Annotated in this window: 49 protein-coding genes and 4 pseudogenes (1 of these 53 cut by a window edge); 22 read left to right on the plus strand and 31 right to left on the minus strand. The window is 63.8% G+C overall.

Annotated elements, in window-relative coordinates; genetic code table 11:
* Positions 1–224: 224 nt before the first annotated feature.
* Genes EAE28_RS19495 through EAE28_RS19505 form a run of 3 tightly spaced genes read right to left on the minus strand, consistent with a single transcriptional unit; the run spans position 225 to position 3,530 of the window.
* On the minus strand, positions 225–1,016 hold the full coding sequence (locus EAE28_RS19495) for a TniQ family protein (RefSeq protein ID WP_127109463.1): 792 nt from the start codon (positions 1,014–1,016) through the stop codon (positions 225–227).
* Positions 1,013–1,894 carry a TniB family NTP-binding protein gene (locus tag EAE28_RS19500; protein ID WP_127109465.1) on the minus strand — a complete coding sequence of 294 codons (882 nt, stop codon included), beginning with the start codon at positions 1,892–1,894 and terminating at the stop codon, positions 1,013–1,015. The genes EAE28_RS19495 and EAE28_RS19500 overlap by 4 nt, the downstream gene beginning before the upstream one ends.
* A 1-nt stretch (position 1,895) precedes the next feature.
* Positions 1,896–3,530, minus strand: a complete 1,635-nt coding sequence (locus EAE28_RS19505; protein ID WP_164736711.1) for a Mu transposase C-terminal domain-containing protein — start codon at positions 3,528–3,530, stop codon at positions 1,896–1,898.
* Between the two features lie 258 nt (positions 3,531–3,788).
* On the opposite strand from EAE28_RS19505, the gene EAE28_RS19510 reads away from it, so the two are divergent.
* Positions 3,789–4,616: an IclR family transcriptional regulator gene (locus tag EAE28_RS19510; protein ID WP_111772988.1), complete on the plus strand. Its 828-nt coding sequence runs from the start codon at positions 3,789–3,791 to the stop codon at positions 4,614–4,616.
* A gap of 10 nt (positions 4,617–4,626) precedes the next feature.
* The gene (locus tag EAE28_RS19515; RefSeq protein ID WP_018065867.1) at positions 4,627–5,250 is read left to right on the plus strand and encodes an isochorismatase family protein; all 624 of its coding nucleotides are present in this window, start codon (positions 4,627–4,629) and stop codon (positions 5,248–5,250) included.
* 36 nt (positions 5,251–5,286) lie between these two features.
* Here the strand turns inward: EAE28_RS19515 and EAE28_RS19520 are convergent, their stop codons facing one another.
* The 7 genes from EAE28_RS19520 to EAE28_RS19550 all read right to left on the minus strand — a co-directional run bounded on the left by EAE28_RS19520 (position 5,287) and on the right by EAE28_RS19550 (position 12,304).
* A complete protein-coding gene (locus tag EAE28_RS19520) occupies positions 5,287–5,808 on the minus strand; it encodes a MarR family winged helix-turn-helix transcriptional regulator (RefSeq protein WP_127109467.1) in 522 nt (173 codons plus the stop codon).
* Positions 5,809–5,979: 171 nt separating this feature from the next.
* Positions 5,980–7,740, minus strand: a complete 1,761-nt coding sequence (locus tag EAE28_RS19525) for a thiamine pyrophosphate-binding protein (RefSeq protein WP_127109469.1) — start codon at positions 7,738–7,740, stop codon at positions 5,980–5,982.
* 35 nt (positions 7,741–7,775) lie between these two features.
* The gene (locus EAE28_RS19530) at positions 7,776–8,705 is read right to left on the minus strand and encodes a DMT family transporter (protein ID WP_018065870.1); all 930 of its coding nucleotides are present in this window, start codon (positions 8,703–8,705) and stop codon (positions 7,776–7,778) included.
* Positions 8,706–8,727: 22 nt separating this feature from the next.
* Positions 8,728–9,171, minus strand: coding sequence for a hypothetical protein (locus EAE28_RS19535; RefSeq protein ID WP_018065871.1), 444 nt, complete (start codon positions 9,169–9,171; stop codon positions 8,728–8,730).
* Positions 9,172–9,184: 13 nt separating this feature from the next.
* Positions 9,185–10,177 (minus strand): ABC transporter substrate-binding protein, encoded by a 993-nt coding sequence (locus EAE28_RS19540; RefSeq protein ID WP_018065872.1) that lies wholly within the window; start codon positions 10,175–10,177, stop codon positions 9,185–9,187.
* Between the two features lie 11 nt (positions 10,178–10,188).
* Positions 10,189–11,373, minus strand: coding sequence for a Gfo/Idh/MocA family oxidoreductase (locus EAE28_RS19545; protein ID WP_210162262.1), 1,185 nt, complete (start codon positions 11,371–11,373; stop codon positions 10,189–10,191).
* Positions 11,363–12,304: a PDR/VanB family oxidoreductase gene (locus EAE28_RS19550; protein ID WP_018065874.1), complete on the minus strand. Its 942-nt coding sequence runs from the start codon at positions 12,302–12,304 to the stop codon at positions 11,363–11,365. The genes EAE28_RS19545 and EAE28_RS19550 overlap by 11 nt, the downstream gene beginning before the upstream one ends.
* A 112-nt stretch (positions 12,305–12,416) precedes the next feature.
* Here EAE28_RS19550 and EAE28_RS19555 point away from each other — a divergent pair, with 112 nt between their 5' ends.
* Positions 12,417–13,694: a Rieske 2Fe-2S domain-containing protein gene (locus EAE28_RS19555; protein ID WP_018065875.1), complete on the plus strand. Its 1,278-nt coding sequence runs from the start codon at positions 12,417–12,419 to the stop codon at positions 13,692–13,694.
* Positions 13,695–13,794: 100 nt separating this feature from the next.
* On the opposite strand, the gene EAE28_RS19560 is transcribed toward EAE28_RS19555, so the two are convergent.
* Positions 13,795–14,586 carry an IclR family transcriptional regulator gene (locus EAE28_RS19560; protein ID WP_018065876.1) on the minus strand — a complete coding sequence of 264 codons (792 nt, stop codon included), beginning with the start codon at positions 14,584–14,586 and terminating at the stop codon, positions 13,795–13,797.
* 338 nt (positions 14,587–14,924) lie between these two features.
* Here EAE28_RS19560 and EAE28_RS19565 point away from each other — a divergent pair, with 338 nt between their 5' ends.
* Positions 14,925–15,911, plus strand: a complete 987-nt coding sequence (locus EAE28_RS19565) for a 3-hydroxyacyl-CoA dehydrogenase family protein (protein WP_018065877.1) — start codon at positions 14,925–14,927, stop codon at positions 15,909–15,911.
* Between the two features lie 61 nt (positions 15,912–15,972).
* Here the strand turns inward: EAE28_RS19565 and EAE28_RS19570 are convergent, their stop codons facing one another.
* From EAE28_RS19570 to EAE28_RS19600, 7 genes are all read right to left on the minus strand, one after another.
* Positions 15,973–17,433, minus strand: coding sequence for an aldehyde dehydrogenase family protein (locus tag EAE28_RS19570; protein ID WP_018065878.1), 1,461 nt, complete (start codon positions 17,431–17,433; stop codon positions 15,973–15,975).
* Positions 17,434–17,503: 70 nt separating this feature from the next.
* The gene (locus EAE28_RS19575) at positions 17,504–18,814 is read right to left on the minus strand and encodes a TRAP transporter large permease (protein ID WP_018065879.1); all 1,311 of its coding nucleotides are present in this window, start codon (positions 18,812–18,814) and stop codon (positions 17,504–17,506) included.
* Complete coding sequence (locus tag EAE28_RS19580; protein WP_018065880.1) at positions 18,807–19,316, minus strand: TRAP transporter small permease; 510 nt, start codon at positions 19,314–19,316, stop codon at positions 18,807–18,809. Before EAE28_RS19580 ends, EAE28_RS19575 begins: the two co-directional genes overlap by 8 nt.
* A gap of 114 nt (positions 19,317–19,430) precedes the next feature.
* Positions 19,431–20,432 carry a TRAP transporter substrate-binding protein DctP gene (gene dctP / locus EAE28_RS19585; RefSeq protein ID WP_018065881.1) on the minus strand — a complete coding sequence of 334 codons (1,002 nt, stop codon included), beginning with the start codon at positions 20,430–20,432 and terminating at the stop codon, positions 19,431–19,433.
* A gap of 189 nt (positions 20,433–20,621) precedes the next feature.
* On the minus strand, positions 20,622–20,897 hold the full coding sequence (locus tag EAE28_RS19590) for a putative antibiotic biosynthesis monooxygenase (RefSeq protein WP_127109473.1): 276 nt from the start codon (positions 20,895–20,897) through the stop codon (positions 20,622–20,624).
* Positions 20,898–20,975: 78 nt separating this feature from the next.
* Positions 20,976–22,883, minus strand: coding sequence for a TRAP transporter permease (locus tag EAE28_RS19595; protein ID WP_127109475.1), 1,908 nt, complete (start codon positions 22,881–22,883; stop codon positions 20,976–20,978).
* Complete coding sequence (locus EAE28_RS19600; RefSeq protein WP_018065884.1) at positions 22,880–23,863, minus strand: TAXI family TRAP transporter solute-binding subunit; 984 nt, start codon at positions 23,861–23,863, stop codon at positions 22,880–22,882. The genes EAE28_RS19595 and EAE28_RS19600 overlap by 4 nt, the downstream gene beginning before the upstream one ends.
* Positions 23,864–24,296: 433 nt before the next feature.
* Here EAE28_RS19600 and EAE28_RS19605 point away from each other — a divergent pair.
* The 3 genes and pseudogenes from EAE28_RS19605 to EAE28_RS19615 all read left to right on the plus strand — a co-directional run bounded on the left by EAE28_RS19605 (position 24,297) and on the right by EAE28_RS19615 (position 28,157).
* Positions 24,297–25,324, plus strand: a pseudogene (locus tag EAE28_RS19605) (IS110 family RNA-guided transposase).
* A gap of 312 nt (positions 25,325–25,636) precedes the next feature.
* A pseudogene (locus EAE28_RS19610) lies at positions 25,637–26,568 on the plus strand (IS5 family transposase).
* Between the two features lie 149 nt (positions 26,569–26,717).
* Positions 26,718–28,157: a hypothetical protein gene (locus EAE28_RS19615; RefSeq protein ID WP_024099412.1), complete on the plus strand. Its 1,440-nt coding sequence runs from the start codon at positions 26,718–26,720 to the stop codon at positions 28,155–28,157.
* Between the two features lie 346 nt (positions 28,158–28,503).
* Here the strand turns inward: EAE28_RS19615 and EAE28_RS19620 are convergent.
* From EAE28_RS19620 to EAE28_RS19635, 4 genes and pseudogenes are all read right to left on the minus strand, one after another.
* Positions 28,504–29,028 (minus strand): annotated as a pseudogene (locus tag EAE28_RS19620) (IS110 family RNA-guided transposase); the annotation flags it as partial.
* Between the two features lie 59 nt (positions 29,029–29,087).
* Positions 29,088–29,939 (minus strand): TniQ family protein, encoded by an 852-nt coding sequence (locus EAE28_RS19625; protein ID WP_081731462.1) that lies wholly within the window; start codon positions 29,937–29,939, stop codon positions 29,088–29,090.
* On the minus strand, positions 29,876–30,754 hold the full coding sequence (locus EAE28_RS19630) for a TniB family NTP-binding protein (protein ID WP_007803215.1): 879 nt from the start codon (positions 30,752–30,754) through the stop codon (positions 29,876–29,878). The genes EAE28_RS19625 and EAE28_RS19630 overlap by 64 nt, the downstream gene beginning before the upstream one ends.
* A gap of 90 nt (positions 30,755–30,844) precedes the next feature.
* On the minus strand, positions 30,845–31,777 hold the full coding sequence (locus tag EAE28_RS19635) for an IS5-like element ISRhba5 family transposase (RefSeq protein ID WP_007803217.1): 933 nt from the start codon (positions 31,775–31,777) through the stop codon (positions 30,845–30,847).
* 251 nt (positions 31,778–32,028) lie between these two features.
* Here EAE28_RS19635 and EAE28_RS19640 point away from each other — a divergent pair, with 251 nt between their 5' ends.
* Positions 32,029–32,871 carry a hypothetical protein gene (locus EAE28_RS19640; protein ID WP_007803218.1) on the plus strand — a complete coding sequence of 281 codons (843 nt, stop codon included), beginning with the start codon at positions 32,029–32,031 and terminating at the stop codon, positions 32,869–32,871.
* A gap of 58 nt (positions 32,872–32,929) precedes the next feature.
* Here EAE28_RS19640 and EAE28_RS19645 read toward each other — a convergent pair whose 3' ends face one another.
* The 3 genes from EAE28_RS19645 to EAE28_RS19655 form a co-directional block, all read right to left on the minus strand.
* Positions 32,930–33,499, minus strand: coding sequence for a PIN domain-containing protein (locus EAE28_RS19645; protein ID WP_007803220.1), 570 nt, complete (start codon positions 33,497–33,499; stop codon positions 32,930–32,932).
* Positions 33,496–33,960, minus strand: coding sequence for an excisionase family DNA-binding protein (locus tag EAE28_RS19650; RefSeq protein WP_007803221.1), 465 nt, complete (start codon positions 33,958–33,960; stop codon positions 33,496–33,498). The genes EAE28_RS19645 and EAE28_RS19650 overlap by 4 nt, the downstream gene beginning before the upstream one ends.
* Before the next feature lie 149 nt (positions 33,961–34,109).
* Entirely contained in the window at positions 34,110–35,177 is a 1,068-nt protein-coding gene (locus EAE28_RS19655) for a helix-turn-helix domain-containing protein (protein WP_007803223.1), read from the minus strand.
* Between the two features lie 226 nt (positions 35,178–35,403).
* On the opposite strand from EAE28_RS19655, the gene EAE28_RS19660 reads away from it, so the two are divergent.
* The 7 genes and pseudogenes from EAE28_RS19660 to EAE28_RS23870 all read left to right on the plus strand — a co-directional run bounded on the left by EAE28_RS19660 (position 35,404) and on the right by EAE28_RS23870 (position 43,392).
* Positions 35,404–36,288: a recombinase family protein gene (locus EAE28_RS19660; RefSeq protein ID WP_127109616.1), complete on the plus strand. Its 885-nt coding sequence runs from the start codon at positions 35,404–35,406 to the stop codon at positions 36,286–36,288.
* 293 nt (positions 36,289–36,581) lie between these two features.
* Positions 36,582–37,727 carry a plasmid partitioning protein RepA gene (gene repA / locus EAE28_RS19665; protein WP_161489483.1) on the plus strand — a complete coding sequence of 382 codons (1,146 nt, stop codon included), beginning with the start codon at positions 36,582–36,584 and terminating at the stop codon, positions 37,725–37,727.
* A complete protein-coding gene (locus EAE28_RS19670) occupies positions 37,717–38,640 on the plus strand; it encodes a ParB/RepB/Spo0J family partition protein (protein ID WP_127109477.1) in 924 nt (307 codons plus the stop codon). The genes repA and EAE28_RS19670 overlap by 11 nt, the downstream gene beginning before the upstream one ends.
* Before the next feature lie 203 nt (positions 38,641–38,843).
* Positions 38,844–39,977, plus strand: a complete 1,134-nt coding sequence (locus EAE28_RS19675; protein WP_127109479.1) for a helix-turn-helix domain-containing protein — start codon at positions 38,844–38,846, stop codon at positions 39,975–39,977.
* 113 nt (positions 39,978–40,090) lie between these two features.
* Positions 40,091–42,267: pseudogene (locus EAE28_RS19680) on the plus strand (ParB/RepB/Spo0J family partition protein).
* Between the two features lie 99 nt (positions 42,268–42,366).
* Positions 42,367–42,840: a hypothetical protein gene (locus EAE28_RS19685; RefSeq protein ID WP_127109481.1), complete on the plus strand. Its 474-nt coding sequence runs from the start codon at positions 42,367–42,369 to the stop codon at positions 42,838–42,840.
* A 387-nt stretch (positions 42,841–43,227) separates the two neighbouring features.
* On the plus strand, positions 43,228–43,392 hold the full coding sequence (locus tag EAE28_RS23870; RefSeq protein ID WP_164736712.1) for a hypothetical protein: 165 nt from the start codon (positions 43,228–43,230) through the stop codon (positions 43,390–43,392).
* A 127-nt stretch (positions 43,393–43,519) separates the two neighbouring features.
* Here EAE28_RS23870 and EAE28_RS19690 read toward each other — a convergent pair whose 3' ends face one another.
* Genes EAE28_RS19690 through EAE28_RS19700 form a run of 3 tightly spaced genes read right to left on the minus strand, consistent with a single transcriptional unit; the run spans position 43,520 to position 48,416 of the window.
* Positions 43,520–46,618, minus strand: a complete 3,099-nt coding sequence (locus EAE28_RS19690; protein WP_127109483.1) for an efflux RND transporter permease subunit — start codon at positions 46,616–46,618, stop codon at positions 43,520–43,522.
* Positions 46,615–47,913 (minus strand): efflux RND transporter periplasmic adaptor subunit, encoded by a 1,299-nt coding sequence (locus EAE28_RS19695; RefSeq protein ID WP_127109485.1) that lies wholly within the window; start codon positions 47,911–47,913, stop codon positions 46,615–46,617. The genes EAE28_RS19690 and EAE28_RS19695 overlap by 4 nt, the downstream gene beginning before the upstream one ends.
* Before the next feature lie 5 nt (positions 47,914–47,918).
* On the minus strand, positions 47,919–48,416 hold the full coding sequence (locus EAE28_RS19700) for a cytochrome b (protein ID WP_127109487.1): 498 nt from the start codon (positions 48,414–48,416) through the stop codon (positions 47,919–47,921).
* Positions 48,417–48,512: 96 nt separating this feature from the next.
* Between EAE28_RS19700 and EAE28_RS19705 the strand changes: the two genes are divergently transcribed.
* Together EAE28_RS19705 and EAE28_RS19710 are read left to right on the plus strand one after the other, a co-directional pair.
* Positions 48,513–49,136 carry a TetR/AcrR family transcriptional regulator gene (locus EAE28_RS19705; RefSeq protein ID WP_127109489.1) on the plus strand — a complete coding sequence of 208 codons (624 nt, stop codon included), beginning with the start codon at positions 48,513–48,515 and terminating at the stop codon, positions 49,134–49,136.
* Positions 49,120–49,512 carry a hypothetical protein gene (locus EAE28_RS19710; RefSeq protein ID WP_127109491.1) on the plus strand — a complete coding sequence of 131 codons (393 nt, stop codon included), beginning with the start codon at positions 49,120–49,122 and terminating at the stop codon, positions 49,510–49,512. Before EAE28_RS19705 ends, EAE28_RS19710 begins: the two co-directional genes overlap by 17 nt.
* Here the strand turns inward: EAE28_RS19710 and EAE28_RS19715 are convergent.
* Positions 49,491–49,904: an RrF2 family transcriptional regulator gene (locus EAE28_RS19715; protein ID WP_127109493.1), complete on the minus strand. Its 414-nt coding sequence runs from the start codon at positions 49,902–49,904 to the stop codon at positions 49,491–49,493. The two genes, EAE28_RS19710 and EAE28_RS19715, sit on opposite strands and share 22 nt — an antisense overlap.
* Positions 49,905–50,011: 107 nt before the next feature.
* On the opposite strand from EAE28_RS19715, the gene EAE28_RS19720 reads away from it, so the two are divergent.
* From EAE28_RS19720 to EAE28_RS19735, 4 genes are read left to right on the plus strand one after another with little or no spacing between them, the layout of a single operon-like run.
* Positions 50,012–50,497: a hemerythrin domain-containing protein gene (locus EAE28_RS19720; RefSeq protein WP_127109495.1), complete on the plus strand. Its 486-nt coding sequence runs from the start codon at positions 50,012–50,014 to the stop codon at positions 50,495–50,497.
* Complete coding sequence (locus EAE28_RS19725; protein WP_246022491.1) at positions 50,494–51,201, plus strand: 5-formyltetrahydrofolate cyclo-ligase; 708 nt, start codon at positions 50,494–50,496, stop codon at positions 51,199–51,201. Before EAE28_RS19720 ends, EAE28_RS19725 begins: the two co-directional genes overlap by 4 nt.
* Positions 51,198–52,403, plus strand: coding sequence for an NnrS family protein (locus EAE28_RS19730; RefSeq protein WP_127109497.1), 1,206 nt, complete (start codon positions 51,198–51,200; stop codon positions 52,401–52,403). Before EAE28_RS19725 ends, EAE28_RS19730 begins: the two co-directional genes overlap by 4 nt.
* A gap of 11 nt (positions 52,404–52,414) precedes the next feature.
* Complete coding sequence (locus EAE28_RS19735; RefSeq protein ID WP_127109499.1) at positions 52,415–53,080, plus strand: NnrU family protein; 666 nt, start codon at positions 52,415–52,417, stop codon at positions 53,078–53,080.
* A 3-nt stretch (positions 53,081–53,083) separates the two neighbouring features.
* Here EAE28_RS19735 and EAE28_RS19740 read toward each other — a convergent pair whose 3' ends face one another.
* Together EAE28_RS19740 and EAE28_RS19745 are read right to left on the minus strand one after the other, a co-directional pair.
* Positions 53,084–53,395: a carboxymuconolactone decarboxylase family protein gene (locus EAE28_RS19740; RefSeq protein WP_127109501.1), complete on the minus strand. Its 312-nt coding sequence runs from the start codon at positions 53,393–53,395 to the stop codon at positions 53,084–53,086.
* Positions 53,396–53,406: 11 nt separating this feature from the next.
* Entirely contained in the window at positions 53,407–54,105 is a 699-nt protein-coding gene (locus EAE28_RS19745; protein WP_127109502.1) for a helix-turn-helix domain-containing protein, read from the minus strand.
* Between the two features lie 256 nt (positions 54,106–54,361).
* On the opposite strand from EAE28_RS19745, the gene EAE28_RS19750 reads away from it, so the two are divergent.
* Positions 54,362–56,482, plus strand: the 5' portion of a protein-coding gene (locus EAE28_RS19750) for a nitrate/nitrite transporter (protein WP_127109504.1). It continues 603 nt past the right edge of the window; the window shows 2,121 of its 2,724 coding nt (coding positions 1–2,121); it begins with the start codon at positions 54,362–54,364; its stop codon lies off the right edge, out of view.

Here is a 56,482-nt window from a genome sequence, read left to right on the forward strand (position 1 = left end):
TGAAGCTCAGAGCGAAACTCGCTTCTCGGTCAGTGCTGGGGAACCGGCGAAATCAATGGGGCGGAGACGGCGCATACTCTCGAAGTGGCAGCTACCCATTCTCACCGTCGCTGATCGGGGCGGTGCGCGGCTACGTCAGCGACTTCTGAACCGCTAGAGCGCAACGCTGGTGTCGCGTTGCCCTTAAATCTGAGACGAGACGCTTTCGGCATCGAGTTTTGCCCTTAATTGCGAGATTCGGCTGCCATCGCGCCTGTGCTTCTCGCGCGCCGTTGCGCAATGTGATCAACCGCAGCCAGCAAGCGTGGCTCCTTCTCGAAGGCGCGCAAGAGAGCAACCCTTGCATAGTCGTCAATGCTATGGCTGACGAAGGCTGCTTTAGCCAAGGGACGAGATCGAGCGGCTGCGATCGCGGCGAGGCAGAACAGCCTTAATTCCGATCTGGGGCTCTGGACAGCGAACGACGGCTCCCCGCGGAAGGTCTTAAGCGACATGGCAAAGGTGACTGCACGCATTGCTCGCCGAAGTTGCTTGGGACTGTGTAATCGCGCAGCGCACTCGAGCATCCCTGCCCCGCGTCGCGCTCGGCCTATCAGCTTTTCGGATATTTGCTCGTCACCGGTTTTGCCAAGGGTTTGCACAAGTCTCGTCCCGCAAACCTGACAGTCAAATGCCCAGGCCCGCCTCCAATGCCTGAGTGAAAGGCCCTCCCTGGAGCATCGCAGGCAATGCTGGAATGGCATCTGGGCCGTCAGCAAGGCTTCTCCTGGCGTCATTGCCGGAAAGGTCAAAGACCGCACGACATCTGGGTCGACACGCGCGGCGTTGGCAATTTTCTCCGCCGCAGCCGCGTCGACGTTGAAATCCAAGGCGGTGCCATGCGCGGTATCGATTTTGATATGAACCAGCAGTTCCGCGTCATCACAATAGTTGGCCGTAGCCAGCCGAGACAACCAACCTGACAACAACTCGTCTGGCAGCGGTGCGACAGTCTTCGGCAGCGGGCGTGGCTTCACACTCCGGACTTCTCGAGCCGCCGATGGGCGTTCGCATGGCGCGACCAAACCGGCGTCCAGTTTGCGATTGCGTCATCGGTGATGCATTCATCACCTGTGACAATGGCGTCGATGGAAAGATCCTTGATCAGGGCGAAGATGCGCGAGGTCACCCCACCGGTCAGCGCAAGTATCTGCTTGAGTGACTTGATCTTCAGATTGGATTTCTTCTCGAGGGGCATTGCCGCGATGAGTGTTTGGATCATGTCCGAGAACTCGGCATCGTCGCGCCAGTTTGGCAGGTGATGTTCGTCCAGCCGCCTCGCAAGCTGGATATCACCACGGATGGCATCAACGGCCTCGCTGACCCCGAGGCAGACCAGCGACACTTCGAGTTCATTGCTGAGATACCGCAGAACATTGAGAAAGCGGCGCTGTTCGCGGTGGGTCCCGGCCAAGAGGTTGTGAACCTCGTCGATCATGATCATCCGAAGGCCAAGGTCGCGCAGGAGCGCGATGACGCGGACTTCGAGGGAAGCCACATTTTGAGCGCGGGCGCTCAGTGCCGTCGCCGGGGCGCCGACGGCGGCCAAGATGTGCAGGTAGAACCGCCGTTCGTCTGGTGCGGGCGGCGCTTGCAAGAGCAGCAGCGGTGTGTGGGTGATGCCTGAAGCCGGATCGTATTCTGGTGCGTATTCGCGCGACAGGTTTCGAGCGATCATCGTCTTTCCGATCCCCGACGCGCCATGCACAAGCAGGCCAGGCATACGGGTTTGCCGTGGCGCTTCGATCATACCCTGCAAGCGGTCCAACACCTGTTCGGCCCGCGGAAAGCCGATCCAGATATCCGATTGAATGAGGGCGATCCGACCGTCTGCCTCAGTTGTCCGTGCCCTCAATTCACCATCTCTCTACCTTGAACAATGGGCGCGATGTATCACCCGTATCGACCGGACGCAGCCCTTCGGTTGTCGAGACAGCCGAGTTGGCGCCCTCCAATGCCCCTTTTCTTTCACGGGATCGGCGTTCGGCCTTCGTCAGGCCCCGGCTCTCTGCCTCGATCTGGCGTTGCTGGCGGATCAACTCAGCCAGAACCAACTCATTGGACCCTGACTTGCCAAGGGCGCGGGCCTTCCTCATGGCTTCGCGATATTCCCAGAGGGACGCGGGCGGAATTTCCAGGTTTCGGTATCGAGCTTCGACGTATCGGCCATCTTCCAGTTCAACCCAGATCTTTGAGATATCGCGAGGATCATAGCGAACAACCACCTTTCCATCGCCGCGCCCAATACGGCCTGCAAGGGCATCGGACCAGTACCGTATCTGGAACAGATGGATGCCGTCCCGCCTGACCTTGCGCAGTTCACTTGGCAGAAAGCTCACCCGAAAGGCTTCAGTCTCGAAGGGGATATCGCCCATCATTTGCTCTGAGAGCGCCTCCCATTTAGCGACGGGCGTACAGCCAAGACTTGAATGAATGCTGTTGTTGTATCGGCAAATTTCCAGAGCAAACCAATGATCGAATTCGTTCAAGGTCATCGCGGCCTGGCCTTCGGCGTCATAGTCGCCCTTGTCCGCGATTGAGGCTTGCGTTGTTCCCGGCAACAGGTGAACGGCCCCCATCATCGTCCCGATCAACCGCTCGATGTGACCCCCGAAGTGAGGACTTCCCGGCGGCCGATAGACCAGATCGATCCCCCATTCCGCACATGCCGACCGAAAGGCCCGCGACCGGAAATCGCGGCCATTGTCGACATGAATGCTCTGCGGTTTGCCTTGTGCAGGCCAAGGTATATTGCACGCCAATTCCGCCAGAAGTTCCACCTTGGGGGCTACCGCCTGTGTCAGGCAAAGCGCCACTGACAGACGCGAAGGTGCCTCGAGAGAGGTGTAATATCCGGTCACCAACCGCGTTGCGACGTCGATCGCCAGCGTGACCCACGGTCGGCCAATTGGTTGGCGCTCAAAACTGTCGACAAGAATGATGTCCGCGGGCGTATGATCAATTTGCACGAGCTCCAGTGGCTGACCGCCCTTGTTCTCGCCTGTGACCGGTGCAAATTTCTGGCGGGCCACCTTTGCCCCTTCTCGTGCCTTTGCAACTTCGCGGGCATCAATTGCATCCAGACGGCGCTGAACCGTCCGCCGTGTCGGCGGTTGCAAGCCCTGCTGCCAGCACGCACTGCGGATCTCAGTAACGACGCGCGAGAGGCTCGAACGCTCCCGGCGCAAGAAATGACGGCGAAGATGCTCTTCGATCACCGATTCAACTTTTCCGGATATCAGAGTTGTACCGGCCGGACGGCCCCGTTTCCGCGGAGTCAGCGCGCTGGTGCGCCCACCCTTTTCCGCCAGCCGCTTTATCCAACGCCAGACCGTCGCCCTGCTGACACCAAGCTCCCAAACGGCGTCATTGATGCCACTTTCCAGGCTGCCAGTCCGATTGAGATATGCCTGAGCAAGAGGGCGCAGCACGGCAGCCCTGCGCGCCTCCTCAGCACCAGCGGCAACGGAGTCTTCGCGATCATCATCCATCAATATTTGCCACTGCGAACCCTGTCTCAGGTTTAAGGGCAAAAATATCGGAATTAAAGGCAAAATCTCATATTTAAGGGCACAGGACAGCCGTTGATTTCGTTGGATTTCTCATCTCACAATTATGGGCTACGCGACAGAAGGGGCTTTCCGGTATGGCGGATCGTATTGGCCTCCAGTGTTCTATATTGTAGAAAATGCGTACCGGAATTAGAGAATAATCTTTCACATTTCTTTCCGTCGAGTGAGGCGTGCAGCATGACCGACGAAAGCCCCGATCTGCCCTACAATAAGGCAGGTCTTGACAAGTCCTTCTCGAAGGGGCTGATCCTGTTGCGGCACCTGGCAACCTGCGAGGCGCCGGCGGGCATCAGCGACCTGTCGGCGGCTCTCGGCATGACCAAGAGCAACGTGCACCGCCTGTTGCAAACCCTTGCGGCGTATGGATTCGTTCACAAGAACGCCAAGTCCCGCTACAGCCCTTCGCTGCGCTACTGGGAGATGGGCTACGAGGTCTGGCTGCACTCGCGCGCGGGGCAAGTTGCGCTGAACGACGCGGACGGGCTCGCGCTCAAGGCGAACTGCCTCGTGCACATCACTTTGGCAGCCGAGGAAAGCCAGGAACTGATTCTCTATGATCGGATCGGTACGCCGATCGCCCATCCCATGCGCAGGCTTTGGCCCACGGGCACCCGCGTGCCGATCTGGCGAATCATCAACGGCTGGTCCGATTTCGTGGCCTTCCAGATCGCCTATATCGCCGCCAAGCCCGAGGTCGAGCTGACCTCGCGCCGCGATGAGATCAGCCGCCACCTGGAAGACAGCGGCCTGACCTACGAGGGTCTGGCCGAGCACGTCACCGCCGCCCGCGACCTGGGTTACGCCGAGAACCTCGGCAGCGGGCTGGAGAATATCGAGGGCACAGCATGCGCCTTCCGCGACGAGACCGGTGCGCCGGTGGGCGTGCTCAGCACGATCTACGACCGTGACGGCAGCCGCGACGGCCGGCGCGAGGATACCGGGCGGCTCAACCGCCTCTATGCCCATTCCATATCCCGATCCCTGGGCTTCCGGGATCCAAACTGAGAGAAACTTCATGGACGAACAAGCCTTCAAGGCCCGTGGATTCGGGCAGACCATCGGTTTCGGCCGCCGCTCGGCGCTGGTGGTGATCGATGTCATCAAGGGTTTCACCAATCCCGACCTGCCGCTGGGCGCGGACCTGTCGTCGCAGATCGTGGCGATCAACGCACTGATCGCCGATTTCGCGGCCCGCCGCGAGCCGGTGTTCTTCACCACCGTGCGCTACGACGAGCCGGATCTGTCTGACGCCGGGATCTGGCCACTGAAACAGGGCGGGCTGAAGACTCTGGCCGCCAGCGGCGATGGGGCCGAGCTGGACCCGAGGCTGAGCCTCGCGGCCGGAGAACGCACGCTGGTGAAGAAATACGCCTCGTCCTTCTTCGGCACCGACCTGTCGAGCCGGCTGGTGGCCGAGGGTGTCGACACGCTCGTGATCACCGGGTGCACGACCTCGGGCTGCGTGCGCGCGACGGCGGTGGACTCGCTGCAGAACGGCTTCCGTCCGATCGTCGTGCGCGAGGCGGTGGGCGACCGCAGCCAGCCCGCACATGAGCAGAGCCTGCTGGACCTGCAGGCGAAATATGCCGACGTGGTCTCGCTCGACGCGGCGCTGATGCGCGAGATGGCGGGCGCCTGAACGGCGCCCTGCCCCACCAACCCGCCTGCGACCCGGTCAGAAGCTCGACCGGGTCGCGGGCACCTTGATCCCCTGCTCGGCGGCGGCGTTCTCATCGGCCTCGAGATTCGTGATGATCGCCAGGAGACCCTTGCGCAGCACGCGCACCTCGTCCTCCTCCAGCCCCTTCAGCGAGATCAGGTTGACGTCATGCGCCATCGGCTCCAGCCGGTCGCGCAATTCCCAGCCCTTGGGCGTCAGGAATATCCGCAAAGTCCGCTTGTTGCCGTCCATCTTCTGCCGCGTGATCACGCCCTGCTTCTCCAGCTTGGTCAGCGCGGCATGCGCGGTGGGTTCGGTCAGATGCGCGCGCTGGCTCAGCTCGCGCTGCGACAACCCGTCATTGTACCAAAGGATGCGCAGGAAGATCCATTGGCCGAAGGTGATCCCCTCGTCCTGAAGGCGCATCTGCAGCGAACGGTTGAAAGCCCTGGCGGCGAGACGAACGAGACGCGCGAGGCGCTCTTTGGTCAGCTTGGGATCGAAGTCTTCATGCCCCGAGGGCGCGGTTTCATCCATGTGGAACGGTCTCAATCGGCCAGAAACGAAAGCCCCGTCGCCAGCGCGATGCCGGCGGCGGGTCGCTTCCATTTGTGCTGATTTCCCGTGCAGGACGCAAGGGTTAGATGTCTTTTCAACCGTTTCGTGTCACCCGTTGCCCATCCACGACGCCCCGCATAGCCATTCTGTTCAGCCGTCCTGTTCCGCGGTCATGCCTTCGGCCATCTCCTTGACGTAGCCGCGCAGGATGCGGGCGTCGATCACCACCGACTTGCCCGCGCGCACCTGCGCCACGGCATCGGCCAGCGCGGCCTCGAAGGCGGCCACCGTCGCGACCGGGCCGATGCCCACCGCGCCCTGCGCCCGCGCGAGGCCGGCGATGTCGATATCCGGCTCGTCGATCGCCTGGCCGATATGCTTGTTCTCGACCGGGCGGTCGCGGTCGCGGGCGACGCGTTCCTGGTGGATCTCGTCGTTGAAGAACGAGCGGTTGTTGGCCACCACGATCAGCATCGGCACGCTCTGATGCGTCCCGGTCCACAGCGCGGTCGCGCCCATGATGAAATCGCCGTCGCCCAAAACCGCGACCGGCATGCGGCCCGTGTCCTTCAGTGCCAGCGCCGCGCCCACGACCATGCCGGGGCCCGAGCTGATGCCTGCGCCGCCGTCATAGCCCAGATAATCGAGCGGCCCGGTGAAATCGCAATGGCGACCGTCCCAACCCAGGGGCAGACGCACCAGCGTGTGCGGATCCTCGGCCAGCCCCGCGCGCAGCACATGCGAGAGCGCGTCGAGCGACAGCACGGCATCGGGCTCCTGCCCGTGCGGCGCGGGTGCCGTGCGGGGCGCGGGTGCGGCGGGTTCCAGCCCCAGCCGTTCGCACAGCGCCGCGACCAGCGCATCGGCCTCGGTCAGGATGGTGAGATCGCTCGCCACCACGTCCTGATGATCCATCGACCAGCCGTTCGTCAGCATCGGCTCGAGCGTGGCGTTGACCACCTTGGCCCCGGCGCCCAGCTTGCCCTGCGCCAGCGTGCCGGCCGGGTCCACCCAATCGAGGCACAGCACCAGATCCGCGCCCGACAGCGCCTCGACCGATTCAGCCGACAGGAAGAACCCGGGCGCGCCCGCGTGCAGTTTGTGGCGCGTCGGGAAGGCGGCGCCGGTCTTGATGTCGGTGATGACGCGGGCGCCGAAATACTCGGCCAGCGCCACGCGCCGCGCCCAGTCCCCTTCATCGCGCGAGACGCGGCCCATCAGGATCACCGGCGATTGCGCCTCGGCCAGCATGCCGGCCAGGGCCGAGACCTGCGCGGCACTCGCACCCGGGGCCTGAGGGGCTGCGAAACGCGCGGGATCGGGCAGCGCGGGCATGGCTTCGATGGCGGTTTCCTGCACCGTCACGTCGAAGCAGACATAGGTGGGCGCCATCGGGGCCGAGGTGGTAATCTGCATCGCCCGCATCAGCGACGACAGCGAGGCGGCCAGCGACGCCGGTTGATCATCCCATTTCACATAGGGCCGCACCACCGCCGCCTGATCGCGCGAGGTATGCAGCCAGTCGATCCAGGGCCGACGCTTGGCCGCGTCGACCGGGCCGGTCGCGCCGAGGATCAGCATCGGCACGCGGTCGCACCAGGCGTTGTAGATGGCCATCGCGGCGTGCATCAGGCCCACATTCGCGTGCAGCACCACGGTCATCGGCTTGCCGGTGATCTTGGCCCAGCCATGGGCGATGGAAACCGCGTGTTCCTCATGCAGGCACAGCAGCATGTGCGGATCCTGGTTGCCGAGGTAGTTGACCATGCTGTCATGAAGGCCCCGGAAGCTCGAGCCGGGGTTGAGCGCGACGTAGGGCGTGTCGAGCCGGCGCAGCATCTCGGCGATGGCGTCGCTGCCGTAGAGCGTCTTCACCTCGCAGGGTGTGGGGCGGTCGGTTTCCCTGGTCATCTGTCTCTCTCCCGTTTCGGAATTCTTGTGTTATTTCAGGTGCGCACCAGCGCCAGCACGATCACGCCTGCCATCGCCATCAGCGAAGCCAGCGCGAAGATCGGGCCGGGGCGATCCTCGGTGCGCAGGACCCAGGCGGCCAGCCAGGCCGCGAGGAACATCTCGATCGTGCCGATGATCGCCACGGCGGTGACGGTAGTGAAACTGAGCGCCACGAATTGCGCGGTCTGGCCCAGCGATACGAAGGCGGCCGCCACCAGCTGCCAGCCGGTCGGGCGGCGGAACAGTTCGCTCAGGTGGCGGCGATAGGCGGCGCTGAACAGGGCTGCGACGGCGAACCACACGAAGGCGGCTACCGCGCCAATGAAGGCGCCGATCAGCGGATCGGGCAGCCAGCGCATGGCGAACTTGCGCGCCACGTAGGATCCGCCATAGCTCGCCGCCGACATCAGCGCCAGGACACGGCCGGTGTTGCGCTCGCCGGCCGCTCGCCGGGCGTCCTCGTCATCGGCGACGATCTGGCCCCTGTTCGACAACACCACCAGCGCCACGGCGGCGAAGACCAGCACGAAGGCCAGCGCGCTGGCGATGGTCAGGCTCTCGCCCAGGAACAGGATCGCCAGCACGGCGGCGAACACCGGGATCAGCCGGCGGATGAGCCCGGTCTCGATGGCGCCGGCCAGCTCGATGGAGCGGAAGAAGAAGATCCGCCCCAGCACCGTGGCCAGCATGCCGGCGACGACGAAGATCGCCACGCCGATCCAGAAGCCTGTGTCAATCGGCGGCAGCGACGGCCCCATGATCAGCCACAACCCGCCCGAGAACAGCGCCGTCAACACGATCGACAGCAGCACGGCATTGCCCCGCCCGCCCTTTTCGCGCGCGTTCTTGGTCGCGGCGACCGAGCCGAAGGCATAGCAAAAGGCGGCGAGGATGGCGAAGATCTCGCCGATAAAGGGGATCATGGGGACCTGTCGTGTTTCGTGCTCAGGCCGGGGCCTGCAATTCCTGCAGCAACCTGGCTGAGGACATCACCTCGCGCAGCGGCAGGCTGTCCTGGATCGCGTCCAGCTCGACCGAATAGCTCAGCCCTTGCCCGTCCCAGAACCACCAATAGACAATCTCGCCCTGCTTGTCGCGGATCGGCATGCGGAAGGTGGGGAACTTGCGCTCGTCCTCGGGCAGCGCGGCGCTGCCCGCCTTTTCATGCGCCAGCCCCAGCCGGTCCAGCGCCTGTTCCAGCGGGATCATCGCCGTCAGGCGCGGAGCCTGCGCGACATGCGCCTCCAGATCGGAGGGGCGGCTGTCGCTCAGCCCCCGGAACAGGCGCACGACGGGCGGGTAGCTTTCGTGCTCATGGGTCAGCTGGGCATAGGCGAGGCCCTGCTCCAGCCGGATCTCGACGATATCGCCGGGTTGGTAACGGCTCATGGGGCCTCCTTGCTCACAGGCTGTAGGCTTCGAGGGTCGAGGGGTGGAACAGCTCGTCGACCTGCACCCGGCGCGGCGAGAGGCCCTGCGCGAAATGGTAGTCGAGGAATTTGTCGAGGACATGCGCATTGGCGCCGACGCCATAGCTCCAGGGATCGGGGCCCATCAGCGCGCGGGCACGGTTCAGCGTGTCCTCGACGAAGGGCATCGTCACCTTGGTGGCCGAGGTGTCGTTCAAGGCCTCTTCGGCCAGCTTCTTCGACTCCGAGAACGCCTTGAGCAGCGCTGCGGGCAGAAAGGGGTATTCCTCGACCAAGGTCCGGCGCACGCCCAGAACGTGCATCACCGGGAAGATGCGGGTCTGGCGGAAATACTCCTCGGCCGCGCCGATGCTGTCGCGGAACAGGCGGCCGACATGGGGATGGCCCTCGGCAAAGCAGCGCGGCCAGCGCGGGCCGATGAAGCCGTCGATCTCGCCCGCCGCCAGCATGCCGTTCAGCGTGGCACCCTCGGGCGCCTGCTCGATGGTGATGTCGTCGGGCAGCGTCAGCGCGATCTTTTCCGGGCGGCCCGGCGTGTCCATGCCGCCGCGCACCCAGGTCACGTCCGAGGGTTTCACGCCGAAATGCTCTTCCAGGATGCCGCGCACCCAGACGTTGGCCGACAGCTGGTACTCGGCGATGCCGATGCGCTTGCCCTTCAGATCCTCGGGCCGGTCGATGCCGCGGTCGGTGCGGATATAGACCGAGGTATGACGGAACGCGCGGCTCAGGAACACCGGGATCGCGACGTAATGCGGGTTCCCGCGCGCGACCGAGATCGAATAGGACGACAGCGACAGCTCCGAGATGTCGAAGGCCTCGTGCCGGAAGGCGCGGAAGAACATCTCTTCGGGCGACAGCAGCATCGGCACGGGATCGACGCCGTCGATCTTGACCCGGCCGTCGACGATGGCCCGCGTGCGGTCGTAATTCCCCATGGCGAGGGAGAGTTTCAGATCGGACACGTGTTCCTCCTTTACGTGATGCCGCATTGGCGCTGCAGATCCACCGGCTGGCCCGAGGCCGCCGATTCCAGGATCGCGTGACAGATTTCGAGGCTCGCGCGGCCCCAGGCGCCGGTCTGGGCGGGCGCGCGATCCTCGCGCACGGCGCCGACCAGCGCGTCGATGACAGGTCCGCGCGGGGCGGGGCCGAAGGGCACCTCGACGAAGCGGCGCTCGATGTCGCCGAAGACATCCAGCCCGGCAGGCGTCAGCCGCAGGTCGGCGCGGTCGCACAGCGCGATCACCGGGCCGAAATGCTCGTTGTTTTCCGCCTCGATAAGCCCGGCCCCGCTGCCGTAGGTGCGGGTCTGCTTGAGCGCGGCTTCGGCCTCGGCGTCGAGCCCCTGCAAGGCGCGACGCGCCTTGCCATAGGCGGCGGGGTCCTTGCGCTGGCCCAGCTCGCCCACATTATCCATCCAGACGTCGCTGTCGAAATGCGCGTAGCCGGAATAGGTCAGGCTGGCGAAGGATCCATTGGCAAAGGCGATGAGCGCGCTGAACGCGCCTTCCGTCGGGCGCGCGGGATCCCAGGCGCCGGTCATCGCGGTGACTCGGGTGGCAAGGCCACCGGCCAGCCGGCGCACCACGTCGATCTGGTGGATCGCCTGGCTGAACAGGATGCCGCCGCCCTCTTCGGTGCGCAGTTCCTCGGGGCGCCGGGGGCGGTAGAGGAAATCGGTGTAGTTGAACGCCTGGATCATCCGCAGGGATCCCACCTCACCGCTCTCGATCAGGCGCGCCGCGGCCTCGACTGGCGGGTCGAAGCTGTGGCTGGGGCCTACGATCAGATGCTTGCTCGAGGCCTCGGCGGCCGCGACCATGCGGTCGGCATCCGCCATCGAGATGGCGATCGGCTTGTCGACCAGCACATGCTTGCCGGCGGCCAGCGCGGTGCAGACGTGGTCGGCGTGCATCTGGTGCGGCGTGGCGATATAGACCGCCTCCACCTCAGGATCGGCGCAAAGCGGCACGATGTCGTCATAGGTCCGACCGCCGAACTCGGCCTCGAACGCCGCGCGGCTTTCGGCGCGGGGGGCGGCGGCGGCGACCAGTTTCACGCGCGGATCGGCGGTGAAGGTCGGGATCATCAGCATGAAGCCGCGACCCAGCCCGACGACGCCTAGCCTGACGGGCATTTGCGCGGGCTCAGAGGTCAAGGACCAGCCTCCCGCCCGAACAGGCGCGCGAGACGCAGATCATGATCTTGTCGGCCTTTTCCTCGTCCATCAGCACCATGTCGCGGTGATCGGCCTCGCCCTCCAGGAGTCGCGTCTTGCAGGTGCCGCAGGTGCCGCTCTCGCACGAGCTGACGGTCGGGAACCCGGCATCGCGCATAGCCTCGAGGATCGAACGGTCGGCGGGCACGGTCAGCGTGATGCCGGTCTTCTTCAGCTCGACCTCGAAGGCCTCGTCATCGGCGCGCACAACGTCGACGGGCTTGAAATCCTCGAAGTTGACGCGGCCTTCCGGCCAATGGCCCGAGATCGCCTCGATCTCGTCCATCAGGGGCTTTGGCCCGCAGCAATAGACATTCAGCTTCTGCGGCTCGGCAAAATGGTCCCAGAAATCGTAGATCTTCTCGGGGTCGCCCTCGTCGTGATGGGCCAGGACACGGTCGCCGTAAGCGGTGGTCAGGTCTTCCAGGTAGGCCGCCTCTTCCGCGCTGCGGCTGAGGTAGATGATGTTGAAATCCTTGCCTTCGCGCTCAAGATGCGCGGCCATGGCCGAGATCGGCGTGACCCCGATGCCGCCCGCGATAAGCAGGTAGCGCGGCGCGTCGGCCATGGGGAAGTCGTTTTCCGGCGCCTCGACGTTCAGCTCGAACCCCTCGACCGCCTCGTCATGCATCGAGGCCGAGCCGCCCCGGCTGGCCGGCTCGCGCTTCACGGCGATCTTGTAATGGTCCGGCGCGGTGCCGTCGTTGACCAGCGAATAGCGCCGCATTGCCCCCGAGGGCGTCTCGACCGTGACATGCGCGCCGGGCGTGAATCCGGGCAGCGCGCCCTCTTCCATCGGAACCAGCGTGAATTCGGTGATCTGCGGGGTCAGCGCGCGTCTTGCACCGACGCGCATCCTGATGAGCTCCATTCGCCCCTCCCAAAAAACGTGTATCTGCCCTTGTTCATTTAGATAGCTAAGTATATGTTGTCAAGCATTCGAGATTGGCCTTCACGGGCCCGGGCCGCAGGAGGAGTACGAGATGCTGACCCCCGAAGAGAACGAAGTCCTGACCCGCGTGACGGGTGACGCGCCGATGGCGAAACTGATGCGTCAGCACTGGACGCCGGTCTGCCTGATGGAAGAAGTGGCGGAGAACGACGGCAAGCCGCTGCGCGTCGAAGTGCTTGGCGAATCCTACGTCGCGTTCCGTGATACCAAGGGCCGTCTCGGCATGCTCGACGAGCTCTGCCCGCACCGCAAAGCCTCGCTGGTCTACGGTCGCAACGAGGATTGCGGCCTGCGCTGCCTGTACCACGGATGGAAGATGGATGTGGACGGCAACGTCGTCGCCATGTCGTCCGAGCCCGAGGGCAGCCCGCTGATGGACAAGGTCAAGGCCCGTTCCTACCCGGTGCGCGAATGGGGCGGTTTCGTCTGGGCGTGGCTCGGCGACAAGACCGACATGCCGGAGTTCCAGCCCCCCGCCTTCGCCCCAACCGAAGACACCCCGGTCGCCATCCTGAAGATCCGTGTCCCCGCCAACTGGGCGCAGATCCACGAAGGACAGATCGACAGCGCGCATTCCTCGTCGCTGCATTCATCAACGATGAAACCGGCCCGCGTGGAAAGTGCCGCAGCCGATGACAAATCGTGGTACCGCCCGTCGACCGACAAATCGCCGCGCATGCAGACCGAGACCACCAGCTACGGCTTCCACTACGCAGCGATCCGCAAGCCGATCAAGAACGCAGCAACGCATCATTACCTGCGCATCACCGAGTTCGTGGCGCCATACTACTCGCTGATCCCGCCCAACAACGCCTACAAGGTCGCCAGCGTCATCGTGCCGATCAACGACGACGAGACTGCGTTCCACTTCCTCGCCTTCGGCGGCCCGAAAGTGCCCTCGACCGAGGAATGGCGCGCCTTCAACCACGCTGTTCCGGGCAAGGACCTGGATGAGAAGTGGCGCACGCTTCGGACGCTGGACAACGACTTCAAGCAGGACCGCGAGCTGATGAAGGAAGGCCACTTCACCGGCGTTCCGGGCATCCCGAACGAGGACATCATCATGTGGGTGTCGATGGGCAGCCGCGTGCAGCGCCATACCGACGTGCTGGGCGCCTCGGACCTCGCCATCGTCGAGTTCCGCCGACTGATGACCGACGCCGCGCAGAAGGTGGCCGAGGGCGGCCCGGCGATCGGCACCGCGAGCTTCGCGCTGCAGTCGCGCATCGCCTCGCACGAGGGGGTCTATCCCAAGGATGTCGACTGGCGCACGCTGGTCGCCCATGACCCGGCCGAAGCGGCCGAGTGACGCGCTGGCGCTTTCCTCCCAAGGCGCACGCAGGGAAGGCCCGCACGAGCAATCGTGCGGGCCTTTTTTCATGGTCTTGTTCAGAGTTGCGCGCGCCTCTTCAGACGGTTTCGAGGCGCGCCGCCAGCTCCGCCGACGTCCGGCGCAGCAGCTCGGAGAGTTCATCCGCGCGGCGTGATATGCGCTCCGTCGGCCCATGAATCCCGATGCCCAGCGGGCGTGCGTGCCCCGGCGGCACCGGGATCAGCGTCGACATCATAGACGCATCCCAATGCACCGTGCGGTGCGTCGGAATGTCCAGCAGGTCGCGCGCGTGCAGGATCGACACGTCGGTATCACGATTGGCGTCGAGCACCGCCTCGAAGGCCGCCTGGGGGTAGTCGCGCGGCGAGATCAGCCCCTCGGCCACGGTGCGGCGGTAGATCTGCAGCGCCACCGGCCGCGGCGCGCGCGCCAGCATCAGCCAGCCGGTGCCGTTCTGCACCATCAGCCGCCGGTCGCCCGCGCGGATATGGGTGTTGCGCCCCTCCTGCCGGTGCAGCGAGGTGACGTAATCGACATGCAGGTCGGCGGGCGCGGCCAGCACCACCGGCTCGCCCGCAGCCTCGCGCAGACGGCACAGGGCATCGAACAGCACGGTCTGCTCATAATCGTCGACCTGCATCCAGCCCGTCAACGTCTGCAGCCGGGGCCCGGGGAGATAGGCATGGGTCGCGGGATCGAGCGTCATGTAACCCATGTCCAGCATTGTACGCAAAAGCGCGGTCAGGCTGGAAACCGGATAGCCGAGCGCGGCGCCCAGTTCGTGCAGCCGGGCAGGCTGTCGGTGACTGGCGAAGAACTCGAGGATCTCGAACACCCGCGCGGCGGATTTCACCTTGTCTGCGGTCATCTCTCCTGCCCTTCCGATTCACACGACTCGGCGACCCGTACCGACCAGCTCCGTCCTGTCCCAATCTAGGCGAATCGGCGCGCTGCGGAAAGGGTTCGCGACGCGGCCCCGGCGGATGTCCCGCAGCCGGCGCACGGGACTACGGGCAGAATTCACATCCTCGAAATATCCGCCGTGCGGGGCGGTTGGCGTTGACCGGAGGCCCGATTTCGCAAGGCTGTCGGCAAGGGAGACGGCGGGATGCGCGCGCGATGGCGCAGCGGCACGGCCCTCCCCGTTCATCCCTTTCGGCAGGCGGCCGGCACGCCCCGACCGCCCCTGACACCAGACGAGGTTCCATGCCCGACACCGCCCCCTCCATCCCCCGCCCGCCGTCGTCCGGCACGATCTGCGTCGTCGGCGCGGGCTTCATGGGCTGCGTGATCGCCACGCTCTATGCCCACCACGGCCATGATGTCGCGCTGTGCGACATGAATACCGAGTTGCTGGCCAGCTTTGCCGAGCGCGCGCGCCCGATCGCCGCGACCTTCGCAGACGACCCGGCCGCCGTCGACGCGATGCTGGCGCGTGTGCGCACCGAGCCCTCGCTGGCCGAGGCCGTGAAGGGCGCATTCATGGTGCACGAGGCGGTGCAGGAGAAGCTCGAGACCAAGCAGGCGCTGTTCGCCGAATTGGACGCGTTCTGCCCGCCCGAGGTGGTGCTGGCCACCAACACCTCGTCGCTGTTGCTGTCGGACATCGGCGCCAAGGTGAACGGCAAGCAACGGATCCTGGGCCTGCACTATATCACGCCCGGGCACATCATCCGCTCGATCGAGGTGATCCACGCCGATTTCACCCCGGCGTCGCTGGTGGAATGGGGCCGGGCCTTCGTCGAATCCATCGATCACGTGGGCGTCGCCTGCGGGGAGCGGCCGGGCTTCCTGATCAACAAGATCCAGTTCGCCATGCTGACCGAGATCTATCGCCTGATGGACGAAGGCATCGCCAGCCGCGACGATATCGACGCGGCCGTGCGGCTGAGCATCGGGCCGCGCCTCGCGCTGTGGGGGCCGCTGCTGACCGAGGATCTGATCGTGTCGAAGGCGACGGCGCTGGCCGTCACGGATTCGCTGTACCACCAGACCGGGGACGAGAACTACAAGGGCCGCAAGGCGCTGCGCGACCTGGTCGAGGCCGGGCACATGGGCGCGATCACCGGACGCGGCTGGTACGAGTACGACGCGCCCTATGCCGAGATCGTCTTGGAGCGCGACCGCCAGCTGACAGACCTCCTGGAGTGGCTGCGGGAGCGCGACCCGGTGGGCCGGCTGGCGCCCCGCTGAGACACGAAAAAGGGGGCGGATGATCCGCCCCCTTTCCTTTTGCCACAGTCCGGATAAAGGCTTACTGGCCGCCCAGGTTGATGTGGATGTTCTTCTCCTGCGTGAACGAGATCAGCTCGCCGATCCCCTCCTCGCGCCCGAGGCCCGACTGCTTGTAGCCGCCGAAGGGCGCACCCAGGAAGTGCCGCCCGACCTCGTTGATCCAGACGAAGCCGGCCTCCGCGCGGGCCGCCGCGCGATGCGCCGTGGCCAGGTCCTTCGACCAGATCGAGCAGGTCAGGCCCACGTCTAGGCCATTCACCTCGTCCATCATTGCCCCCTCGTCCGACCAGCGGCGCAGCACCAGCACCGGGCCGAAAATCTCCTCCCTGGCGACGCGCATGTCCGGTGTGACATCGGCGAAGATCGTCGGTTCGACGAAGCAGCCGTCCGCCATCGCGCCCTCGGTCACCGCGTTGCCGCCGGTGACGACGCGCGCGCCCTCTGCCTTGCCCGAGGCGATGTAGCCCATCACCCGATCGAAATGCTCGCGCCCGACCAGCGCGCCCATTGTCGTCGCGGGGTCGGTCGGCATGCCCGGCTTGAAGCGCGACACAGCCGCCGCCAGCCGCTCGACGACCGCGTCGTGCAGGTCGTCATGCAGGAAGGCGCGGCTGGTCGAGCCGCAGCTCTGCCCGCACCAGCTGAAGTTCATGCCCGCGACGATGGCGTTGGCCACCTTGTCGGGGTCGCTGTCCGGATAGGCGATCAGGGCGTTCTTGCCGCCCAGCTCCAGCAGCACCGGCTTCAGCGTGTCGCTGGCCGCGCGCATCACCGCGCGCCCGGCCCCCACCGAGCCGATCAACGTGACCTTGTCGACACCCTTTTGCGAGGCCAGCGCCGCGCCCGCCTCCGTCCCGCCGGGGAGCACGGTAAAGACACCCTTGGGCAGCAGGCCGTCGATCAGCTCGGCCAGCCTCAGCGCCGAGAGCGGCGCCTGCACCGGAGGCTTGATGATGACCGCGTTGCCCGCAGCCAGCGGTGCGCCCATCTTGCCGCCGCAGAACATCAGCGGGTGGTTGAACGCCAGGATCCGCGCCACCACGCCCAACGGCTCGCGCAGGGTCATGTTGATGCGCTCGGGGCCCATCGGGATGGTGTCGCCCTTCATCTCGGTGACGAGGCCGGCAAAGAATTCCATCTGCGCCGCGGCGACACCCGCGTCGCCGCGCATTTCGGTATAGGGGTTGCCGCAATTGGCGGAATCCAGCAGCGCCAGCTCGTCGCCATGCTTGCGGATGATGGCGGCGATCTCCTTCAGCACGCGCGCGCGCTCCAGGGGCGCCACGTCGCGCCATTCGCGGAAGCCCGCGCGGGCGCTGGCCACGGCCGCGTCCACGTCCGCTTCGCCCGCCGTGGCGACCTGCGCCAGCACCTTGCCGGTGGCCGGATCGAAGGTGGGATCGGTGCGGCCGGATTGTGCCGCGTGCCATGCATTGCCGTAGTAGAGCCCGAGGTTCGCGGGCAGGGTCGGTTCGAGCATGGAGCCCTCCTAGTCTTACAGATGGCGTCTCAGGAAAGGCGGGCGACCGGGGCCGCCGCGCCGAGGGTTGTCACAGCATCGACGGCAGCAGCGTCGACAGCCCGGGAACCAGTGCCAGCACGATCATGCCCAGCAGGTACAGCAGCACAAAGGGCCAGGCCGAGGAGAAGACCTTGCCGAGGCTGGCGTCTTCCCACGCGCTTTTCAGCGCGAAGAGCGTGTAGCCGAAGGGCGGGGTCATGCCCCCCACGGTGATGTTCACCAGGAACAGTAGCCAGAACCAGATCGGATCGAATTGCAGTTCCTCGATGATCGGCAGGTAGATCGGGATGACGATCAGCATCAGCGCGATCTGGTCGATGAACATGCACAGCACGAAAGGCAGCAGCATCAGCAGGATGAGCATCACCCAGCGCGACTGTTCCAGCCCCACGACCCATTCGGTCATCGCCGAGGCACCGCCGGTGAAGGCCAGCAGCTGGCTGAACAGTTTCGAGCTGGCCATGATGAACAGGATCATCGCCGCCACCTTGGCCGAGGAAACCAGCGACTCGCCGATCATCTTGAACGACAGGTTGCGATAGATCGCGGCGATGATCAGCGAACCGATGACACCCATCGCGCCGGCCTCGGTCGGCGTGGCGATGCCGACCAGGATGAGCCCCATCACCATCAAGATGATGATCGAGAACGGCACCACCCGCAGCAGCGCCCAGCCCTTGTCGGCCAGCGTGGCGCGGGTGCCGTCGTCGGGCTCGTCGGGCGCCAGCGACGGGTTCAGCCAGACGCGGATGAAGCAATAGCCCAGGAAGATCGCGGCGAACATCAGGCCGGGAATGATCCCGGCGATCAGCAGCCCGGCGATGGAGACGCCGGCCAGCGTGCCGATGATGATGACCAGCACACTGGGCGGGATCAGCGGCGCCAGGCTGGCGCCCGCCAGGATCGTGCCGGCCGACAGCCGCGCGTCGTAGCCGCGCGCGACCATGCCCGGCAGCAGCGAGCGGCCCAGCATGGCCGCCACGCCCATCGCAGCACCCGACAGGGTGCTGAACACCGTGGCCAGCAGGATCGACAGCACGTACTGGCGCCCTTTCACCCGACCGACCAGAGTGTCGATGGACCGGAGCAGCACCTCGACCGAGTTCGAGCGGAACAGGATCTCGCCCATCAGGATGAACAGCGGGATGGTGACCAGCGATTGCGTGGTCGTCGTCTCGTAGAGCGAGTTGACGAACATGCCGTAGCCCATCGGTCCCATGATGACCGCGACGGCCAGCAGGTTGACCAGCAGGAAGGCCGCGAAGACGGGCAGGCCTACGGCCATGAAGCCCAGGAGCAGCCCCACGCCGGTCGCGACGGCGGCGATACCTTCAACCATGGGTCACCTCGGGTTGGGAGTCGGTCTCGGAAAGCGCCTGGCCGAAGGCGAGGCGCAGAAAATACAGGCCGGAATTGGCCACGCCATAGGTGATGAAGGCCACCAGGATCCATTTCGGAATGCGCACGGTGGTCAGGGTCGCCGTCCCGCGCGAGGCCAGGTGCTGCACCTCGCCGATGCAAAGCCAGGCAGCCCAGAGACAGGTCGCCGCCGCCACCAGGAAGCCCGCGCGCAGGATCACCTGGCGCAGCCGGCCGACCAGGTCGGGCAGGATAGTCACGGCCACGTGCCCGCCTTCGCGGGTCAGCCAGGGCGCGGTGCTGAACACCGTGATCAGCAGCAGGAAGGAAACGAAATCGCTCGCCCAGAGGGTCGGCGCGCCGAAGGCATAGCGCGAGACGACCTCGAAGGCGTAGATGAGCACGATGGCTGCCAGCGCACCGACGCCGATGAAGAACATCAGCCGGGTCAGCACGTCCTGAAGCGTCAGGATCGGTCGCATGGAGGGAAGCTCCTGGAACGGAAAGGCCGAAGAGAATGGGCCGAGAAGGAGGACCGGGGGACGGAAAGACGCGCGGCACCAAGCGGCCGCGCGTCGGAAGGGGCCGGGCCCCGATCAGCCGTCGAGATCGGCTTCGGTCGCCAGACGGCGAATTTCCTCGATCGCCTCGCCCGATTGCGTGGCCGCGAGGTCCATCACGCCCGAGAACCAGGCCGAGCTGAGCGTGCCCGCCAGTTCCTCGGACAGCTCGGTCACGCTCATGCCCTCTGCTTCCAGGGCGGCGCTCTCTTCGGCGACTAGCGTGTCGAACAGGCCATTGGCTTCGATCTCGAACTCGCGCGCGGCGGTCTCGATCTCGGCCCGGGTTTCCTCGGACAGGTCGTTCCAGGTGTCAAGGTTCATCAACACCAGATGGCCGACCTGGCCGAAGGTCGGGCGCATCATGTAGTCGGCGACCTCGAACCAGCGGTAGGACAGAGCGCCGATGGTCGGCCAGGCCGCACCGTCGATCACACCGCGTTCCAGCGCCGGGTAGATCTCGCCGCCCGGCAGCACCACGGGCGAGCCACCCAGTACGTTGATCGCCGGGTGGTAGATCGGCGTGCCGCGCACGCGACGTCCTTCGAGGCCGTTCTCGCCGACCGGCTCGTTCAGCATGATGTGGTAGCCATTCAGGTCGTAAAGCACGGCGATCAGCTTCAACCCCTGCTCCTGGTAATCGGCATCCACCGCGTCCCAAATTCCGGCTTCGCGCAAGGCCTCGGTATCGCCCGACAGGCCGTCCAGCGCCATTCCCACCGAAGTCTGGTTGAAGTGATAGGCACCATTGGTGAACAGCAGGTCGAACAGGCCGCGCGACACCGGGTCGAACTGCTCGAACGGGGGCACGGTCTCGGGGCCCATGACGTTGACGCCGAAGCCCTCGGTCACGGCTTCGTCGAGCGTCTCGATGAACGACGTCAGCACGTCGACCGCAACATAGCTGGAATCCCAGCCCGACAGCAGGCGGAAGTCGCGTGCCTCGGCGGCACCAGTCAGGCCCAGCGTCGCGGCCGACAGCGCCGAAGCGCCCGCAAGGGCACGCAGTTTGTTGGTGAATGTGGTGGATGAAGTCATGTCGCTCGCTCCTCCCGTAGCGTTCCGACTGCGCCGCCCCTGGGCGGACAGTCTGGTCTGGATTGGCTGCTCAACCTAAAGGGTAAGCTATCTAAGCTTATTTGGCGGAGAGCACCTTGTCTTGATTGCCGGCGGGATCATTGCGACATTTCACATATATGAAATCGTACCGCCCTGCCCGTTCCGGCCTCAGCGCGCAGCCAGCCAGCGCCCCAGCTTCCTGTTCAGTAATGGCAGGATCAGCCCGACATTCAATCCGGTCAGCAGCAGCGCCACGATGAACAGCGAGACCGCCATTGGCATGCCCTGGGTGAAGGGCCGCGTGGCCAGCACCAGGACGATAAGCGCGGGATAGACGGCCAGCATGCTGACCGCCCAGCGCTTCCAGAACTTCGGTTGTTGCGGCGGCACGGCGGAGGGGCTCTGCGTCGTGAGTCGGTCGGCGGTCTGGGTCGGATGGGTCACGTCGGTCTCTCTTGCAAAAGGACGCGCGGCCCGGAGGGGTCCGGGCCGCGCGATCTGTTAGGCTGCGCCAGAGTGGCATCAGCCGGCGGCGTTCTGTTGCACGCTGGCCCGGCGCCCCGCCACCAGGTGACGCGCCAGCAGAACCGCCCCGATCGCGATGCCCGCCACCGCGAACAGCTGGAAGGGCGAGACAGCCGCAATCGCACTGCCCAGCATAAGCAGCCGCTCCGCCGGCGACACCGGCTTGCTGGCGAAGGCCTCGACCACGGTGGCCACGGCCAGCGTGGCAATCACGCCTCCTACCACGGCCAGCGTATTCGACAGGGGGTCGGCCAGCAGCATCAGCGCCGGGTTCCAAACGAAGGCGAAGGGCAGCATGAAGCCGATCGAGGCCAGTTTCACCGAGGTGAAGGCGATCTTGAACGGGTCTTCATGTGCAATCGCCGCCGCCGACAGGGCCGCCACCGCAATCGGCGGGGTCAGCGCCGAGAGAACGGCAAAGTACAGCAGGAACATGTGGCTCTGCAGCACCGGATAGCCCAGTTGCGCCAGCGCCGGACCGACCAGCACGGCAGCCAGGATGTAGGCGCTCGGGGTCGGCATGCCGAGACCCAGGATGATCGTCACGACAGCGGCGATAACCAGCGTCAGGATCGGCTGCGAGTTGCTAATCACCAGGATCAGGTTCGCGGCCTTCATACCCAGCCCCGTCATCGACAGGCCCCCGATCACCAGACCCGCGGCGGCACAGGCGCCAGCCACCGGCAGGATGCGCAGCGTGGTCTCGCCCAAGCCCTCGATCACCTGCCACGGCGACAGGCGCGTCGCCTTCAGCAGCGTCGAGGCGATGATGACACCCATCACGCCGATCCCGGCGGTGAAGGTCGGAGAATAGCCCGAGAGCAGCGCCACCACGATGCCGATGATCGGCAGCAGGAAGACCCAGCCCGTGCGGAACGTCTGCGCTACGGTCGGCATCTCGTCCTCGGACGGGCGCAGGTCTTCGCGCACGGCGCGCAGGTGGACCTGACTAAAGACGCCGAGGTAGTAGAGCAGTGCGGGCACCACGGCGGCGACGACCACCGCCTTGTAATCCACGCCGGTATATTCGGCGAGAATGAAAGCGGCCGACCCCATCACCGGAGGCATCGCGCTGCCCCCCGTCGAGGCCGCGACCTCGACCGCGCCGGCGAAGCGCGCGCTGTAGCCCAGTCGCTTCATCACCGGGATGGTGATCGAGCCCGTCGCCACCACGTCCGAGGTCGGGCTGCCCGACATCGTGCCGTAGAGCCCTGAGGAAATCACCGCGATCTTCGCCGGACCGCCGCGGGTGCGCCCGGTCAGAAGCGCCGCGAGGTTGAAGAAGAACTCGCCCCCGCCCGCTTTCGACAGAAAAGTGCCGAACATCACGAACAGGAAGACGTAGCTGGCGACCACCTGGATCGGCACCCCGAACACGCCATCCGTGGTGAAGACCAGGATATCGAGCAGGTAGGTGAAATCGTCGACGCCATGCCCGAAGGGCGGCGGCAGCAGGTAGCCGAACCAGTTGTACGCCAGGAAGGCCACGACCACGATGGTAAGTCCCATGCCCGTGGTCCGGCGCGTCGCTTCGAGGGTCAGGAGGAGTAGCGAGATGCCGAAGAAGAGCTGCGCGGGCGTGAACGGATCCAGCAGGCTGATGCGGTCCGCAATGGCGGTGGCGTTCACGAAGAAGAAGATGCCCGCTGCCAGGCTGAGCAGCGACAGGGCGATATCATAGAACGGGATGCGGTCGGGAGCGTTCGGCGTGGCACCGATCGCCGCGAACATGATCGCGTAGATCCCCGAAACGAAGAGGATGCCCAGAACTAGCGGATCCGAGATGGTGAAGAGGTTGGCGTAGATCACCCAGGCCGAGAAGATCGCGGCCACCACGACGATGGCCCGTTGCTGGCCGGCCGCAAGATCCCTCCTGCGGCCGGTGGAGACGAGTGTCCCGATCATTGCGACAGCCCTGCCTCACTGTAGGCACGGGCGGCGCCGGGGTGGAACTCGAGCACGCTGGGCGTGGCGAGCAACTCGGGCGTCAGGGATTGCATGGCGCTGTGAACCGCGCGCACCTCGTCGATGTTGGTGATGAGGGCGTTGGTCAAGGCATAGGCGTCGTCGTCGCTCATCGCGTCGGTCGCGGCCAGCAGCGCCCCCAGCGTCACGGTGTTCACGTCCGCCTGCTGGTTCGAATAGCTGCCAGCGGGAATGACCATCTGGCCGGTGCCGAAGCGCTCGTTGGTGGCGTCGATGACCTCCTGCGGGACCGACAGCAGCACAACGTCAGCATTCGTGTCAACCGCGCGAAACGACGAGTGGTTGATGAAGATGCCGTTGGTAATCATGTCGAGCCGTCCGTCCTGCAGCAGCTCACCCTGCTCATTGGCGCCGGCGCGCACGAACTGGCCGCCAGCTTCGGCCAGGGATTCGTCGGTCACCCCCACCAGCTCGAACATCATCAGCGCGATGTTCGAGGTGATGTTCCCCGAGCGGTTGATGCCGATGCGGATCGGCGCGCCGCTGCCGGCGATGTCGTCCAGGCTGTCGATGCCGTATTGCTCGGCCATCGAGCGGTCGAGGAAGAAGTGCATCGGCGCCCAGTTGTACATGTAGCCGATGGCCCGCATGTTCGTGATCGGCCCGCGGAAGGGCTCTTCGCCTCCCAGCGCGAGCTGCGCCTCGGCGTCGTGCACCAGGCCCAGATCCGTGCGCCCGGCGCCCAGCAGGCCGATGTTGGCGAACCCGCCGCCCGTAGCCTGATAGGTCACCACGGCCGAGGTGTCCGCCACCTGCGCGGCGCGGTCGATGCCGGCGCCCAGCAGCGACCAAAGGCCGCCCGGGTTCCCGCCTGAAAGAGTGAGGTTGAGCGATTGGCCGTGACCAGCCGTCGCCGAGACGGCGAGGCCGGCAGCCATCGCGATTGCAGTGAAACGCATAATCATGTCCTCCCGTTTGGCCCTGCGTCGCGCCCCTCTCCCGTCCGACATCCGGAACACGGGGGCCGGATCGGTGGTTTGCGAAACATAGCTTAGACATCTATCTTTAAAGCCCTCGCTAGGAGATTGTCAACGATTAGATACCAAAGCTTGCTATCCCCCCACTCAAGCTCGACGCGGAAGGCGTTACGGTCCCCCGCGGCGCTGGAAACCGGGTAATGCCGACACTCACGAAAGCAACATACATCATGACGAAGACCCTGTGCGGGCGGGCGCCCTCGCCCATCCTGCAGCAGCACTATTGCGCCTACCGGTGCTACGACGCCGAGGCGGGCCGCGCATTTCATGAGGATTTGCGGCTTTGATGGTGTGCCCCCCCGACGGCATCGATGTGCCAAGGTGGGTCTGCAAGGATCCACAAAGGAGAGCGGTCATGTCGGAGATTATCACGGTCGGGCTCGATCTGGCGAAGAATGTGTTTCAGGTCCACGGTGCCGACGCTACGGGCCGGGCGGTGCTGCGCAAGAAGCTGCGAAGAGATCAGGTCTGGCATTCTTTGGACAGCTGCCGGCCTGCGTCGTCGCGATGGAAGCCTGCGGTGGCGCCCATTTCTGGGGGCGCGAGATCGGGAAGATCGGGCATGACGTGCGGTTGGTCCCACCCGCCTACGTGAAGCCATTCGTGAAGCGCCAGAAGAATGATATGGCTGATGCCGAGGCGATCTGCGAGGCGGCGACGCGCCCGACGATGCGCTTCGTGCCGGTGAAGAGCGAGGAGACCCAAGGCGCGGCGATGGTCTTTCGCATCCGCGAGTTGCTTATCCGGCAGCGAACCCAGACCATCAATGCCCTGCGCGGGCATCTGGGCGAGTTCGGAATGATCGTTCCGCAGCGCGCGGCCAACATGTCGAAGCTGATTGCCATTGTGGAAGACCCGGAAAGCGGTCTGCCTGCCGATGCCATCCCCACGCTCAAGGTGTTGGTGGCGTCACTCGCCCATCTCGGAGCGGAAATCGGCAAGCTCGATGCCGAGATCGCCCGGTGTGCCAAGGAGAATGAGGTGGCGCGGCGCCTGATGACAGTCCCGGGGATAGGTCCTCTGATTGCCACGGCCATAGCGGTTCTGGCTCCGCCCCCCGAGACGTTCCGCAAAGCGCGCGACTTCGCGGCCTGGCTCGGGCTCACGCCCCGTCAGCATTCCACAGGAGGCAAGCAGCGTCTCGGGGCCAACACGAAGATGGGCGAACGGTCGTTGCGGCGATTGCTGATCATCGGGGCCAACAGCGTCATCATCAAGCGGCATGTTCATGCCGCTGCCCGGCCGGGCACATGGCTTGGCGAGATGCTGACGCGCAAGCCGCCGATGCTGGTGCGGGTCGCGCTGGCGAACAAAATGGCGCGGATCGTCTGGGCGCTGATGGCCCGAGGCGGCGCCTACCAGTCTCCGACCGCTGCGGCGTAAGCCGTCACTGGTCGCGAGGACGTCGGAGCGGAAGAGGGCAAGGAGACGTTTGGCGCACGGTCGTGAGACGGGATCGGGAGAACCAGAGCGCAACAGAGTGCCATCGAGCACGCGGCTTTGATCTGGACCCGACCTGCGAACACCATACGGGCCCGCGGCGTGATGATGGCCGCAACAGAGGCCGGATACATGTCAGCACCCGACACCGCGCGAAACTGATCCAGAAACCCTCTTGCGCAAGGGGCGGTTATACATGTTGCGCAAATGCTGTGAAGGTTTCACCTTGCGAATCCAGTCTGTTAGTCAGGCTGCATGAGCAGACCCATACCCCCGACCTACAAGACCAGGAACTGGCCAGCCTACAATGAAGCAGTCAAGCGCCGGGGCTCGCTGACGATCTGGTTTGACCCCGAGATGAGCTGGGATGCCGCGCCGACAGGCAGGCGTGGCCGCCAGCAGACCTACAGCGATGCCGCTATCCAGACGTGCCTCTCGATGAAAGTGCTGTTCGGCATGGCGCTCCGGCAGACGACCGGGTTCGTCGAGAGCCTGCTACGGCTGGTCGGCCTGAACTGGACGGTGCCCGACTTCAGCACGCTATCTCGCCGCCAGAAGACCTTGGCCGTGAACATCCCCTACCGCGGCTCCAAGGGGCCGTTGCACCTGCTGATCGACAGCACCGGGATCAAGGTCGAAGGTGAAGGCGAGTGGCACGCACGCAAGCATGGCGGCCCGAAACGGCGCGTCTGGCGCAAGCTCCACCTTGGGATCGATGAAGAAACGTTGGAGATCCGGGCCGTCGAAGTCACCGGGAGCCACATCGGTGATGCGCCCATCCTACCCACCTTCTCGACCAAATCCCGCAGGACCAGGAAATCGGTAGCGTTACGGCTGATGGCGCCTACGACACGCGCAAATGCCACGATGCGATTGCAGATCGCGGTGCCCATGCCGTCATCCCGCCCCGCAAGAACGCGAAGCCCTGGAAGACGATCACCGCCGGAGCCGTGGCGCGAAATGAGGCCCTGCGCGCGGCGAAATACCTGGGCCGCGCGCTCTGGCGACGATGGAGTGGATACCACCGCCGAAGCCGCGTCGAGACAAAGATGCATTGTATCAAGTTGCTGGGCCAGCGGCTCATGGCACGGGACTTCGATCGACAGGTCGCCGAACTCCAGGTCCGCATCGCCGTCCTGAACGGCTACACCGCGCTCGGAATACCCGTCACGGAAGCTGTGGGATAAGTCCGTCCGGGGAAAGGGGAACCTCGGCCTTAAGCCGATTTGTGCATCAGAGCCCTTGACACTAATAATTAGCTATCTATGTTTTTCCCGGCGATGGTTCCCCGGAAGAGGAGCCGGATTTCATCGCTGCATCAAACTGGAGGAAATTCATGTCACGGACAGCCAATTTGGCCGGCCCGCGTTCGCGGACCGGAATGGTGGTGCTTTGCCTCGCTCTGACCGCGGGCTTCGCCCCGCTCGCGTCGGCGCAGGAGCAGCCCGCCTTCAACGAACATGCGGGAACCCTGCCGGACGGGACGGCATGGCTGATCCGCGTGCCCGAGAACTGGAATGGTCGACTACTCAGGGATCTGGATTTCGCCAGCAACGTTTCGGTCGCGTCAGCGGTCCAGCGGTATGACGACCTGCTCGGTCGTGGCTATGCCTTCGCCGGGCTCGCCCGGCACCCGCTGCGCCTGTGGCAATACGATCCGCAGCGTGAAATCCTGAATCTACAAGCTGTTCAGGACATTTTCACGGACCTGGAGCGCGCTCCTGACATGGTGCTGCAATACGGCTGTTCTGGCGGAGGGCTCGACAGCCTCGCTTCGGCCGAGGATTACCCGGACAGGATCGACGGTGCCGCCGTGCTTGCCGCCCATACGCCGGTCTGGATCATGAGCAGTTTCCTGGATGGCTGGTTCGCCATGCAGACCCTGCTGGGCGAAAGCTATGAGGCCGCTGGGCACGGTCCGGCCAGCGATCTCGCCATCGTCGGCCTGCCCAATGCCGGAGCGGGTGGCGAGCGCAGCCTTGACGCGATCCGTGCGTCCTGGATGGCCGCCATCGAAACGGCGGGCGAAAGCCCGGAGGGCCGCGCGCGGCTGGCGCTTGCCTTCGCCATCGGACAGTGGTCGCCGTGGATGGTCGAGGGGACCGAACTACCCGACACCGCGGATGCCGGCGCCATGGCCGACATGATCGTGGCCTCGGCGCTGCGCATCGGCGGTAATGTTGGCGGGTCCTCGCGGCTTCTGTTCGAAAACGCCGCATCGGGGCAGCAACTTTCCGGGAACGAGGGGGTCGACTATGCCGCCTTCTACCAGAATGCCGCACCCGCGATGGCGCGGACGGTTGAGGCGCTCTACGAACAGGCCGGTTTGGACCTTCAGGCCGACATTGCCAGGATCGACGCCGCCCCCCGCATCGCGGCCTCGGATTATGCGCGCGATTTCTGGGCCGCAGACGGGCGCACGACGACCGGCGATCTGCAGGTTCCGGCGATCCGCATCCACATGCTGGGCGACTGGGCCATTCCCTACACGCTGATGGAAGGCTACGGCGCGCTGGTGCAGGAGCAGGGTACCGGCGATCTGTATCGGCAGTCGCTGGTCCAGGGCACGGGCCATTGCGAGTTCACTGCTGCCGAAAGCACGGCCATCGTCGAGACCCTGGTCGAACGGATCGAAACGGGCGCCTGGCCCGAGACATCGCCCGAGGCGCTGAACGCCGCAGCCGAGGCGCTGGAAACCGGGAGCGCCCCCCGGTTCATCGAACACGGTGATTGGCGCGTGGCAGCCTATAACCGGCCCTGGGTTCCGGCAGAATGAGCCGATGGGGAACTGGCGCTGCGCCGGTTCCCCCACAGGTCCGGTGGCGCAAGTCATTGGTGGACCGTCGCCAACGCGCAGTGGGCATCTCTGGCGAGGGCAAGTGTTCCCATGTCTGGACGACCCCTGCTGCGCAAGCTGGGAATTGACGCGCCTATGCCGAAAGCAGTCATGTCTACGGCCTTTGTGGTGCGGTCTAGCCGCTGGCCCAGATGAAGTCCGCGGATCGGGTCCCAATCAAAATTGCGCGCTTTCTGCGCCTTGACCCCCTGGGGTGTCCCGATCCCCGGTTCGACCGGTTTGTCATCTCTTCTCAGCTTCACGCATTCCGTCAGCGGTTCCGCGCTCAGGAGACAGGGGCCGCGTAGATCTCGTTGCGGCGCAGGAGCGCCCAAGCGATCCGGGCAGTCTTGTTGGCGAGCGCGACCGCAACGACTTTCGGTCGCTTGCGTGCTTTAAGCCCAAGCATCCAAGCCTTGCCGGCATCGCCCTGCCTTGCAAAGCGAAGCACCGCAGTCGCGCCGGAAACGAGCAGTCGCCGGATATATCCATCACCCTGCTTGCTGATCCCGGTCTGTCGATCCTTGCCACTGCTTGAGTTCGCCCGTGGCGTCAGGCCTAGCCAGGCCGCGAACTGTCGTGCCGAGCGGAACAGGCTCGGATCCGGAACATTTGCAGCAATTGCGCTGGCGGTGATCGGTCCGATACCGGGAATGGTCGCCAGTCGCCGGCTCGTCTCGTGCGTCCGGTGCCACTCGAGGATCCGTTTCTCCAGGGCCTCAGCCTGATCGGCAATCGCCTCCGCTTGGCAGATCAACGCATGGATGGCAGCCGCAGCATGGTCAGGCAACCGTTCCTGGTTCTCTCGGAAGTGGGTGTCGCCTTGCCCTTAAATCCGAGACACGGCGCGTTTTCCGGCCTTTCTTGCCCTTAAATTTGAGATGAGGTGGCTGAACCGCCGACGCGTAGTCGCATCCGCTGAGCAATCTGGTCGACGGTTGCAAGCAGTCGGGGCTCCTTATCGTAGGCGCGAAGCAGGGCAACTCGTGCGTAGACGTCGATGTCCATGCTGCACAACGCAGCCTTTACCAGTGGACGTGATTGGGCGGAGGCAATGGCGGCAAGGCAGAAGAGCCTTATGTTCGGGCGGGGGCTTTGAAGCGCGAAGAAAGGGTCTCCACATAAAGCTTTGAGTCCCATCGCGAAGGTGACCGCCCGCATGGCTCGGCGTAGTTGACGCGCGCTGCCCGACACCGCGACACGCTCCAGGATCCGTGCCCCCCGGCGGGCACGATCAACCAGCTTTTCGGAGACCGCTGCGCCATTTTGCCTGTCGGCCTTTGGAAGAAGCCGGGCACCACAAATCTGGCAGTCGAACGCCCAGGCCCTACGCCAGTGCCTGAGCTCAAGGCCGCCATCAGCGCAGCTTGTGCAAGCCTGGAACGGCACCTGTGCGGTCAACCGCATCTCTGCTTCCGGCATCGCCGCGAAAGTCATCGACGACACGAACGCTGGATCGAAGCGCGCCGCAACGGAAATCCTATCCGCGGCCAGCATGTCGAGATCAAAATCAAGGGCTGCAGCATATTTTGCGTCGATCCCGATATGGGCGAGCAGGTCTGCTACCTCGCAATGATTGGAAGCGGCCAGTCGCGATAACCAACCAGAAAGCAACTCGTCCGGCACTGGCGTCACCGATATCGGCAGCGGGATACACGTCACGCCCCAGATTTCTCGAGCCGTCGCTGAGCGTTTGCATGGCGCGACCAGACCGGTGTCCATTTTGCGATGGCATCATCAGTGACGCACTCGTCACCGCTGATGATCGCGTCGATGGACAGATCCTTGACCAAGGCAAAGATGCGGGACGTCACCCCGCCAGTTAATGCGAGGATCTGCTTGAGCGACCGCACTTGCAGATTGGATTTCTTCTCCAGCGGCATGGCCGCGATCAATGTCTGGATCATATCCGAAAACTCGGCATCATCGCGCCAATTCGGCAGGTGGTGTTCATCAAGCCGACGGGCCAGTTGGACATCGCCGCGAATGGCATCGACGGCTTCGCTGACACCGTAGCAGACCAAAGATGCCTCCAGCTCGTTGCTGAGATACCTCAAGACATTGAGGAACCGGCGCTGTTCCCTATGCGTGCCCGCAAGAAGGTTGTGGACTTCGTCGATCATGATCATCCGCAGCCCGAGGTCGCGCAAAAGGCCCACGACCCGAACTTCCAGCGAGGCAACACTCTGCGCCTTCAGGCTCAGCGTCGACGACGGGGCTCCGACGGCTGCGAGGATGTGCATATAGAACCGCCGCTCATCAGGAGCGGGTGGCGCCTGCAACAGAAGTAACGGGGTGTGGGTGACGCCCGACTCCGGATCATACTCCGGCGCATAGCGTCGCGACAGGTTGCGGGCGATCATTGTTTTGCCGATGCCGGACGCCCCATGCACCAGAAGGCCAGGCATGCGGGTCTGCCGCGACATCTCAATCAGACCATGCAGCCGGTCCAGCACTTGCTCCGCTCGGGGAAAGCCGATCCAGATGTCCGATTGAATGAGGGCGATGCGGCCGTCGTCTTCAGTTTCTGCCCTCAATTCACCAGCGCTCCACCTTGAACATGGGGCGCGATGGGCGTTGTTGCAGAAAGTCGGCCTGAGTTGTGAGTGCCCCTTTCCCATTCAGTTTCATGCCACGCGGACGACGTGGGCGGTGCCGAGCGCGTTGAAGCGATTGACAAGGGCGACCCGGATGTGGATTTCGGCGGTTTGGCGATCTGGATCCCGCGCGGCGATGCGCTCACCGAAGGCCTTCAGGCATCGCATCTTGGCCTCCACTCGGCTACGGGCGTGGTATCCGGTCCACCGCTTCCAGAATGCCCGACCGTAGTGACGCGTGGCGCGCAGGGTTTCGTTGCGCGCCTTGGCAGCCGGGCAGTCCTCTTTCCAAGCTCGACCGTTCCTTCGGGTCGGTATGATTGCCGTGCCACCGCGTGCGATGACGGCGCCGTGGCAGCGGCGGGTATCGTAGGCACCATCCGCGGTCACGGTGCCGATGTCCTCGTCCTCGGGGATCTGGCCCAACAGGTCCGGCAGGACTGGGCTGTCGCCTTCCCGGCTAGGGGTGAACTCGACGGCCCGGATATCCGAGGTGGCGATATCCATCGCCAGATGCACCTTGCGCCATTGGCGGCGGCCCTGAACGCCATGCTTGCGGGCCTGCCATTCGCCGTCGCCAAGAAACTTGATGCCGGTGCTGTCCACCAGAAGATTCAGCGGCCCTTCGGCACGGCGATAGGGGATCTGCACCTTGAGGGTCTTCTGTCTGCGGCACAGCGTCGAGTAGTCCGGAACGGGCCAGTCTAGCCCTGCCAGGCGCAGGAGGCTCGCGACCATTCCGGCTGTCTGCCTGAGCGGTAGCTTGAACAGAACCTTGAGCGACAGGCAAAACTGGATCGCGGCATTCGAAAAGACCGGCGGGCGCCCTGGGCGTCCCTCATGCGGCGCGTGCCAGGTCATCTCCTTGTCCAGCCAGATCAGCAGCGATCCGCGCTTCCTGAGCGCATCGTTGTAGCTGGACCAGTTCGTCGTGCGGTAGCGGGCGGGCTTGGGCTTGCTCATGCAGATCGTCTAACCGCATGGATTCCCGATGTGAATCCTTCACCGACTGAGTTCTGCAACAACGCCCAGTGCATCACCCAAAAAAAGGGAAACGACGCCAGACCGAGAAGCCTGACGCCGCGCTAGAAAAAAACCCCTGAACACGGTTCTTCTAGCGCAGTGTCCGAACCCCTGCAACCAGCAAAGTGTTTTTGCTGGCAAGAATGTTGTTTGCTCTCGACATGGCATCGTCTCTCTCAGGAGATACGACCATGGAACCAACGACTGGCCTGATCCTAAGGCGGATCACGCAGACAGACCTCTCTGTTTCGGCGCACAAACTGGCCACGCTCATCCTCGACGGAATTGCGTGGAAGGACGGGTATAACGGCCTGCCCCGCGGCACGGCTGCCTTCACCCTGTCCTCTCTGGCAGCGAAGATGGGCGTCTCGCGCCAGTACCTGAGCGTTCTGCTGAGTGAGCTTGAAACTTCTGAACTGAAGCTTGAGCGCGAGAAGTCGAACGGCAAGTTCGCCCCCTGGCTCTTCCGCTTCGCGGCCTTTGACGACGGCGAACAGACCCACGATCTCGTGTCAGACGGAGACGACACATCACTATCTAGAGAAGAATCTAACAAAACTATATTCACAGGACAGATCAACATTGACGGTTGCTCGAACGTGTTCCGAACATGCTGGGCCGAGCTGATCAAGGCCGCGAAGAGCGCCCTACCCTGCTGGAACGTCGATACGCAAGTGATCTGGGAACGCTTCCTTGCCTTCAACCGGGCCCGTGGGAACAGCAAGGTTCCGGCCGGTTTCCTGCTCGGCTTCATGCGCCGGTGGCGCACCTCGCTTGGAGAAGCGACGCGCCCACCGGCTCTCCCCGCACCACAGCCGGTTCAAGAGCCACGAGAGCGCGAGCTGCACGAACAGATCAAGGCTGCGCCAAGCTCGAACCGCCAGTTTCACGCGTCAGACCTGTGTCGCGTCATAGGGCAAGCGGCGTACGATGCGCGCATTGTCGCCGTGATCCGGCAGTTCGGTTGCCCGAGGTTCACTGCTACGCTTGCAGTCCACGGGCGTGCAGTCCTGGCGGGCGAAATCTCGCGGTGATGATGGATCGGGTGCCACAACTCTGGCCAGAACGTATTCAGTCAGGGCAGTTCTGGGATCAAAGCAGGTCGGCGAATTGCTCCAGGTCGGCAACCGTGGCGACCAACCCCTGCTGTGTCAGGATCGCGAGATACTCGTCGACGCTTTTGAGCGGATTCTTGAGGCGCGCGCGAACTTTCCGCAGCGCGGAACAGACCAGACCGGGCGCGAGAGACAGTTGGTTCCGGAAAAAGTCGTCAGGGTGTTGGGTCTCGATGCCAAAGGGCGCAAGTGCCGCTGGTGGGAAGTCCTTCAGGTTCTGCGTGACGATCGCGTCACAGCGCCCAACGATTGCCGCCGCCAGAACGTGCCGATCGTCAGGGTCCGGCAGTGTTAGGGCCGGCACCAATGCCTCGTAGCCGGTGACCAGACAGTCGCGTGTGGCCCTGTCCATCAAGTCGCGAGTTCGTTCCAGCGCGGCGCGCTCCCGATGAGGTTCATTGCGCAGAAGCGCATCAATCCACTCCCGATGGATATCGGCCGTCCACTTGGCCTTGAAAAGGTCTGTGACCGCCAACTGCATCAGTGCATCGCGCATCGGCGCGGGATAAAGGACGTTCGCATCGAACAGGACCGTGTACTGGCTCATTTCGAGCGGTAGCCCATGTCCTGCTCTTGAGCGTCGGCGGCCAGTTGATCGAGCGCAGCTTCACGCTCGGTATCGATCGCGGCCTTGTAGGACATCACGTCTTCCATGCGGACGCGGCGATGCTTGCCGACCTTCCGATGCGGTATGGCACCATCCTCGAGCAGCTTGATCAGGAACGGACGCGAGACGTTCAGAACCTCAGCGGCCTGTACGGTCGAGAGTTCGGCGTTCTCGGGGATGATGGTGACCCCCCGCCCCGCTGCCATCGCCTCGAGGATCTCCATGAGCAGCGATACGGCGCCCGCAGGAAGCTCGATCGGCTCCATCTGCTCGGAGTCCGTCACACGAAGTTTCAACGGCGCGCGCGCCTGGGCGAAGCGTGACAATGCCTGGCCAGAGACGCGCGCAATCGCTGCGTCCTGCGGCGTGGGCGGAAGATGTCGGTGTGCCAGCATGTTCATGGTGGTCTCCTCTCCGGTTTCTGTTCTCTACCACCATATATGAAATAAGTGCAACAAATGCATTAAGTGTTGGTGAGTTTCTGCGCGCCCTGCCGCGTGCTCGCGGTTATCGCTGCTGTCGAGTGAGCGGGTGAGACCCACGCTAACCTTCAGTTTGTCGCCTTCCACATCCTGAACCGCCCCTGTCCTGTCACCTCGCGGATCAGACCCCGCTCTTGCATCCATGCAAGGTTGCGCTGAACAGCGGCGCGACTGGCACTCGTCAGGGCCTGGGCCATTGGCGCAGAGACGAGCGGCCATTCGGTCAGCACTGCGCGCAAGGCCGGCGGCGTCCTGCCCGAGAGCAATGTCATTTCGGCTTCCGCCCGCGCCGACCATGCCTCGATATCGTCAAGGTGCCGCACCGCGGTCAGGCACGCGGCTTCCATCCCGTATAGCCAGCGTTCCAGACGTTCGAACGGTGAACCACCGGCTCGTAGTCCCCCTGCCCCGCCCATGGCCAGAGGCGTGAAGACTGCGCCTCTTCCATCGCTGGCCGCGATCCGCGCAGCTGCGACAGCCGCTTCCATACGGTCGTCGTGCTGCCCGAGCCCCGCGAGGCGCCAGAGGTGAAAGCCCGCGCAAGCGCGAGTGATCGGGTGCAGGTCCGTGGCCTGCCCCATCAGATCCAGCCAACCGCTCGCGCGATCCACGAACGGCTCGGTCTCATCACTGATGTTCTCGGGGTCGCGACGGTCGAGGAAGGCGGAAAGGTCCTGCTCCGGTCCCGGTCCACCCGTCAGTCGCCGAATCGCCCATCCGACTCGCGCCAGCGCCGCCGTGTCGTCCTGGACACCGGACAGGCGCAGCGAGATCCAGAGCGCCAGCCGGTCTTGGCTGATGCGGTCACCGGTGTGCCAGCTCAAATCTGCGGCCTCCATCAGCGCAAGCCGATGCCGCCATCCTTCCGGTCCGCGCTTCAACCGGTCGTCCAGCGCGCCGACGCGACCGGCCACACGGGCAAGACGCGCGGCCTGCCCGCCCTCTGCCTTCCGCCATTCGTCGAGGACCTCGGTTTCACGCGGTTCGGCCCGTGGTCCCGGCGGCAAATAGTCCGGCTCGTCGTCCATCGGACCGGGCAGAAACCACAGGTCGTCCTCAGACGCCTGTTCGACCTCCTCAGCATAAATGCCGAGCGCGTCGGATTCATCATACAATGCGGGGGTTCCAGGCCTCATATGCGCAAAATACAGCTATTTTGAGCTTTACCCAAGGGTTTTATCAGAGTGCGTTTGTACACCTTACATAGCACGCGCGCGCGATGGTCCGCGAGACCTCCCTGATCGCGCTCTGCGTATGGAAACCAAGGGCTTTCTGATGAACAGCGCCACAGAGCGCGCCCTTGCATTCATTTACAAACGGTCGTTTAGTAGCGATAGATAGAACTGCAAAATGACTGTTTTGATGCCATTGATAGGCTACGCGCGCGTTTCGACCGAGGATCAAACCCCCCTGCCCCAGTCGCAGGCCCTGAAATCCGCGGGTTGCGCCGAGATCCATGAAGAACAGGCCTCGGGCGGCAATCGTGCGCGGCCGGTGCTGGCGCGGGTGTTGGAGCGCATCGGCAAAGGCGACACGCTGGTGATCGTGCGGATCGACCGCCTTGCGCGATCCCTGTCGCATCTGCTGGAGGTGATCGAGCGGCTGGAGGCCAAGGGCGCGTACTTTCGTTCCATTCAGGACCCGATCGACACCGGATCCCCGCAGGGCAAGTTCACGTTGCAAGTGCTGGGGGCCGCGGCCGAGTTCGAGCGCGCACTAATCCGGGAACGCACCAAGGCCGGCCTTGCCAGCGCGCGCACAAAGGGCCGCGTGGGCGGCAACCCTGGACTGCGGGCCAAAGACCCTGCTGCTCTTCGCAAAGTACGGCTGGCGCGACAAGACGGCTACATGGAGCGTCTGAACGAGACGGCACAAGATTGGGTGCCCCATGTGCGCCGGTTGCGACCCGACTTGGCCTGGGAAGACGTGGTGCGCATCATCAACGGCCCCTTGCCCGAGGCGCGTCGCTGGACCCAAAGCCGTCTCTTGCGCGCTGTGAAGGCCTATGTCGGCGACGGCTTCCTGCCGGCCGAGGTGCTAGCCCGCGCCGGGCGCCGCGAAACCGACGACCGTCTGCCCGCCATCGTCGCCGGCATCAAGGGCGCGGACCCCGACATCACGCTTCAGGCGATCTGTACCCGGCTGGAAGCGATGCGCGAACGCACACCACGCGGGCGGACAAGCTGGCAGCCTTCTTCGGTCAAGATGCTACTGGAGCGGGCTGAGAGGCTGGGGCTGCTCGATTGAGATTCCCGAGAATCGCCCATCCGATTCTGCCGACTGATTTCTGTACGCACTCACAATACATCTTGTGGTCACTACGTAGTTGGCAACGAGGTGTTGAAGTAGAGCGAGAGCGCAGTCGCCCAAGACGCTGATTTTTAACAGTTTACCGTCGACAGAAATCGGTGCCTTCAACGCCCCCAGGCCGCTCAACGGTTTGGTCTGGATTTATCCACAATATCTGTTAAGCTTTGCAAAACAATAAAGACTTGAGGGCAGTGATGAACGGGATACGGGCCTCCCAGAGATTTGAAGTCATGTCCAAGCGGCTTGGTAGTCGGTTGCGTGAACATGCGCAGGAAACCTTCCCACCAGACGCTCAGAAGGGCCTCCGCCGCTTCGCCATGCGGGAAGCGGCTGAACTTCTTCGCATTAATCAGAACACCTTCCGCCATCATGTGTCAAACCTCGAAGGCTTCCCCGAAGGTGTTCTGGAGGGCGGCAACCGCCGTAGCTTCTCTGCAGAGGAGATGGTCGAGGCACAACGCGTACTTCTCGAGACTGGAAGGATCAAGCCAGAAGAACACCCGCACAGAAGACCGGGAGAGGCTTGTCAGGTCTTGACGATCTTCAACCTGAAGGGTGGTTCGGCAAAGACGTCATCTGTTGCCCATGTAGGACAACTACTAGGTCTGCGCGGCTACCGGGTCTTGCTGATCGACCTCGACAGCCAGGCAAGCCTGACAAACCTGTTCGGGGTTACTCCCGAGCTCGATCCGGATATGCCGACTTCATACGATCTTATCCGATCCGATGATCCACTGCCCGCAGCAGAGATCATTCGCAAAACGAACTTCCCGACCGTGGATCTGATCCCGGCATCCATGGACATCATGGAGTACGAGTTCGAGGTCGCCCTGAGCTTCAGACACGGCGCCACCACGTTCCATAGCCGCATCCGGGAAGCGCTTGAGCCCGTCCTCAACCGATATGATGTGGTGATATTTGACACCCCGCCGCAGCTGAACTTCTCGGTAATCTCTGCCCTCTTTGCATCGACCGGGGTCCTGATCCCGCTCAACGCGTCGATGCTCGATGTCATGTCGCTGGCGAGCTTTCTGGGCATGGCGAGCAACCTGATGGGCGTCGTCGAGGCACACGCCCCGGAACATGGACTGAACTTCGTGCGCGTTCTGATCACCCGCTACGAAAATACGGATGGTCCGCAGGTGCAGATTTCATCTCTGCTTCGGACAGTCCTCGGGGATGCCGTGCTGTCTGCCGAGTTCCTGAAATCAACAGCCGTGGGTGATGCTGCGAACACCCAGCAGAGCATCTTCGAGGTCGAACCTCGCGACGTGAATCGGAGAACTTACGAGCGCGCGATCGAGTCCGTCTCGCGCGTGACCGACGAAGTCGAACGCGAAATCCTGAAAGCATGGGGGCGTAGCCATGGCGCGTAAAGTCTTCGGGGACTCACTCAAGAACGCGATGGGCAAAACGCCGCCTTCGGACGAGGATCTGGATGTGAAGCGAACGAGCCCGACCGTAGCTCGCGCACAAGCATCCGTGCTCGAAGAGGATAAACACGCCACGCGGCTGATCGACCCGACCGCCATACGGATGTCCGCGGTCATGGACCGCATCGATCCAAGCGATGGTCTGGATGAGCTTGTCTCGTCGATCCGCGAGCACGGTCAAAAGGTTCCAGTGCTGGTTCGCCGAACCCAGGACGGTGCGCTTGAGATCGTCTATGGACGCCGTCGGCTTCTCGCTTGTCGCCAACTTGGTCAGAAAGTGCGCGCCACGGTCATGGAGATGACCGACGAGGAAGCTCTCATTGCCCAAGGCGTAGAGAATAATGCGCGCCAAGACCCATCGTTCATCGAAAGGGCTCTGTTTGTCGCCGGGATCATTCGAGAACTTGGGAAAACCGACGAAACGCGCAAAAACGCTCAAACGATCGCGTATCGGGCACTTCAGATCGATGAATCGCTCGTCTCGCGGATGAACCGTATCGCTACGGGCATCCCGATGGAACTGATCCAGGCTATCGGACCTGCACACGGCGTTGGTCGACGGGTTTGGGAAAAGCTTTTCAGGCTGTGCGAGAAAGACGTCGCGAGAGCCCGAGAAGTTGCCGGCGAAATTCCTCGCAACATACCGGGCCCCGACCGTCTCGAAGCGGCGGTTACCTTGCTGACAGCCAGCAAACCGTCGACGCAGAAGACACATCCCAGCGAGCGCGTGAAGATCGGCCGAAAGGGCAACCGCATCACCATCGATGTGGACGCTGATCTTGTCCCTCGCGTTGAGGAGGCAGTCCGAAAACTGGTCACGGAGCTTCTTGACCGCGGTCAAGACAGGCCAGAGTGACGACCCCGTGTCTTGACCGCGGTCAAGACATCAAAAGCAACGAGCAGAAAACGAAAGGAGGACCGGCTAGAAAAAGAAAGACCCCCCGAAAGCGGTGCTTCCGAAGGGCCTCAATCAGTCTCGACACCTGATTGATACCCCCAAAACGAATCGATTTCAACACCGCTCGCGGTGAACGGGGAAGCTTTTTCTTCCGAAACACCATGAGACATGCAACTGAAACAACAACCGCCCTGGCGGAACGGACATCTCTGCCCTGCCCTAACCCCTATGAGCTTCTGGGCCCGGTTCGCGTTCTGAGGAAGGAGCTCGGTCTCACAACCAATGACCTCGCCGTTCTGACCGCGCTCATTAGCTTCCTACCCCGCAAAGAACGTGAGATTCAGGACAGCCAGCGACTTACGCTCACTGTCGTGTTCCCATCGAACGCTTCTCTGTCTGAGCGCGCCAATGGACTCGATGAGAGAACACTTCGACGCAGCTTGGGACGACTCTCAGCTGCTGAACTGATCGAACGCAAGAACTCAGCAAATGGCAAACGCTTTCCGCTGCGGTATGGAGGCGTTATCAGAGATGCCTTCGGTATCGACCTGAAGCCCTTAATCCAGAGGTACGGCTCGCTCGCGACGCAAGCCTTGCAACTCACCGAAGAACGCGAGCGCTTGCGCTCACTGAAGGCTGAGGCGTTGGCCCTAAGAGCTTCGCTACTCCAACAGACACGCTTCGATGAAGCAAAGCTCTCTACCCTCAACATGATCAGAAATGTCCTGCGTCGAGCAACATTAACCGTTGATGCAGTCCTGAGCGTTATCTCGGAACTTAGAGCCCTCGGAGCCGATACCGACGCAAGCTACGGTGAACACCATGCCACAGGAAAAGCTCGTACCGAAGATAATTTACAAGCTGTCGAACACCGACCTCATACACCAAGTTCCAACGATCTGCCCGCCACAAACGGACAAAATGTCCGGCACATAGAGTCTATAAAAAAAGATATTAAAAAGATTGCTCCCTCTACGGTCAATCGCGGTGAACAACCCGCACAAGCCAAACCCACGATGAACCGAGACCCAGCACGCATGGCATGGGAAGACTTCACCCATGTTGCGGGATTTTTCCCAGAACCGCCGCGTACAGGAGAAGCCCTCACCCGCATTCTATACGACCTCGGTCGATTGCTTAGAATAAGCCAAGACGAACTGCGGCATGGCATCCAAAAAGCTGGCGCGGGAAAACTGCTTCTCGTCTTCGACTACCTGATAGCAAGAGCAGACACGATCAAACACCCTGACGCCTATTTCGAAAGGATCCTACGCACACAACTTGCTCCCACATGAACTTCTTGACCGCGGTCAAGAACGATGATGAGAGGGAAAGGAGTGTTGGTTTGAGGGTGACGGGAAATGAGATCGGGAGAGTGGCTTCCGACGCCCGTCGTGGAGAAGATCTGATGACCAAAGCCGTCCAGAAAATCACCCTGTCCCCTTCACGGGATATCCCTTTCGACAAGCTGGTGCTGAGCCAGTCCAACGTGCGGCGCATCAAGGCTAGCGTCTCCGTCGAGGAACTGGCCGAAGACATCGCCCGCCGTGGCCTCTTGCAGAGCCTGAGCGTACGGCCTGTGTTGAATGATGATGGCACCGAAACCGGCAAATTCGAAATCCCGGCCGGGGGCCGCCGGTTCCAAGCATTGTCCTTTCTGGTGAAGCAAAAGCGTTTGGCGAAGACCACGCCCATTCCCTGCATCGTCCGCGATGCTGCGTCAGACATCCTGGCCGAGGACGATTCCTTGGCCGAGAACATGCAGCGCGTCGCCCTGCACCCGCTCGATCAGTTCCGCGCGTTTGTGGCGCTGCGGGACAAGGGTCAGAGCGACGCAGAGATTGCGGCCGCCTTCTTCGTGACGCCGCAGATCGTGAAGCAGCGCCTCAAACTCGCTTCCGTCGCCCCTGCCCTGCTTGAGGTCTACGCCGAGGATGGCATGACGCTGGAGCAGCTCATGGCCTTCACTGTGAACCCCGATCACGCGCGTCAGGTTCAGGTCTGGGATGTGATCCATTCATCCTGGAACAAGGAGCCATTCCAGATCCGACGCATGCTGACAGAGACCTCGGTCCGGGCGTCAGACCGGCGTGCGGTCTTCGTGGGTGTTGAGGCCTACGAAGCAGCGGGCGGCACGATGCTGCATGATCTCTTCCAGGGCGATGACGGTGGGTGGCTCGAGGACCCAGCCCTGCTCGATCGGCTGGTGACGGAAAAACTCCAGGCCGAGGCTGAGACGGTTGCGGTTGAGGGCTGGAAGTGGATCGAGGTCGCACTTGACCTGCCCTACGGCTACAGCCACGGCCTGCGGTCCCTGGCCGGTGATCCGGCGCCAATGACGGATGACGAAGGTGCGGCCCATGCCAAGCTGCTCGCCGAGTATCGGGCGCTGGAAGAGGAATACGCGGATCAAGATGAATTGCCTGACGAGATCGACACGCGGCTTGGCGTGTTGGAAGCGGAGATGGAAAAACTCGAGACCCGGCCGTTGATCTTTGATCAGACCGAGGTCGGACGGGCAGGGGCGTTCGTCACGCTCGACCGCTACGGCGCGCTGGCAGTCTATCGCGGCTATGTGCGCCCAGAGGATGAGCCCGTTAGGAGACCGCGGTCCATGATGGTACTGATCCTGCGGTGGCGGGGCAGGGGGATGATCGTGATCTCACCGATGGCCATGGCAGTGTCGCTCATGTCGGAACCGTCATCATGTCGGGTGGCCATCCGATCGGAGCTGACTTGCCGGAGGATGAGGATGACGGGGCGCTGAAGCCACTGCCCGAGCGGTTGGTCATGGAACTGACCGCCCACCGGACGCTGGCACTGCGTGAAGCGATCGGACGCTCGCCGGATGTCGCGCTGACGCTGCTGCTTCTGAAGCTGGTGACGGACACCTTCCGCACCTCCTCTGCTTCGGGCAGCTGTCTCGAGGCATCCGTGCGTCACGTCTACATGTCGGCGCAGGCGCCCGATCTGAAGGACAGCGTGGTGGCAAAGCTGGTCGACGAGCGTCACGCTGAATGGGAAGCCGATCTGCCGCTTGGCGACGATGCAGCACTCTGGGACTATCTGACGGTCCTCGACCAAGGCAGCCGTCTGGCCCTGCTGGCGCATTGCCTCAGCTTCGGCGTCAACGCGCTGCATGAGAAGGTGAATCCTTACGGAGCAGGCATCTCTGCAGGCGGTCTGACCCGGCGAATGGCGCATGCCGATCTCGTGGCGCGCGCGACAGGTCTCGATATGGTCGAGGCGGGCTGGGAGCCGACGGTGGACACCTATCTCAACCGCGTGCCCAAGGCCCGCATCCTCGAGGCCGTGCGGGAGGCGAAAGGGGAGGGGACTGCCCAACTCCTCGATCACCTGAAAAAGGGCGAGATGGCCAGTGAGGCAGAGCGCTTGCTGAAGGGCAGCGGCTGGTTGCCCGAGGTCCTGCGCCGGAACGATCTCGTGGCGCTGGACGGTGAGGACCATGCCGAAGGGCAGGGGGCGGATGTCGAAGTGGCTGACAGCGTCAGTGAAGCTGACCTTCCTGCATTCCTGACGGATGACCTGCCTGCTGAAGGTGCGTCGATGCTGGCCGCGGAATAACGTGATCCAGCGGGGGGCGGAGATACCGCCCCTAATTACCATATAATGTAACAATATCAATAAGATGAGTGCGATTACTCGCATTCGGAATGAGGAATCATGTCTGCAACAACCATCATCGACACAGCCCCCCTCGGGGCGCTGATCCGCTACACCGACGGCAGCCCCAAGCCGCCAGCACGCTTCACGAAGAAGCTCGCAGCCTGGGAGCGCTCTAACGGCGTCGGCCGCCTTGTGAAAAAGGAACCACCCCGACCTTACCCGACATGGACGGCACCCGCGTCGTTCACGCTGCATGAGGGCAATTTCGCCTCTGACGGGGTTATCCTCGTGACCATCATGCGCAGCCATTCGGCTGACAGCGCCCTGGTCTTCGAGGTGGCCGAGGAGCCGAAGCCCGGGCAGGTGCGCGTGCTCCTCGACTTCGGCGGCAACACCGAGCTGCTGCATCTGGCGGAATCCATCACCGCGGCCGAGCTTTGGATCGCCAAGGAAGGATACCGCAACGCGCGACTTGAAATCGTCACTGATGAAGAGGGCGAAAGGGCAGGGGGCGCGGACCTGGCCGCCTGAGCCCAACTGAAACCGAGGGGCCCGCCCCAGCGCGGGCCTCTCAACCATCACAACCTTGTCCTTTGAGTTCGCGGGGCACCAAAGGAACCATCCCCAAGGAAGGACGTCTTCAACCAAGAGCCTGCCCGGGAGGCTGGCGGCGTTAGAAGCATCAGCGGGACAATCGGCTCCTGACGTTGGGGGATCATCCCCCGCTCGCCACCCCCTTCCTTGCCCCGAATTCTGTCTTCGAGATCAACCCGCGAGGGGTCGGACTACGGGCAAGCCCGTGCCGCCGGGCGGATTCGGACGAGCCGAACGCACCCGGTGATGTCAGCCAGTATTCGGGCCTTCGAGATCCTGTCGCGCGGGGAATGGTCCCCCGCCTCCAAGACAGGAGCCAAACTGATGTCCCGCAAAGATGCACACGCCTTCGCAGCCTCCCTCGCCGCCACGCTCATGGTCTCGATCGTCGTCTTTCAGACAGGGGATGGATCCTATGGCGCCGTCCCCGCCGATGAAATCGACGGAGACGAGGTTCAGGTGCTGGTTGAGATTGACCCGTGGGCTTAGGCCCACGGTTACCTCGGAAGGCTCACGCGGAGGCGCAGACGCGCCGCTTGATGCGTCGTCGCGCATTGACATCCACACCACCGGTGCAAGCTAGGACTGTGTCTGTTTCGCTAGAGCACTCGTGCGATCAGTGACCTTCATTGCCCGCTGTATTGTTCTGTTTTCTTGGCCGAACATCCTCAAGCGCTGCGTAGAATGCGGGCAACACCAACAGGATCAGGACCGTTGCCGCCAGCAACCCGAAGACAACCGAGATCACCAGTGGTTTGAGCGTCTGGGCCTGGGTCGAGGTTTCCAGCAGCAAGGGCGCCATGCCCATGATCGTGGTCGAGACCGAGACGAAGATCGGGCGAAACCGCGACCGTACGGCCTCTCCGGCAGCCAGTGCGGCGGACAGTCCCTCGACGCGCCGGGCGTTGATGACGCCGACCAGCAGGATGGCGTTGTTCACCACGATGCCCGCAAGCGACGCTGCGCCCACCAGCGACGGCATGGAGATGTTGTAGCCCATCAGGACATGGCCCCAGATGACGCCCAGAAACGCCAGCGGAATGGTGATCATCACGATCAGTGGCTCGATATAGCTTCGGAACTGGAAGCTGAGCACCAGGTAAATGCCCACAAGCCCGATCAGGAACCCGCGCAGGATCGAGGCGACGGTTTCCGCCGAATTGGCGGCTTGGCCGCCGATGTCAAAGGTCAGGCCGGGGGTGGTTGCCACCAGATCGGGCAAGAAGCCCTCGGCCAGCCGCGCGGTGATCGCGTCGGCGTTGCCGATTCGACCGTCAACATCGGCCGCCACAGTCAGCGTCCGCAGACCGTTGCGCCGCGTGATGCTGCCCCAGCCGCGTGCCTCGATAACTTCCGCGATGCTGGAGAGCGGCACGGTGCCTCCACCGGGCAGGGCGATCTCGAAGACGCTGAGGTCAGCGCGGGTGGCACGGTCACCATCGGCCAGCCGTACTTCCAGATCCCAAACCAGATCGCCGCGCCGGATTTCGGCCAGTTGCGTGCCAAGAAATGCCCCTCGGAGTTGCCCGGCCACGTCCGTCGCGGTCAACCCTAACGCCTCGGCCCCCTGCGACAGGCTCAGCCGCAATTCGGGTGCGCCCGGGCGCAGATCTGGGATCGCGTTACGCACACCGGCATAGGTTTCAAGCTCCGCCAGCGTGGCGCGGCCAGCCGCCTCCAGCGTGGCGAGGTCGGGATGGCTCAGGCGCAGCTCGACCGCGATGCCCTGCGGACCGATCCCCGGCTCGGTCAGGATCAGCGAATTCACACCGGGCAGGGCGCCGATTTCTTCGCGCCACAGCGTGACGATATCATCGAGAGTGCTGGAGCGGGTCTCGGCTCCTAGGAGGTCCACCGCGACGGTGGCGACATGGGCGCCGGTCTCGCCTGCCGACAGGTTGCGGCCCAGCCGGGTGATGCGACGGATCACAAGCGGTTGCGCCTCGGGCTGTTCCGGTGACAGGTGCGAGTTCACACGGTCCAGCGCCGCCTCGACCTGCGCGACCGCCTCGGCGGTGCGGGCAAGCGGTGTGCCCGCTGGCAGCATCAGCCGCGCCTCCAGCACATCGCCGTCGATCTCGGGCATCGCCTCGCGCTTGACGACACCGCCGCCCAATGCGCCGACGGTCAGGATCAGCGCGCCGATGGCCAGACCGGCAACCAGCCAGCGGCCCCGGATCGCGGTATCGGCCAGACGGCCCATGCCTTCGCGCAAGGCGTCGAAACCCGCATCAAAGCGGATGCGGAACCTAGAGGGTTTGGTTTCCTTCATCCCGCCTTTCAGGTGGTGTGGCAGGATCAGGAAGGCTTCCACCAGCGAGGCGGCCAAGGCGGCCAGCAGAACGACCGGCAGAACCTCGAGCACCGCGCCCAGTTCGCCCGCCAGAAAGGCGAGCGGCAGGAACACCGCAAGGGTGGTCAAGAATGACGAGATGACGCCGGGTGCCACGGCCGCCACTCCCGCAGCCACGGTTTCCACAGTGGCGCCCTTCGCGGCATGAACCGCGATGGAATCCGCGATCACGATGGAATCGTCCATCACGATCCCGATCGCCATCAACAGCGCCACTAGTGTCATCATGTTCAGGCTGAGCCCTGTCAGCGCCATCCAGACGAAGGCCCCAGCAAAGGCCACGGGCAGGCCCATTGCGGCCCAAATCGCAAAACCGGGTCGGAAAAACAGGCTCATGACAGCGACGACCAGCACAAGGCCGATCACCCCGTTCTGCACCAGCATCACCAGCCGGTCACGGATGATGGATGTCACGTCCTGCACCACCTCGACCATGATCGTGTCGGGCAGGCGTGCGGTTTCCTCGGCCACCAGCGCCGCGACCCCGTCGAGCACGCGCAGCGCGTCGGCATCAAGTGCCTTGGCGACGTCGATCACGATGGCCGGGGTGCCATCGACAAAGGCGCGGTCCTGCGGCGGCTCGAAGCCTTCTTCGATCACGGCTACATCACCTAATGTCAGGGTCGCGCCATTCGGCAGGACCAGCACGGGGATGGTCGCAAGGGTGATTGCCGTATCGCGCTCGGCGGTGAAACGCAGGGTCAGGTCAGCGCCTGGACCCTCCAGCGTTCCGGCGGGCAGGTCGATGTTCTGCGCGGCGATGGCGGCGGCCAATGCGGCAGGCGTCAGGCCGTGGCTGTCGAGCACGGCGCGGTCTGTCGTGATAGACAGTGTCCGGGCACCCAGACCCCCACGGGTCACTCGGGCAACGCCTGGCAAGGCGGTCAGACGGTCGGACAGGCCGTCGGCGTAAAGATCCAACTCGCCCAGCGGCAGATCGCCCGAGATGGCGACCGAGGTGACCGGATCGGAGCGGTGCAATTCGCGGACGACGGCAGGGTCGGCACGGTCGGGGAAAGTGTCGATGGCCGAAACCTCGGTGCGCAGTGAGTTGACGAAGCGCAGTGGGTCATTGCCGGGCGCCATGGTCGCCACGGCGCGCGCGCGGCCGGTCTGTGCAGTGCAGGTGAAGGTTTCCAGTCCCTCGACCCCCTGCACACCGTCCCAGAGCGGCGCGCAGATGGCGGTTTCAACATCCTCGGCGGCGGCACCGCGATAGGGCACCGTGATCTCGGCCTCGACAGCGAGGAAATCGGGGAAGGTTTCGCGCAAGAGACCCGGCGCGGCAAAGACGCCGGCCGCAAGGAACAAGAGCAACAGCAGGTTGCCCGCCGTCGGGTGGCCGGTGAACCAGCGGATCATTGCGCGGCCTCAACGGGGGTCAGGGCCATGCCGGGGATGGCCGGGGCGATGTCGTCGATCACGACCCGGTCGCCGGGGGCGAGGCCTTCGGTGATGACGACGCGGCTGTCTTGCGCGAAGGCAGCTGTGACGGGGCGCAGTTCCAGCAGGTCATCAGCACCGGCAACCCGCACCATGCCGCCATGCATGGCTGCTTCGGGGATCGCGATGACGCTGGCTATGGACGCGCCCGAAAAGGCGATCTGCACCTGTGTGTTGGGTACCAGTGGCAAACGTCGAGGCGGGTCCGCGCCCTCATAGGGATCATCAACACTGACCACGACTGGCACGGTGCGTGCGCGGGCATCTAGCGCGCCCTCGATCCGGGCCACTCGAGCGGTCCAGATCTGCGTCGGGTCGGACAGCGGGCTGAGCGTCACATCGATCAGTGTGGGTGGACCATCGCGCATCATGTCGGCAAGGGCCATGTCCTCTATCGCATCTCCGATCAGGCGGCGAAAGCTGTCGATCGGCAGATGCGCCACGACCTCGGCCGCTGCGATCCCGTCGCCGCGGATCACGACCTGACCGGGAGCGACGGTCTGGAAACGCTCTGCGTTCACCTCGGTCACGCGCAGATCGAAGGGGGACGTCAGCACAGTGCGGTCCAGCGACCGGCGCGCACGGTCGATGGCGGCTTGTGTCCGCGCGACCTGTGCCACGATCCGCGCCTCGCGGGGCGGGATCAATGCCATCGCGTTTTCCAGTTCCGCGACCGTCCGGCGGGCTAGAAGCGTGGCACGCTCGGCCTCGTCGACGCGTGATTGCGGGACGGTGCCCTGTTCGGCCAATGTCCGGGTGCGCGTCAGATCGGCCTCGGCCAGCGCGAGGCGCGCGCGTTCCAGATCGAGGATGCGGGCCGTGTTGGCCGCCTCGGCGGTCAGTTGTGCGCTTTCGGCGGCAAGCGCCGCCAGATCGGCCTGAGACTGCGCGAGCGCCAGTTGGTAATCGGCGGGGTCGATCCGCAACACCTCGGTCCCCTCGGGGATCAGGCGACCCGGTTCTAGATCGGGATGGCGCCAGATCACCTCGCCTTGTACCTCCGCCACGGCGACCCAATTGTCGGCGGCGCGCAGGTTGCCCCAGGCCGTTGCGGTCGGGCGGATATCCTCAACCGCGACGGTCATTACCCGGACGGGCAGGGCGGGCGCGCGCCCGTCAATCTGCGCGGGGCCGGGGGCCGAGGCGATCATCCAGACCGCTGCGGCGATCCCAAGAGCTATAGGCGGCAAGGCAAGGAGGGGGGCGAGGCGCATGGGACTCAGCCCTTTGCCCGACGCATCCGCGCCAGCGTCCCGTCACGCAACACGAATTGGTGGTAGAGCGCGCCGACCACATGCAGAGCGACCAATGCCAGCAGCACAATCTTCAACACATTGTGCCCCTGTGCTGCGGCCTCGACCCCGCCGAACCACGCGAAGGACCCGCTGAGTGGCATCAGGATCATCAGCGCGTAAAGCCCGACATGGGTGAGCTTTGCGAGAATGCTTTGTACCTTGCTGGCTTCGATGGCCGGGGGCACCCCACGCCGGGCGCGCAGGGTCAGCCGCCACAGCGCGAAGATCATCACCAGCGCGCCGCCCGCCACATGGGCCAGCACGAGCGGGTCAAAGCCCGCGTCCAGCCCGTCGGTGATGCGGTCCCACGCAGCCGACATCGCGTCCTTGAAGATGTATTGCTGCGCGATCAGCGCGAAGACGAGCCAATGCAGCGCGATCTGCAGGCGGGAATAGCCGGTGGGGGCGGGTTTGGCGGGCATGGCGGGGGTCCTTTCGGTCAGGGTGCGCGACTCGGGATGGAGGTTGCGGTTGTCAACAGTATATGTTAGTTAGTTATCACTAACAAGAGGTGATACATGTCTGACCGTCAAAGCGCGCAAGACCGTAAGGCGCAGATCGTGGTCGAGGTACTGCGACTGGCCGACGAGATCGGACCCGACCGGCTAAGCACCACAGATGTCGCGCGTGCCATCGGTCTCAGCCAGCCTGCAATCTTCCGGCATTTCCCCACCAAGGGCGCGCTCTGGTTGGCGGTGGCCGAGGATATCGCGGATCGATTGCAGGGGGACTGGGCCGAAGCAGAGGCTGAGGCCAGCGGGCCGCGCGCACGCCTGAAAGCGCTGATCGGGGCGCAACTGACGGCCATATCTAGGACGCCTGCGCTGCCGTCGATCCTGTTCTCGCGCGAGTTGCAGGTGGAAAATGAAGCCCTGCGCGACGTGTTCCGGGGGCTACTGGCGGGGTTTCAGAGCCGCCTTGTTGCCGTGATCCGTGATCTTCAGACCGCGGGCGACATGAAGCGCGACGTCAGCCCGGAGGATGTCGCCATCCTGCTGACATCGCTGGTGAAGGGTGTCGCCATCCGCTGGACGCTTGGCGCGCGGGGCTTTGCGCTCCCGCAAGAGGGTTTGCGATTGTTCGACGTGCAGTTGGCGCTGCTGAACGCTCAGGAGGACGTTTGCGATGAGAAAACACGATAGACTGCTTCGCATCACGGGTGGAGTTGCGATTGCCTTCGGCCTTTTGACGGTTGTTTCGGGCGGCACCACGCTGCTTGGTGCGCTCGAGATGGGGGCGGTCGTCCTGTTCGTCTTGTGGTTCAACACACTAGCTGGACTTGCCTATGTCGTCGCGGGCCTGGGCCTGTGGCAGGGGCGGCGATGGGCCTATCCGCTTTCTCTCGCGATCTTCGCCGCAACGCTGCTGGTCTTTGTGGCCTTCGGTCTGCATGTTGCCCAGGGCGGAGCCTTCGAGATGCGCACCGCTTACGCCATGACCCTGCGCAGCGCGGTCTGGGGCGCGATCGCGCTGGTGGCCCGGCAACTGCTGACCCGTCAGGCGCCTTCCGGCAGATAGACGCAATCGGCCAGGGTGCTGCGGTTAAGGTCGTCGATGAAGGCCGCCTCGGCATGGGCCAGCCGCGCCTTCAACCGGCAGTGCGGGGTCAGGGTGCAGGTGTTGGCTCCGGCGGCAAAGCACTCCACCAGCGCCTGATCGGCCTCGAGCACCGCCACCACATCGCCCAGCCGAATGTCCTCTGGCGCGCGAGCCAGCATCGCGCCGCCCCCGCCGCCGCGCCGGGTTTCCAGAAGACCTGCCGCGGCAAGCGCCGAAATCACCTTTGCCAGATGGTTGCGCGAGATACGGAACTCGGCAGCAAGGTCGGCAGCCGTGAAGGCGCGGTCAGGTGTGCCCGCCATGCGCATCAGCGCGCGAAGCCCGTAATCTGTGAAGGAAGTGAGGCGCATGGTCGCGATCCTGATTTGGTATTTACAATGCGTATTACTGTGGTTTAATCGGTAAATCAAATACCAATTCGCTTAACTCAGACGACTCACCACAGAATGGACGTGCCATGGACGACGATGCCACCGCCGCAGTGCCGCAGGAAACCGGCGCTCTCATCGACCACATCCTGACCAACTATCACGCGATGCACAGGGTCGACCTCGCATCGCTGATCCCTCTCGCGAGCCGCGTCGAACAGGTTCACGCCGATGATCCAGACGTCCCAAAGGGTCTTGCCCGTGCCCTGGCCACGCTTGCGCGCGAGATGGAAGATCATATGACCAAGGAAGAGATGATCCTGTTCCCGGCCATGCGCGCGGGCGGCGGTGCGGGCATCGAACACCCCATTGCGGTCATGCGCGCCGACCATGACGATCACGCTGAGACCATCGCGCGGATCCGCAAGCTGACGGGCGATCTTACACCGCCCGAACACGCCTGCGGGTCCTGGCGGTCGCTTTATGGCGGCACGGCGACGCTGCTCAACGAACTGGCCGACCACATCGCGCTGGAGAACGGCGTCCTCTTTCCCCGGTTCGAGTCTGCGAGATGACCAAGGACGGGACATATGCCTCGCCGCCCTGCATGGCGGCAGAGGTTGATCCCGCGTATTTCGACCCGCTTGGTGTTGACCCCGAGCAGGCGCACGATGTTGCACGCTGGCGCAGGGCCGAACGGGCACGGCTGGCCGGACTGAGGGAGGGCCTGGGCCAAGCCGGGCGGGCGCAGGTCTCAGGCAGGATCGCGGGGCATCTGGGGAGGGTGCTGGGCGACCGCGGGGTGGTGCCTGGTTGCGTCTTGTCCGGCTACTGGCCGATCAAGGGGGAACCCGACCTGCGCCCGGCCTTGGCCGATCTGCACCGCGCGGGCGTTACCGTCGCCTTGCCGGTGGTCGAGACGCGCGCCGCGCCACTGGTGTTTCGCCGCTGGAAACCCGAGACGAAACTGGTGCGCGGTGACTGGAACATTCCGGTGCCGCCGCCTGAGGCCGACGAACTGACGCCTGAAGTCATGCTCGCCCCCTGCCTCGGTTGGGATGGGGCATGTTTCCGGCTGGGCTGGGGCGGCGGCTATTTCGACCGGACGCTGGCCGCGCCGGTGCCGCGCCCTCTGACCATCGGCATCGCCCTCTCCGCAGCGTGTCTGCCGACGATCTTTCCGCAACCCCATGACATCCCCCTCGACCTCATCCTGACCGAGGACGGCGTCGCGGCAACAAGGCCAGAAGCAAGGCCCGAACCAAGGACACACAGATGACGACCACGACCGAGCAGATGCGCGCCTGGACCGGCCCTGCGATCCTGACCTTCGGGTTCCGCCCGTTCTTTTTCGGAGCAGCGGTCTGGGCCGTGCTGGCGATGGCGCTCTGGGTGCCGATGCTGTCGGGGCACCTGATGCTACCCACCACGTTTGACCCCGTTTCCTGGCACGCGCATGAATTCCTGTTCGGCTATCTGGGCGCCGTCGTCGCGGGGTTCCTCCTGACCGCCGTGCCGAACTGGACCGGGCGCTTGCCGATCGTTGGCTGGCGGCTGGGGATGCTTGCCGGCCTTTGGCTGGTGGGGCGTGTGGCGGTTGCGGTCTCAGCCGGTTTGCCAGATGTGTTGGTGGCCATGGCCGATCTGGCGTTTCCAGTTGTCTTTGCGTTCCTGATCGCGCGCGAGATCTTGGCAGGCAAGAACTGGCGCAACCTGATCGTGCTGGCGATGCTGGGGGTCTTCATCCTTGGGAACGCCCTGTTCCACTGGGAAGCGGCACAGGGCGTTTACGCGGCCCAAGGCTACGGCCTGCGTCTGGGCCTTGGCGCGGGCATCCTGATGATCGCCGTCATCGGCGGCCGTGTGGTGCCGTCCTTCACCCGCAACTGGCTTGTGAAACGGCGCAGCCGCGCGCTGCCTGCCGCACCGATGCAACCTTTCGACAAGGCGGCATTGGTGCTGCTGGCGCTGGCGCTTGTGCTGTGGGTCGCGTGGCCGCTTGGGGCTTTGACCGGGGTGGCCCTTGCGCTGGTAGGCGTGTTGCACGCCGTGCGATTGGCCCGTTGGGCCGGGCACCGGACGTTTGCGGAACCGCTGGTGATGGTGCTGCACGCGGGCTATGCCTTCGTGCCGCTGGGGGCCTTGGCGCTGGCGGCGGAAATCTTGGCTCCGGGTTCCTTCGGGATGGCGGGTGCGCAGCATTTCTGGATGGCGGGCGCAATCGGTTTGATGACGCTGGCTGTGATGACTCGCGCCACACTTGGCCATACCGGGCAGGAACTGAGAGCGGGAGCAGGGACTGTCACGATCTATCTGGCCCTGATCCTGTCCGTGATTGCGCGGGTCGCGGGCGGGGTATGGCCTGAATTCTCCGGCCTTTTGAACACTGTGGCGGGGCTGTTCTGGATCCTTGCTTTCGGCGGTTTCGCCGTCCTTTATGGTGCGCTTTTGCTGCGCCTGCCCGCCGCCAAACGTATCTGAGGCGCTTATCCATGGGATGGTTTGAGTTCTACCTCGCCTATGTCGTCTTTTTCCTGTCGCATTCCTTGCCCGTGCGGGCGCCGCTCAGGCCCTGGCTTCAGGCGCGGCTTGGCGTTTCTGGCTTCACGCTGACCTACTCCGCCCTGTCACTTGCGGTGCTGGCATGGCTGATAGTGGCGGCAGGCCGCGCGCCGCATGTGACCCTTTGGGATTGGGCGCCATGGCAGGTCCATGTGCCCCTGACGGTCATGGGACCGGTCTGCCTGATCCTTGCGCTGTCCATAGGGCGTCCAAATCCGTTCTCCTTCGGTGGCGCGCGCAACGACCGGTTCGATCCTGCGCGGCCCGGCATCGTGCGGTGGTCGCGTCACCCGCTGCTGCTGGCGTTGGCGCTTTGGGCAACGGCCCATGTCGTGCCGAACGGGGATCTGGCCCATGTGATCTTGTTCGGCACCTTCGCTGCCTTCGCACTGCTGGGAGGCCGACTGATCGACCGCCGGAAGCGCCGCGAAATGGGGGCAGAGTGGCAAAAAATGCGGGTGGTTATTGCAGGCGCGCCGTTTCTGTCTTGGCGTGCATCGGGAGAAACCGTTGCGCGGCTCGGCGTCGGGATCGTGCTTTATGCCACGCTCCTGTGGGCGCATCCCGTCCTATTCGGCGTCAGCCCACTTCCGTGACGGTCACTCCTTGATGTCTTCGATCCAAGTTTTGGCCGCTACCGCGCGGGGCAACCCGAGGGGACCGATGGCCAGCATTGCGACCTGTGTCATCGCTGCAGGTTCGATCCCCTCTGATCTAGCGCGCCGTGTGTGAGAGTGCACCGCGCCTTCGGATCCAGCGCCAATGGCAAGCGCGAGCTTCACGAGACGCCTTTCCCGGGGCGTCAGCGGGCCACAATCTGCACTTGCCTTGCCCAAGGCGGCATAGGCCTTCCAGATATCAGGATACTCTTCGGCGAGGTCTCCGGCAGCGCCAGGCATGGATTTGGTCATCTGTCTGTCCTTCACGTTGTAAAGTCATCAATCAGCGGGTTGGGTTTTGCGAAACGCTCGAGATCTGCTTGGTCCCCGATGGTGATACGAGTGCCTGTCACTGTCACGCCGTAGGGCTGCAGGCCCTTGAAGGCACGGCTGAGGTTTTCCGGGGTCATGCCCAGCACCGAAGCCAAGCGGCGCTTCTCGAAATCGAGCTCGAAAACAGCCCCACCCCCGGCGCGCTTTTGTTGCCTGAGCAAGTAATTCGCGAGCCGCTCCAGCGAGGTTCTGAGCTTGAGGTCCTTCTGCGACTTAATCACAGAGCGGTAGCACTGCGCCAGCTCGGTGACGATCGCACGGGCAAAGTTGCTGTCGGCGTCGAAGATCGCGCGCACGTCCTGACTGGGGATCAGCGCGATCCGGCTCTTCTCCTGCGTGCGGGCCGACATCAGGTAGGGCGCATCCTTGATGGTCGCAGCAAGAATGAACGTCGAAATGGGGCGGACAGTCGCCATGCTGGTATCCCGGCCGTTCCAGGCCGAGAATAGATCGACTGAGCCCGAAAGGACGATGTGAAGAAAATCGCTCGGCTCACCTTCAGTGATCAATTCGATCTGAGCGGGGAAATTCTGCACGTAAGCACCCCGCATGAGGGCCGTGAAATGCGCATCCGCCATTTGCGAGAAGAGATCGAGCTTTCGAATATCCCGGTATTCTGAATCGGGCATGTCGTCTCCCTCTGTCTTTCCACGGTTAACAAATATCATCAAATCAATTGATAATTGTCAAACAATGAGTTGCCCTGCGCCGAACAAGCCTTGATCTTTCACAGCGCGCCCAATGACATATTTCTGTAAGCCATTTATTTCGTTATACTTTTCCAAGTTTTATGATCCAGATCAAACCATGCGCACCGATCCGGCGTCAGGTCTGGCACTGAACCCCATGCAGGGGTGACAGCGTTATTCTTGCCGGAGACCCGCCATGCAGACCGTAGCAACAGCCTCGCGCGCCGATCAGACACGCGCCTTGAGCCTGAGCACGATCGCCTTCACCGCCTGTTTCGCGGTCTGGACGATCTTTTCCATTATCGGTGTCGCCATCAAGGCCGAGCTTGGCCTGAACGACACGCAATTCGGCCTGCTGGTCGCCACCCCGATCCTGACCGGTTCCATCACGCGCCTGTTTCTCGGCGTCTGGACCGAGAAATATGGCGGGCGGCTGGTGTTCTCCAGTCAGATGATCCTGACCGCACTGGCCACGTGGGCGCTAACGCTTGCGGATAGTTACATCATGTATCTGGTCGCAGCACTTGGCATCGGCCTGGCGGGCGGGTCTTTCATCATCGGCGTGGCCTATGTCAGCCGCTGGTATGACGCGGGTCATCAGGGCACGGCGCTTGGCATTTTCGGTGCGGGCAATGTTGGCGCAGCGGTCACCAAGTTCGTCGCGCCTTTCGTCATGGTCGCTTACGGCTGGCACGGCGTGGCCTATGTCTGGGCGGCGGGCCTCGCGATCATCGGCGTGCTGTTCTTCCTTCTGGCCAAGGACGACCCCGAACTGGTCGAACGCCGCAAGACGGGAGCGAAGGCCCCGTCGCTGGCGCAGCAATTCGCACCGCTGAAGAACCTGCAGGTCTGGCGCTTTTCGCTCTACTACTTCTTCGTTTTCGGCGCATTCGTGGCACTGGCGCTCTGGATGCCGCACTACCTGATCGACGTCTACGGAATCGACGTGCGCTTCGCGGGTATGGCCGCGGCCTCGTTCAGCCTGTCGGCCTCGCTGTTTCGCGCCTATGGCGGCGTGCTGTCGGATAAGTTTGGCGCACGCAAGGTCATGTACTGGACCTTCGGCTTCTCGCTGCTGTTCCTGTTCATGCTGAGCTATCCGCCCACAGATTACGTCATCCGGGGCAAGGATGGCGCCATCGCCTTTTCAACCGAGATGGGTCTGTGGCCCTTCATTGCCACGCTCTTCGGCCTAGGCTTTTTCATGAGCCTCGGCAAGGCGGCGGTCTTCAAGCATATCCCGGTCTACTATCCGAACCATGTTGGCGCAGTCGGCGGCCTTGTGGGCATGATCGGCGGCCTAGGTGGCTTTGTTCTGCCAATCGGCTTCGGCGCGCTTCTTGACCTCACTGGTATCTATACCTCGTGCTTCGCGCTCCTCTTCGCATTGGTCGCCATCGCGCTGACTTGGATGCACCTTTCTGTTCGAGCAATGGAACGTGCAGCCCATGGCGAGGTTCTCGACCAGCTGCCGCAACTGCCCGAAATGCAGGATGTCCACCACCCAGAGCGCACGGCCATGCCGCGCGTATTGGAGGATTGGCGGCCCGAAGACGCGCAATTCTGGGACGAAAAGGGCCGTGCCGTTGCGCGCCGCAACCTCTGGATCTCGATCCCGGCGCTGCTGCTGGCGTTCTCGGTCTGGATGGTCTGGTCGGTGGTTGTGGCGCGCCTGCCTGCCATCGGGTTCGACTTCACCCCTGGTCAGTTGTTCTGGCTGGCGGCCCTGCCCGGGCTGTCGGGGGCCACGCTCAGGATCTTCTATAGCTTCATGGTGCCGATCTTCGGCGGGCGGCTCTGGACGACACTCTCTACTGCGTCGTTGCTCTTGCCCGCCATGGGCATCGGCTATGCGGTGCAGAACCCCGAGACGCCCTACCTCATCTTCCTCGTGCTGGCGCTGCTCTGCGGCTTCGGCGGTGGCAACTTCGCCTCCTCGATGGCCAATATCGGCTACTTCTTCCCCAAGGCCGAAAAGGGCAATGCACTTGCGTTGAATGCGGGCCTCGGCAACCTCGGTGTCTCGGTCATGCAGTTCCTCGTGCCCATCGTCATCACGGCGGGCGTGTTCGGCGCACTTGGCGGCCAGCCGGTGACCATGTCCGATGGCGGTCAGCTGTGGATGCAGAACGCAGGCTTTGTCTGGGTGCCCTTCATCGTTGCGGCCACTGTCGCCGCCTGGCTGGGTATGAACGACATCGCCGATGCGCGTGCCAGCTTTGCCGATCAGGCCGTGATCTTCAGCCGCAAACAGAACTGGCTGATGTGTGTTCTCTACACGGGCACCTTCGGCAGCTTTATCGGATATTCTGCGGGC

The organism is Pararhodobacter zhoushanensis, assembly GCF_003990445.1.
Taxonomy (GTDB): Bacteria; Pseudomonadota; Alphaproteobacteria; order Rhodobacterales; family Rhodobacteraceae; genus Pararhodobacter; species Pararhodobacter zhoushanensis.

What these genes read in the sequence shown, in the direction of transcription:
- EAE28_RS19550 (WP_018065874.1), bottom strand. Translation starts at nt 12,304, where the DNA reads ATGGAGCTCATCAGGATGCGCGTCGGTGCAAGACGCGCGCTGACCCCG.
- EAE28_RS19720 (WP_127109495.1), top strand. Translation starts at nt 50,012, where the DNA reads ATGGACGACGATGCCACCGCCGCAGTGCCGCAGGAAACCGGCGCTCTC.
- EAE28_RS19515 (WP_018065867.1), top strand. Translation starts at nt 4,627, where the DNA reads ATGGACGAACAAGCCTTCAAGGCCCGTGGATTCGGGCAGACCATCGGT.
- EAE28_RS19595 (WP_127109475.1), bottom strand. Translation starts at nt 22,883, where the DNA reads ATGATCGGGACACTCGTCTCCACCGGCCGCAGGAGGGATCTTGCGGCC.
- EAE28_RS19715 (WP_127109493.1), bottom strand. Translation starts at nt 49,904, where the DNA reads ATGCGCCTCACTTCCTTCACAGATTACGGGCTTCGCGCGCTGATGCGC.
- EAE28_RS19655 (WP_007803223.1), bottom strand. Translation starts at nt 35,177, where the DNA reads ATGAGGCCTGGAACCCCCGCATTGTATGATGAATCCGACGCGCTCGGC.
- EAE28_RS19510 (WP_111772988.1), top strand. Translation starts at nt 3,789, where the DNA reads ATGACCGACGAAAGCCCCGATCTGCCCTACAATAAGGCAGGTCTTGAC.
- dctP (WP_018065881.1), bottom strand. Translation starts at nt 20,432, where the DNA reads ATGACTTCATCCACCACATTCACCAACAAACTGCGTGCCCTTGCGGGC.
- EAE28_RS19695 (WP_127109485.1), bottom strand. Translation starts at nt 47,913, where the DNA reads ATGCGCCTCGCCCCCCTCCTTGCCTTGCCGCCTATAGCTCTTGGGATC.
- EAE28_RS19525 (WP_127109469.1), bottom strand. Translation starts at nt 7,740, where the DNA reads ATGACCAGGGAAACCGACCGCCCCACACCCTGCGAGGTGAAGACGCTC.
- EAE28_RS19535 (WP_018065871.1), bottom strand. Translation starts at nt 9,171, where the DNA reads ATGAGCCGTTACCAACCCGGCGATATCGTCGAGATCCGGCTGGAGCAG.
- EAE28_RS19560 (WP_018065876.1), bottom strand. Translation starts at nt 14,586, where the DNA reads ATGACCGCAGACAAGGTGAAATCCGCCGCGCGGGTGTTCGAGATCCTC.
- EAE28_RS19660 (WP_127109616.1), top strand. Translation starts at nt 35,404, where the DNA reads ATGCCATTGATAGGCTACGCGCGCGTTTCGACCGAGGATCAAACCCCC.
- EAE28_RS23870 (WP_164736712.1), top strand. Translation starts at nt 43,228, where the DNA reads ATGTCCCGCAAAGATGCACACGCCTTCGCAGCCTCCCTCGCCGCCACG.
- EAE28_RS19740 (WP_127109501.1), bottom strand. Translation starts at nt 53,395, where the DNA reads ATGACCAAATCCATGCCTGGCGCTGCCGGAGACCTCGCCGAAGAGTAT.
- EAE28_RS19615 (WP_024099412.1), top strand. Translation starts at nt 26,718, where the DNA reads ATGTCACGGACAGCCAATTTGGCCGGCCCGCGTTCGCGGACCGGAATG.
- EAE28_RS19625 (WP_081731462.1), bottom strand. Translation starts at nt 29,939, where the DNA reads ATGGACACCGGTCTGGTCGCGCCATGCAAACGCTCAGCGACGGCTCGA.
- EAE28_RS19565 (WP_018065877.1), top strand. Translation starts at nt 14,925, where the DNA reads ATGCCCGACACCGCCCCCTCCATCCCCCGCCCGCCGTCGTCCGGCACG.
- EAE28_RS19705 (WP_127109489.1), top strand. Translation starts at nt 48,513, where the DNA reads ATGTCTGACCGTCAAAGCGCGCAAGACCGTAAGGCGCAGATCGTGGTC.
- EAE28_RS19570 (WP_018065878.1), bottom strand. Translation starts at nt 17,433, where the DNA reads ATGCTCGAACCGACCCTGCCCGCGAACCTCGGGCTCTACTACGGCAAT.
- EAE28_RS19670 (WP_127109477.1), top strand. Translation starts at nt 37,717, where the DNA reads ATGGCGCGTAAAGTCTTCGGGGACTCACTCAAGAACGCGATGGGCAAA.
- EAE28_RS19640 (WP_007803218.1), top strand. Translation starts at nt 32,029, where the DNA reads ATGGAACCAACGACTGGCCTGATCCTAAGGCGGATCACGCAGACAGAC.
- EAE28_RS19635 (WP_007803217.1), bottom strand. Translation starts at nt 31,777, where the DNA reads ATGAGCAAGCCCAAGCCCGCCCGCTACCGCACGACGAACTGGTCCAGC.
- EAE28_RS19530 (WP_018065870.1), bottom strand. Translation starts at nt 8,705, where the DNA reads ATGATCCCCTTTATCGGCGAGATCTTCGCCATCCTCGCCGCCTTTTGC.
- EAE28_RS19725 (WP_246022491.1), top strand. Translation starts at nt 50,494, where the DNA reads ATGACCAAGGACGGGACATATGCCTCGCCGCCCTGCATGGCGGCAGAG.
- EAE28_RS19685 (WP_127109481.1), top strand. Translation starts at nt 42,367, where the DNA reads ATGTCTGCAACAACCATCATCGACACAGCCCCCCTCGGGGCGCTGATC.
- EAE28_RS19575 (WP_018065879.1), bottom strand. Translation starts at nt 18,814, where the DNA reads ATGGTTGAAGGTATCGCCGCCGTCGCGACCGGCGTGGGGCTGCTCCTG.
- EAE28_RS19735 (WP_127109499.1), top strand. Translation starts at nt 52,415, where the DNA reads ATGGGATGGTTTGAGTTCTACCTCGCCTATGTCGTCTTTTTCCTGTCG.
- EAE28_RS19700 (WP_127109487.1), bottom strand. Translation starts at nt 48,416, where the DNA reads ATGCCCGCCAAACCCGCCCCCACCGGCTATTCCCGCCTGCAGATCGCG.
- EAE28_RS19710 (WP_127109491.1), top strand. Translation starts at nt 49,120, where the DNA reads ATGAGAAAACACGATAGACTGCTTCGCATCACGGGTGGAGTTGCGATT.
- EAE28_RS19730 (WP_127109497.1), top strand. Translation starts at nt 51,198, where the DNA reads ATGACGACCACGACCGAGCAGATGCGCGCCTGGACCGGCCCTGCGATC.
- EAE28_RS19505 (WP_164736711.1), bottom strand. Translation starts at nt 3,530, where the DNA reads ATGGATGATGATCGCGAAGACTCCGTTGCCGCTGGTGCTGAGGAGGCG.
- EAE28_RS19690 (WP_127109483.1), bottom strand. Translation starts at nt 46,618, where the DNA reads ATGATCCGCTGGTTCACCGGCCACCCGACGGCGGGCAACCTGCTGTTG.
- EAE28_RS19520 (WP_127109467.1), bottom strand. Translation starts at nt 5,808, where the DNA reads ATGGATGAAACCGCGCCCTCGGGGCATGAAGACTTCGATCCCAAGCTG.
- EAE28_RS19555 (WP_018065875.1), top strand. Translation starts at nt 12,417, where the DNA reads ATGCTGACCCCCGAAGAGAACGAAGTCCTGACCCGCGTGACGGGTGAC.
- repA (WP_161489483.1), top strand. Translation starts at nt 36,582, where the DNA reads ATGTCCAAGCGGCTTGGTAGTCGGTTGCGTGAACATGCGCAGGAAACC.
- EAE28_RS19745 (WP_127109502.1), bottom strand. Translation starts at nt 54,105, where the DNA reads ATGCCCGATTCAGAATACCGGGATATTCGAAAGCTCGATCTCTTCTCG.
- EAE28_RS19675 (WP_127109479.1), top strand. Translation starts at nt 38,844, where the DNA reads ATGAGACATGCAACTGAAACAACAACCGCCCTGGCGGAACGGACATCT.
- EAE28_RS19580 (WP_018065880.1), bottom strand. Translation starts at nt 19,316, where the DNA reads ATGCGACCGATCCTGACGCTTCAGGACGTGCTGACCCGGCTGATGTTC.
- EAE28_RS19645 (WP_007803220.1), bottom strand. Translation starts at nt 33,499, where the DNA reads ATGAGCCAGTACACGGTCCTGTTCGATGCGAACGTCCTTTATCCCGCG.
- EAE28_RS19600 (WP_018065884.1), bottom strand. Translation starts at nt 23,863, where the DNA reads ATGCGTTTCACTGCAATCGCGATGGCTGCCGGCCTCGCCGTCTCGGCG.
- EAE28_RS19650 (WP_007803221.1), bottom strand. Translation starts at nt 33,960, where the DNA reads ATGAACATGCTGGCACACCGACATCTTCCGCCCACGCCGCAGGACGCA.